Annotated in this window: 46 protein-coding genes (2 of these 46 only partly in view); 23 read left to right on the forward strand and 23 right to left on the reverse strand. The window is 72.7% G+C overall.

What is annotated here, in order from left to right; translation table 11 throughout:
• The 6 genes from WME97_RS15320 to WME97_RS15345 all read left to right on the forward strand — a co-directional run.
• On the forward strand, window positions 1-951 hold the 3' portion of the coding sequence (locus WME97_RS15320) for a DUF4178 domain-containing protein (protein ID WP_437552646.1). Its footprint begins 522 nt before the window's first position; only the last 951 of its 1,473 coding nucleotides appear in the window; the start codon falls outside the window, past its left edge; the stop codon is at window positions 949-951.
• Between the two features lie 310 nt (window positions 952-1,261).
• The gene (locus WME97_RS15325) at window positions 1,262-1,570 is read left to right on the forward strand and encodes a hypothetical protein (protein ID WP_157906673.1); all 309 of its coding nucleotides are present in this window, start codon (window positions 1,262-1,264) and stop codon (window positions 1,568-1,570) included.
• Between the two features lie 156 nt (window positions 1,571-1,726).
• Window positions 1,727-2,830, forward strand: coding sequence for a hypothetical protein (locus tag WME97_RS15330; RefSeq protein WP_437552647.1), 1,104 nt, complete (start codon window positions 1,727-1,729; stop codon window positions 2,828-2,830).
• Window positions 2,827-4,797, forward strand: a complete 1,971-nt coding sequence (locus WME97_RS15335) for a S8/S53 family peptidase (RefSeq protein WP_437552649.1) — start codon at window positions 2,827-2,829, stop codon at window positions 4,795-4,797. Before WME97_RS15330 ends, WME97_RS15335 begins: the two co-directional genes overlap by 4 nt.
• A 209-nt stretch (window positions 4,798-5,006) precedes the next feature.
• Window positions 5,007-7,364, forward strand: a complete 2,358-nt coding sequence (locus tag WME97_RS15340) for an ATP-binding protein (protein WP_437552650.1) — start codon at window positions 5,007-5,009, stop codon at window positions 7,362-7,364.
• Entirely contained in the window at window positions 7,361-8,971 is a 1,611-nt protein-coding gene (locus WME97_RS15345; protein WP_437552651.1) for a sigma-54-dependent transcriptional regulator, read from the forward strand. The genes WME97_RS15340 and WME97_RS15345 overlap by 4 nt, the downstream gene beginning before the upstream one ends.
• A 58-nt stretch (window positions 8,972-9,029) precedes the next feature.
• Here WME97_RS15345 and WME97_RS15350 read toward each other — a convergent pair whose 3' ends face one another.
• The 6 genes from WME97_RS15350 to WME97_RS15375 all read right to left on the reverse strand — a co-directional run bounded on the left by WME97_RS15350 (window position 9,030) and on the right by WME97_RS15375 (window position 16,421).
• Entirely contained in the window at window positions 9,030-10,331 is a 1,302-nt protein-coding gene (locus WME97_RS15350) for a UDP-glucose dehydrogenase family protein (protein ID WP_437552652.1), read from the reverse strand.
• Window positions 10,332-10,516: 185 nt separating this feature from the next.
• Window positions 10,517-12,208 (reverse strand): L,D-transpeptidase, encoded by a 1,692-nt coding sequence (locus WME97_RS15355; RefSeq protein WP_437552653.1) that lies wholly within the window; start codon window positions 12,206-12,208, stop codon window positions 10,517-10,519.
• 77 nt (window positions 12,209-12,285) lie between these two features.
• Window positions 12,286-13,683 (reverse strand): hypothetical protein, encoded by a 1,398-nt coding sequence (locus WME97_RS15360; protein WP_437552655.1) that lies wholly within the window; start codon window positions 13,681-13,683, stop codon window positions 12,286-12,288.
• 132 nt (window positions 13,684-13,815) lie between these two features.
• Complete coding sequence (locus tag WME97_RS15365) at window positions 13,816-14,220, reverse strand: hypothetical protein (RefSeq protein ID WP_437299832.1); 405 nt, start codon at window positions 14,218-14,220, stop codon at window positions 13,816-13,818.
• Window positions 14,221-14,368: 148 nt separating this feature from the next.
• Window positions 14,369-15,127 (reverse strand): CDP-alcohol phosphatidyltransferase family protein, encoded by a 759-nt coding sequence (locus tag WME97_RS15370; RefSeq protein WP_437552657.1) that lies wholly within the window; start codon window positions 15,125-15,127, stop codon window positions 14,369-14,371.
• A gap of 88 nt (window positions 15,128-15,215) precedes the next feature.
• Window positions 15,216-16,421 carry a serine/threonine-protein kinase gene (locus tag WME97_RS15375; RefSeq protein WP_437552659.1) on the reverse strand — a complete coding sequence of 402 codons (1,206 nt, stop codon included), beginning with the start codon at window positions 16,419-16,421 and terminating at the stop codon, window positions 15,216-15,218.
• 75 nt (window positions 16,422-16,496) lie between these two features.
• Here WME97_RS15375 and WME97_RS15380 point away from each other — a divergent pair, with 75 nt between their 5' ends.
• Entirely contained in the window at window positions 16,497-17,228 is a 732-nt protein-coding gene (locus WME97_RS15380; RefSeq protein WP_437552660.1) for a 2TM domain-containing protein, read from the forward strand.
• 50 nt (window positions 17,229-17,278) lie between these two features.
• Here the strand turns inward: WME97_RS15380 and WME97_RS15385 are convergent, their stop codons facing one another.
• Window positions 17,279-18,142 carry a helix-turn-helix domain-containing protein gene (locus WME97_RS15385; RefSeq protein WP_437552661.1) on the reverse strand — a complete coding sequence of 288 codons (864 nt, stop codon included), beginning with the start codon at window positions 18,140-18,142 and terminating at the stop codon, window positions 17,279-17,281.
• Between the two features lie 161 nt (window positions 18,143-18,303).
• Between WME97_RS15385 and WME97_RS15390 the strand changes: the two genes are divergently transcribed.
• The 5 genes from WME97_RS15390 to WME97_RS15410 all read left to right on the forward strand — a co-directional run bounded on the left by WME97_RS15390 (window position 18,304) and on the right by WME97_RS15410 (window position 29,844).
• Window positions 18,304-18,801 (forward strand): hypothetical protein, encoded by a 498-nt coding sequence (locus WME97_RS15390; protein WP_437552662.1) that lies wholly within the window; start codon window positions 18,304-18,306, stop codon window positions 18,799-18,801.
• A gap of 614 nt (window positions 18,802-19,415) precedes the next feature.
• Window positions 19,416-23,879, forward strand: a complete 4,464-nt coding sequence (locus tag WME97_RS15395) for a DEAD/DEAH box helicase (protein ID WP_437552663.1) — start codon at window positions 19,416-19,418, stop codon at window positions 23,877-23,879.
• 322 nt (window positions 23,880-24,201) lie between these two features.
• Window positions 24,202-25,089 (forward strand): hypothetical protein, encoded by an 888-nt coding sequence (locus WME97_RS15400; protein WP_437552664.1) that lies wholly within the window; start codon window positions 24,202-24,204, stop codon window positions 25,087-25,089.
• A 164-nt stretch (window positions 25,090-25,253) separates the two neighbouring features.
• Window positions 25,254-26,522 carry an efflux RND transporter periplasmic adaptor subunit gene (locus tag WME97_RS15405; protein WP_437552665.1) on the forward strand — a complete coding sequence of 423 codons (1,269 nt, stop codon included), beginning with the start codon at window positions 25,254-25,256 and terminating at the stop codon, window positions 26,520-26,522.
• Window position 26,523: 1 nt separating this feature from the next.
• Window positions 26,524-29,844 carry an efflux RND transporter permease subunit gene (locus WME97_RS15410; RefSeq protein WP_437552666.1) on the forward strand — a complete coding sequence of 1,107 codons (3,321 nt, stop codon included), beginning with the start codon at window positions 26,524-26,526 and terminating at the stop codon, window positions 29,842-29,844.
• 27 nt (window positions 29,845-29,871) lie between these two features.
• On the opposite strand, the gene WME97_RS15415 is transcribed toward WME97_RS15410, so the two are convergent.
• Entirely contained in the window at window positions 29,872-30,264 is a 393-nt protein-coding gene (locus WME97_RS15415; protein WP_437552667.1) for a DUF423 domain-containing protein, read from the reverse strand.
• Window positions 30,265-30,376: 112 nt separating this feature from the next.
• Here WME97_RS15415 and WME97_RS15420 point away from each other — a divergent pair, with 112 nt between their 5' ends.
• Complete coding sequence (locus WME97_RS15420; RefSeq protein ID WP_437552668.1) at window positions 30,377-31,345, forward strand: hypothetical protein; 969 nt, start codon at window positions 30,377-30,379, stop codon at window positions 31,343-31,345.
• Window positions 31,346-31,417: 72 nt separating this feature from the next.
• Here the strand turns inward: WME97_RS15420 and WME97_RS15425 are convergent, their stop codons facing one another.
• Together WME97_RS15425 and epmA are read right to left on the reverse strand one after the other, a co-directional pair.
• Window positions 31,418-31,969: a hypothetical protein gene (locus WME97_RS15425; RefSeq protein ID WP_437552669.1), complete on the reverse strand. Its 552-nt coding sequence runs from the start codon at window positions 31,967-31,969 to the stop codon at window positions 31,418-31,420.
• Window positions 31,966-33,159 carry an EF-P lysine aminoacylase EpmA gene (epmA, locus tag WME97_RS15430; RefSeq protein ID WP_437552670.1) on the reverse strand — a complete coding sequence of 398 codons (1,194 nt, stop codon included), beginning with the start codon at window positions 33,157-33,159 and terminating at the stop codon, window positions 31,966-31,968. Before epmA ends, WME97_RS15425 begins: the two co-directional genes overlap by 4 nt.
• 418 nt (window positions 33,160-33,577) lie before the next feature.
• On the opposite strand from epmA, the gene WME97_RS15435 reads away from it, so the two are divergent.
• Complete coding sequence (locus WME97_RS15435) at window positions 33,578-35,791, forward strand: MYXO-CTERM sorting domain-containing protein (protein ID WP_437552671.1); 2,214 nt, start codon at window positions 33,578-33,580, stop codon at window positions 35,789-35,791.
• 139 nt (window positions 35,792-35,930) lie between these two features.
• Here the strand turns inward: WME97_RS15435 and WME97_RS15440 are convergent, their stop codons facing one another.
• The 7 genes from WME97_RS15440 to WME97_RS15470 all read right to left on the reverse strand — a co-directional run bounded on the left by WME97_RS15440 (window position 35,931) and on the right by WME97_RS15470 (window position 43,064).
• Window positions 35,931-36,419, reverse strand: a complete 489-nt coding sequence (locus WME97_RS15440; RefSeq protein ID WP_437552672.1) for a hypothetical protein — start codon at window positions 36,417-36,419, stop codon at window positions 35,931-35,933.
• 44 nt (window positions 36,420-36,463) lie between these two features.
• The gene (pgsA, locus tag WME97_RS15445; protein ID WP_437552673.1) at window positions 36,464-37,120 is read right to left on the reverse strand and encodes a CDP-diacylglycerol--glycerol-3-phosphate 3-phosphatidyltransferase; all 657 of its coding nucleotides are present in this window, start codon (window positions 37,118-37,120) and stop codon (window positions 36,464-36,466) included.
• Entirely contained in the window at window positions 37,110-38,795 is a 1,686-nt protein-coding gene (locus WME97_RS15450) for a tetratricopeptide repeat protein (RefSeq protein ID WP_437552674.1), read from the reverse strand. The genes pgsA and WME97_RS15450 overlap by 11 nt, the downstream gene beginning before the upstream one ends.
• A gap of 37 nt (window positions 38,796-38,832) precedes the next feature.
• Complete coding sequence (gene hisA / locus WME97_RS15455) at window positions 38,833-39,558, reverse strand: 1-(5-phosphoribosyl)-5-[(5-phosphoribosylamino)methylideneamino]imidazole-4-carboxamide isomerase (protein WP_437552675.1); 726 nt, start codon at window positions 39,556-39,558, stop codon at window positions 38,833-38,835.
• Window positions 39,559-39,641: 83 nt separating this feature from the next.
• The gene (locus tag WME97_RS15460; RefSeq protein ID WP_437552676.1) at window positions 39,642-40,613 is read right to left on the reverse strand and encodes a hypothetical protein; all 972 of its coding nucleotides are present in this window, start codon (window positions 40,611-40,613) and stop codon (window positions 39,642-39,644) included.
• Window positions 40,614-40,710: 97 nt separating this feature from the next.
• A complete protein-coding gene (locus tag WME97_RS15465) occupies window positions 40,711-42,276 on the reverse strand; it encodes a protein kinase domain-containing protein (RefSeq protein WP_437552677.1) in 1,566 nt (521 codons plus the stop codon).
• A 107-nt stretch (window positions 42,277-42,383) separates the two neighbouring features.
• On the reverse strand, window positions 42,384-43,064 hold the full coding sequence (locus WME97_RS15470; protein WP_437552678.1) for a formylglycine-generating enzyme family protein: 681 nt from the start codon (window positions 43,062-43,064) through the stop codon (window positions 42,384-42,386).
• Between WME97_RS15470 and WME97_RS15475 the strand changes: the two genes are divergently transcribed.
• The 4 genes from WME97_RS15475 (at window position 42,997) to WME97_RS15490 (ending at window position 46,424) form a co-directional block, all read left to right on the forward strand.
• Window positions 42,997-43,839 carry an SIR2 family NAD-dependent protein deacylase gene (locus tag WME97_RS15475; protein ID WP_437552679.1) on the forward strand — a complete coding sequence of 281 codons (843 nt, stop codon included), beginning with the start codon at window positions 42,997-42,999 and terminating at the stop codon, window positions 43,837-43,839. The two genes, WME97_RS15470 and WME97_RS15475, sit on opposite strands and share 68 nt — an antisense overlap.
• Before the next feature lie 8 nt (window positions 43,840-43,847).
• Window positions 43,848-44,405, forward strand: a complete 558-nt coding sequence (locus WME97_RS15480) for a non-canonical purine NTP pyrophosphatase (RefSeq protein WP_437552680.1) — start codon at window positions 43,848-43,850, stop codon at window positions 44,403-44,405.
• A gap of 137 nt (window positions 44,406-44,542) precedes the next feature.
• Window positions 44,543-45,580: an aldo/keto reductase gene (locus WME97_RS15485; protein ID WP_437552681.1), complete on the forward strand. Its 1,038-nt coding sequence runs from the start codon at window positions 44,543-44,545 to the stop codon at window positions 45,578-45,580.
• Between the two features lie 91 nt (window positions 45,581-45,671).
• Window positions 45,672-46,424: an HAD-IB family phosphatase gene (locus WME97_RS15490; RefSeq protein WP_437552682.1), complete on the forward strand. Its 753-nt coding sequence runs from the start codon at window positions 45,672-45,674 to the stop codon at window positions 46,422-46,424.
• Between the two features lie 86 nt (window positions 46,425-46,510).
• Here the strand turns inward: WME97_RS15490 and WME97_RS15495 are convergent, their stop codons facing one another.
• Window positions 46,511-46,987, reverse strand: coding sequence for a pyridoxamine 5'-phosphate oxidase family protein (locus WME97_RS15495; RefSeq protein WP_437552683.1), 477 nt, complete (start codon window positions 46,985-46,987; stop codon window positions 46,511-46,513).
• A 382-nt stretch (window positions 46,988-47,369) separates the two neighbouring features.
• Here WME97_RS15495 and WME97_RS15500 point away from each other — a divergent pair, with 382 nt between their 5' ends.
• A complete protein-coding gene (locus WME97_RS15500) occupies window positions 47,370-48,302 on the forward strand; it encodes a sensor histidine kinase (protein ID WP_437552684.1) in 933 nt (310 codons plus the stop codon).
• Between the two features lie 16 nt (window positions 48,303-48,318).
• Here the strand turns inward: WME97_RS15500 and hisH are convergent, their stop codons facing one another.
• On the reverse strand, window positions 48,319-48,996 hold the full coding sequence (gene hisH, locus WME97_RS15505; RefSeq protein WP_437552685.1) for an imidazole glycerol phosphate synthase subunit HisH: 678 nt from the start codon (window positions 48,994-48,996) through the stop codon (window positions 48,319-48,321).
• Between the two features lie 3 nt (window positions 48,997-48,999).
• Entirely contained in the window at window positions 49,000-49,587 is a 588-nt protein-coding gene (gene hisB / locus WME97_RS15510) for an imidazoleglycerol-phosphate dehydratase HisB (RefSeq protein ID WP_437552686.1), read from the reverse strand.
• Between the two features lie 168 nt (window positions 49,588-49,755).
• Here hisB and WME97_RS15515 point away from each other — a divergent pair, with 168 nt between their 5' ends.
• The 4 genes from WME97_RS15515 to WME97_RS15530 all read left to right on the forward strand — a co-directional run bounded on the left by WME97_RS15515 (window position 49,756) and on the right by WME97_RS15530 (window position 54,975).
• Window positions 49,756-51,357, forward strand: a complete 1,602-nt coding sequence (locus WME97_RS15515) for a protein kinase domain-containing protein (protein WP_437552687.1) — start codon at window positions 49,756-49,758, stop codon at window positions 51,355-51,357.
• Entirely contained in the window at window positions 51,354-52,469 is a 1,116-nt protein-coding gene (locus WME97_RS15520) for a PEGA domain-containing protein (RefSeq protein ID WP_437552688.1), read from the forward strand. The genes WME97_RS15515 and WME97_RS15520 overlap by 4 nt, the downstream gene beginning before the upstream one ends.
• Complete coding sequence (locus WME97_RS15525; RefSeq protein ID WP_437552689.1) at window positions 52,466-53,374, forward strand: hypothetical protein; 909 nt, start codon at window positions 52,466-52,468, stop codon at window positions 53,372-53,374. The genes WME97_RS15520 and WME97_RS15525 overlap by 4 nt, the downstream gene beginning before the upstream one ends.
• 752 nt (window positions 53,375-54,126) lie before the next feature.
• A complete protein-coding gene (locus WME97_RS15530; protein ID WP_437552690.1) occupies window positions 54,127-54,975 on the forward strand; it encodes a hypothetical protein in 849 nt (282 codons plus the stop codon).
• 67 nt (window positions 54,976-55,042) lie between these two features.
• Here the strand turns inward: WME97_RS15530 and WME97_RS15535 are convergent, their stop codons facing one another.
• From WME97_RS15535 to WME97_RS15545, 3 genes are all read right to left on the reverse strand, one after another.
• Window positions 55,043-55,585 (reverse strand): nucleotidyltransferase, encoded by a 543-nt coding sequence (locus tag WME97_RS15535; RefSeq protein ID WP_437552691.1) that lies wholly within the window; start codon window positions 55,583-55,585, stop codon window positions 55,043-55,045.
• Between the two features lie 13 nt (window positions 55,586-55,598).
• Entirely contained in the window at window positions 55,599-55,865 is a 267-nt protein-coding gene (locus tag WME97_RS15540) for a hypothetical protein (protein ID WP_437552692.1), read from the reverse strand.
• A 137-nt stretch (window positions 55,866-56,002) separates the two neighbouring features.
• Window positions 56,003-57,671, reverse strand: the 3' portion of a protein-coding gene (locus WME97_RS15545) for a thrombospondin type 3 repeat-containing protein (protein WP_437552693.1). It continues 428 nt past the right edge of the window; 1,669 of the gene's 2,097 nt are visible here — the last part of the coding sequence; its start codon lies off the right edge, out of view; the stop codon is at window positions 56,003-56,005.

Consider the following 57,671-nt stretch of genomic DNA (forward strand, 5'->3'; position numbering starts at 1 on the left):
GGCTTCGCCGACATCGCGGGGCCGAGGGGCGAGTTCGGGACGCTCGACTACGGCGACGGGCGGACGATCCCGCCCAAGCTCTACCTGGGCCGGCAGATCGACCCGGCCATCATGCAGCTCGACACCGGGGCCCCTGTGGACCAGCCCACGGCGCAGGTGTCGGCCGTCGTGTGCCCGAACTGCGGCGGCAACCTGCCGCTCGCCGCGCCCGGCACCACGGAGCGCATCGTCTGCCGGTACTGCGGTACTGCGAGCGATCTCACGAAGGGCACGCTCGTCGCGCTCGGCCAGGTCCCCAGGCCGCCCATGGAGCCGTACGTCCCGCTCGGCGCCGACGGCCAGCTCCGCGGCATGCGCGTGCTCTGCATCGGCTTCGTCATCCGGGGCTGCACCGTGGAAGGCGAGCGTTATCGCTGGCGCGAGTACCTGCTCTACGGCGGACCGAGCGTTGGCTACCTGTGGCTCATGGAAGAGGACGGGGCGTGGCAGCTCGTGACGCCTCTCTCGCCCGGCGAGGTCCAGCCGATGGGCTCGACGGCGAGCTATCAAGGGCGGACGTATGCGCTGAAGCAGAGCGTCCACGCCGAGGTGGAATACGTCATCGGCGAGTTCTACTGGAAGGTCGAGATCGGCGAGGCCGTGCAGGCCACCGAGTACCAGGGCGAGGGCGGCAAGGTCAGCATCGAGCAGGCCCCGACCGAGGTGAGCGTGTCGTTCTGCTCACCGCTTCCAGGGAAGGAGCTCGCCGCCGCCTTCCACCTGCCACCCCCGCCGAGCCCCTCGTTCGGTGACGGGACGAGCGCCGGAGCCGGCCGGATCGTCGTCATCGTCGTCGTCGTCATCGTCGTCCTCCTCATTCTCATCGCGCTCAGCGACTGCGGTGGGGGGGGCGGCGGCGTCCTCTTCATTCCGAGCGGGGGTGGCAGCCCGAGCTTCGGCGGCGGGAAGTGATCCAGCTCCACTGCTCGATTCGGCTACGCATGAAATGAACGGCATGTGCCGGTGCGTCTTTTGCGATCCCGGCTGGTGTCGAGTCGGGCACGTGCAGCACTGGACATATCTATGTCCACCTCCGTGGAAAGGCGACATCGCGTCGAGCGGAGCGGTCGGATTCGGGCAGATGATGGTCGGTTTCGGGTATCGACCAGCTCCGGCCGCCGCCGGCGATCGAGTAATTTCAATGGGTTACACGCTGGCTCACGGCGGCCCGTGACGTGCAATGTGCCGTCCGACGCCGGTGGTGGACCGGCGGCGGAGGCCCATGCAAACGGTGAATTCGATCGACCCGCACGCACAGCTGCGTGCGCTCTACATCTCCCTGCTCCGAAACCAGGAGCACTTCGACGAGTTCAAGCAGCTGCTCGCCCTCTACGTCGTCGCGCCCGAGGCAGATGAGGAGCCGGTGGACGCGGCCAGGATCCGCGCGCAGCTCAACGGCCGCATCCGCTCCTGGATCGGCGGCTTCTTCGATGGGCTGAGCGCCTCCCAGGTGCTCCAGTGGCGCGCGATTGTGGTCGAGGAGCGCTTCAACGTGTGCCTGTCGCCCTGGAAGGAGTCGAACGTCTATTGATGCCGCGGCGCAGGCGACAGGCGGGGTTGCACCGCCATCGGCGTACGTCTCACCGGCGCGGCTCTGCCCCGGTGCCATCTACCGGCGCCCGGAGCGCGCCGCGCACCGCGAGCGCCGGGCCCGGCGCGGCGCGCCGGGCGAGGGAGGTGCCCGCGCATGGATGACGCGCTGTGGGTGGACGAGCTCTACAAGGCGTTCTGGCGGACCCTCCCCGGGATGCTGCACGCCGACGCGCAGGGGCTGGCCTACACGCTCGGCCTGTCGCCGTCGCGCGACGTGCCCTGGAGCGCCGTGTTCAGCAACGAGATCACGCTGGCCGCGCCCGCGCTGCTCGCGGAGGCCATGCCCGGCGTCCGCGGGGCCACGGTGCAGGACGCCCTCCTCGCGCACCTGCTCGCCGTCATCGAGGCGTTCGGCACCGATCGCATCAAGGACAAGCAGGTCCGCCCGACCTGGCAGCTCGAGGCCATCCTGGCGCACGCCCGGCGGGCGCGCGACGAGGCGCTCCGCCGCGTCGCGCCAGGGGTCGACGACCCGGCCATCGATTTCGCGCGCGCGGACGACGCGACGCTGTTCGCCATCGAGACCGAGCGCAGCCTCCTCGCGAGCGGCGGGCCCGCCGGCTTCAGCCGCTATTACGCGCTCTCCCTCGGCAAGCAGAGCGTGGGCTTCCCGGCGTCGATCGCCCTCGCGCACGCCGCCGGCTGGACGGCCGAGCGGCGCGAGGTGCTCGCGCGGCTGCTGTCGTCGGTGTGGCTCGGGCTGCAGCTCCACGACGACGTCATGGACTGGCAGGACGACTACCAGCGAGGCGGCGCCTGGGCCGTCGTCCTGGCCTCGGAGCTCCGATCGCGCGCGCACGGAGAGCCCCGGGCCGAGGAGCGCGATCGGGAGCGCGCCTCGGAGCCGCGCCACCGCGGCGCGGTCGCGTACGGGCCGCTCGGCACGCCGCCCTGGGGGATCGCGGTGACGCCGAAGGCGCAGGGCGAGCCGCCGATCCCCGACGCGCCCTCGTCCTTGCTCCCCGTCCGCCGGATGGTCCTCGAGTCCGGCGTCCTCGCGGCGATGCTCGACGGCGAGCGCCGGTGCTTCCGCGCCGCGCGGCGGCGCGCCGCGGTGCTCGGCGCGCGCCGCGTCGCGGCCTGGGCGGAGGGGAAGGCGGCGCAGGCGCAGGAGCTCGCGCGGTGCGAGGCCGAGAGCCCCGGCTTCGCGAACCGCGCCCACGCGCTCAACGCCTGGGCCAAGGCCGTGCTGGCATGAGCCGCGGCCGCGGCGCGGCCGCGCGAGGGGGGGCGGGCTCTCCGGAGGAGGGGTCCGCGCGCGCGCGTCCGGCGCCCGGTCGCAAGAGCGCGCCGCCCCCGGCGTCGTCCGCGACGCCCAGGGCGCGCCCGCGGCGCCCGCCGTGGGACTTCGGCTATGCCCCGGTCCCCACCGCCGCCGGCGACGACGACGACGGTCCCCTCGACGTCGTCGTCGCCTCGCGGTGCCCCGTCGCGCCCGACGCGGTCGCCGCGGCGCTCGGGGCGCGCTGGCCTGGCGTCGCGGTCGAGCGCGTCATCGAACGGACGCCCATCTTCTGGCTCCGCGTCCGGTCCCCCGATAGCGGGCGGCGCGCCGACGTCGCCGCGGCGCTCTCGGCCGCGGCGCTGCCGGTGCGCTACGTCGCGTCGGCCCGGCGCCCGAGCGCCGCCGTCGCCCCGCGCTTCGACGCGGCCGCCGGCGCCGCGGCGCGCCCGGAGGGCTGGACGGCGCGCCGCGCGTCGGTAGAGGACGAGCCCGTCACCCCCGGCCGCTGGTTCCTGCGCGACGAGGGCGGCGGGATCGGCGTCGATCGCCGCCGCTGCGGCGGCGGCGCCGGGACGCGCCTCGGGGTCATCGACGACGACGCGTGGACGGCCGACGAGCTCGGCCTCGAGCGCGAGGTGCTCGTCATGATGGAGCAGCCGCCGCGCAGCCAGGCGCACGGCGCGTTCATGGTCGCGTGGGCCGTGGGGGGCCGCCGCCCCGGCGGGTTCCGCGGCGTCGCGCCGGACGCGTCGCCCCGGCTTTACCTGATCCCGAAGCCTGGATCGTGCGTCCTCGCCCTTCCGGTCGCGATCGTCCGGGCGGTCAGCGACGGCGCCGACGTCGTTGTGTGCGCCGCGTACGTCGAAGGCTCGACGACGCCCATGCTCGACGACGCGCTCGAGTTCGCCGCCCGCCTCGGGCGCCGCGGCCGGGGCTGCCCTGTCGTGTTCCCCACGGGCCGTGAGGCCTCGAGCCCTCCCGAGTCGCTGCACGCGAGCTTCTCGCTCGGGTTCGGCGAGCCCGCGAGCGACCCGCGCGTGTTCTGCGTCGGCCCGGGCGCCCGCGGCGAAGGGTGGTTCCTCTGGCGGGACCGGCGGGGGCGCAGCCGCCCCTTCGCCAACCGCGGCCCGGCGGTGCGGTGGCTCGCGCCAGGGGACGACATCACCTGTCCGCTGCCGTCCGCGTCCAGCGCGACCCCCGCGCTCGAGCGGCTCTGCCACGCCGAGTCGAGCGGGGCCTCGGCCCTCGCCGCGGGCTCGCTGCTCCTCGTCCTGTCGCAGAACCCGTCGCTCCGCCTGCCCGAGCTCGACGCCCTCGTGATGCGCACGCTCGCCCCGGTGCCTCCCGCGGCGCCCGCGTCGGCCGAGCCGATCGCCGACGCGTGGGACGTGCTCCCCGACGGGCGCGATCGCGACGGCCACAACGCCAAGCACGGCTACGGCCGCATCGACGCCGGTCGAGCCTGCCTCGCCGCCGGAGATCCCATCGCGCTCGCGCTGGTGTCCGTCGGCGAGGACGGCGCCGCGCGCATCTGGCACGACGCCCGCGCCGAGGGGCCGCTCGTCCGCCGCCTGTACTCGCGCCGCCTCGCGCGCTGGGCGGTCCGGGCGCTGCTCGCCGACCCGAGCCTCTGCCACGGCGTCTGCGCGCTCGTGCGCCACGCCCGCCTCACCGCGGGCGACCCGCGGCGCCGGCGCGCCCACGGCGCTGGCGCCGTGCTGCGGCAGCTCTCGCTCGTCGTCCGCGCCCTCGCCGCGAGCCGCGCGGCGCCGCCGCCCTCGCCGCGCGTGCGGGACGAGATCACCGCCCTGCTCGACCGGCTCGAGCGATCGGCCACCGACGCCGCCGCCGTCGCCGACGTCGAGTCGCGCTTCGGAGCGCTGGCGGACGTCGTGTTCGCGGACGCCACGGACGGCGATGCGCACGAGGGCGCCGCCTGAGCGCACCGCCGTCCCGCCGCGGGGTGATCCCGCTCTCATCTCCGCGGGAAAACGTAATGATAATTGCGTAGTAGCGCCGCCGGGGCGCCGGGATCGCGGGTGACGGGCGCGTAGCGCCCCGTCCGGCGCGCGAGCCCCGTTGGTTCACCCGGAGTTCCAGCGTATCGTGAGTGGCTGGCGGCGCAATTTGCGCGCCGTCGGCTCTCCCGATGCCAGCTATCGAGAATCGCCGTTGGCTCCTCGCGGTGGTCGTCCTCGCGGCGCTCGTGCTGGGCGGCTCGGGGATGAGGAGCGCTCTGGGCTGGTACGAGCGCCCGTTCCCCGGCGTGCTCGTCGATCCGGACGGCGTGGTCTCGAGCGTGGGCCTGCCGTCCTGGGAGGGCTTCCAGAAGGGCCTCCGGTACCCGGATCGCGTCGTCGAGGTCGACGGCTGGCGCCTCGAGAGCACCGCGGGGCGCTACCGCGCCGGCGCCTGGGACGCCGCGGTCGAGCGGGCGGCGCACGAGGGGCGCCGCTCGGTGCACGCCCGCGTCGAGACGGCGGAGGGGCTGCGCGACGTCGAGCTCTCCCTCGTCCCCTTCGACGCGCTCGCCTGGTGGTTCTACGCCGGCGGGCTGATGGTCGTCGCCTCGCTCTACGTGGGCGCCGCGCTCATCGCCCTCTGCGCGAGCCCCCACGGCAAGCTCGCCCGCGCCTTCGCGAGCGCCGCGCTGTTCGCCGCGCTCTTCCAGTTCGCGCTGTTCGACTACCACAGCTCGCGCCACCTCGTCCCGTTCTTCCACGTCGCCTACGCGCTCGTCCCGATGAGCTTCTTCACGCTGGCGCTGCGGCTGCCGGACGACGTCCCGCTCATCGCGCGCTACCCCGTCTTCGCGCGGATCGCGCACGGGCTCGGCGGCCTGCTCGCCGCCGCCCTGCTCGCCTCGCACGCCATGGGCTGGACCACCGTCGCGCTCCGGAGCGTCTGCGCGATCCTGTTCGTGGCGTCGTTCTTCTTCTTCGCGATCACGCTGATCCTCCGCTTCGCCGCGGCGGAGGGCGATCGCCGCCGCACCCTGCGCGCGCTGCTCGTCGCGATGGCGCCGCCGCACGTGGTGATCGCCCTCGGCTTCATGCTCGCCATGCTCGGCGCCCCGGCGTCGACGCTCGCGTGGTTCGCGATCCCCGCGCTCGCCCTCACGCCCGTCTCGAGCGTCGTCGCGTTCATCCGCTACGACCTCTGGGGGAGCCGCGCGCTCCTGTCGCGCCCGCTCACGCGCGTCATCATCGCCTGCATGATGGTCGCGCTCACGGTGATCCTCTGCTCCGCGTGCGCGGGCTACGCCGGCCTCCCGCTGCTCGGCGCGATCAAGGTCGCGGCGCCGGCCGCCGTCGTCAGCGCGGCGCTCGTCGTGTTCGCGCTCGGCGCCGGCGATCGGAAGCTCTTCCCGGCGCGCGCGGAGTACAAGCCCACCGTCGAGCAGCTCAGCGAGGAGCTGACGCTCGTCGCCGATCCCGACGAGGTCGCCTTCGCGGTCGAGCGCACGGTGGCGCGCTGGCTCTCCTGCGAGCGCGTCACCTTCCGCCGCATCGCGGTCGACGCGGCCGACGGCGCGGGCAGCGCCGGCGCCGCGCCCGGCGAGCCGGCGCCGACGGCGGACGAGTCGAGCGGCGAGCGGGTCATCGAGGTCGAGCCCTCCACGACGAGCGCGAGCGCGAGCGAGCTCTCGCTGACCGTCATGTTCCGCGGCCGGCTGCTCGGCGTCCTCGAGGTGGGCAAGAAGCGCGGCGGCGCCCTGTTCACCAGCGAGGATCTCGACCTGCTCCGCACGATCGGCAACCAGGCCGCGCTCGCCATGGCGCACGCCCACAGCTACGCGGAGCTGGAGCGGCGGCGGCGGGAGCAGGCCGCCGCGTGGCGCGACGAGCGCGCGGCGCTCATCGAGACGCTCGCGGCCGAGATCACCCACGAGGTGCGTTACCCGATCAACTTCTTCCGCTCCGTGTTCAAGCGCGGATCGAAGAACCAGAGCCTGGACGCCGAGGAGGTCGACATCGGCTGCGAGGAGGTCGAGCGCCTCGAGCGCCTCGTGATGGGGCTGCGCCGGGTGACGCACAGGAAGCTCGAGCGCCGCCGCCTCGCGGTCGAGGAGCTCGTCAGCCGGGCGGAGATGCTCCTGCGCGATCAGCTCGGCAAGCGGCGGATCGAGGCGCGCGTGAGCGCTGGATCGAGGCTCCGCTGCGATCCCGATCAGGCCACGCAGGTGCTCGTCAACCTCCTCTCGAACGGCCTCGACGCGGCCGGCGACAAGGGGACGATCGGGGTCGTCTGGGAGACCACCGAGAGCGGCGCCGAGCTCGTCGTGTGGGACACGGGGCCCGGCATCTCGGGGGACGCGTCGCGCCTCTTCGCGCCCTGGTACACGACGAAGCCCCGCGGGACCGGGCTCGGGCTCGCCATCACGCACCGCATCGTCCGGGCCCACGGGTGGTTGATCGAGCCGGAGCGGCGCGACGGCACGACGCGGTTCGTGATCTCGATCCCCGCCGCAGACGTCTCCATGACCGCGGAGGACGAGGTCGCGTGAAGATCCTGATCGTCGATGATCAGCGGAGCGGCCGCCGCACGCTGCGGCAGATCCTGGCCGCGCTCGACGAGGTCGAGGTGCTAGAGGCGGTCGGCCTGGACGACGCGATGACGGTCGTCGAGCGGAGCGCGCCGGACCTCCTGCTCCTCGACGTGCGCCTGTCGGACGATCCGCGCGACCGCGGCGGCCTGGAGATCCTGCGGCGGGTGCGGGCCTCGGGGCGGAGCACGCCGGCGCTGATGGTCACGTCGGTCAGCGAGCTCTCCGAGATCCGGGAGGCCATGCGGCTCGGCGCGCAGGACTACGTGCTGAAGGACGAGCTCTGCCCGGAGATGCTCCTGCCGATCATCGAGGGGCAGCGCGAGCGGCTGCTCCTGAAGGGCGAGGTGGTGCGGCTCCGCGAGCGGGTCGACCGCACGTTCGGCACGAAGGCGCTCATCGGCTCGTCCGGGGGGATGGAGCGCGTCCGCCGGATCATCGAGCGGGTCGCCGAGTCGAGCAAGACGGTGCTCATCCGCGGCGAGACCGGCAGCGGCAAGGAGATGGTCGCCCGCGCGCTGCACGAGATGAGCTCGCGCCGCGGCGAGCCGTTCGTCGCGGTCAACTGCTCGGCGCTGCCGGGGACGCTCATCGAGTCGCTCATCTTCGGGCACGAGCGCGGCGCCTTCACCGGCGCCGAGAAGCGCATGCGCGGCCAGCTCGAGCTCGCGGGCGCGGGCACCATCCTGCTCGACGAGATCGCCGAGATGCCCGGCGAGCTCCAGGCGAAGCTCCTGCGCGTCGTCGAGGATCGCCGCTTCCGCCCCCTCGGCGCCGAGTCGGAGATCCCGCTGCGCGCCCGCGTCCTCGCCGCGACCCACGTCGACCTGGAGAAGCGCATCAGCGAGGGGCGCTTCCGGGAGGACCTCTTCTACCGGCTCAACGTCGTCACGGTGCACGTCCCGTCGCTGGCCGAGCGCGACGCCGATCTCATCGAGCTCCTGCTCGCGTTCAGCGCGGAGCTCCCGCGCAAGCTGCGTTACACCGACGACGCGATCGCGTGGCTGGTCCGGCGGCCCTGGCCCGGCAACGTGCGTGAGCTCCGGAACGTGGTCGAGCGGCTGGGGCTGCTCGCGGACGACGATCTCATCGACGTCCCCACGCTCGAGGAGCTCGCGCGCGAGCGGCCGGTCGTGGACGCCACCGCGGAGATCGACCGGCTGGCGCGCGCCCTGCTTGCGCTGCCCGAGCGGCTGGGATCGAAGCTCCGCGTGATCGAGCGCGCCGTCCTGCACCACGCGATCGAGAGCTGCGGCGGCAACAAGGCGGCCGCGGCGCGCCTCATCGGCGTCGATCGGAAGATGCTCGAGCGGCGCTGGGACCGGCACACCGGCGAGGAGCCGCCGAGCAGCCGGCGGATGTCGATGCCGACGCCGATGGCCGGGCGCCACCTCGGCGAGGAGCCGCCGAGCAGCCGGCGGCACACGCCCGCGAACGGGACGCGGCACCTCGGCGAGGAGCTATCGGGCAACCGCAACCACACGCCCGTGAGCTTGCCGCGGTATGTCGGGGAGGAGGCGCCGAGCACCCGCCGCCAGGCGCCGCCGCCAGACCACGACGACGCCTGAGGGGCGCGGCGCGCCACGTCGGCGGCGTGCCACGCCGCGCCAACGGCGGCTTCGCGCGCTACTTCCTGCCGATGCCCGTGTAGACGAACCCCATGCCGCGGAGCTCGTCCGGCTCCCAGATGTTGCGCCCGTCGAAGAGCGCCGGAGAGCTCAGGATGCGCTTCAGCCGGTGGAAGTCCGGGCGCCGGTACTCGTGCCACTCGGTGACGACGACCAGCGCGTCCGCGCCCTCGGCCGCGCCGTACATGCCGTCGCTCAGGAGGATGCGGTTCCCGTAGATGGCCCGCACGTTCGGCATCGCCTGCGGGTCGTGCGCCTGGACCGTCGCGCCCGCCTCGAGCAGCGCGTCGATGAGCGTGAGCGCCGGCGCCTCGCGGATGTCGTCCGTCTGCGGCTTGAACGCGAGCCCCCAGACCGCGATCGTCTTCCCCTTCAGGGCGCCGTCGAAGTGGGCGCTCACCTTGCTGGCGAGCAGCCGCTTCTGCCGCGCGTTGATCCGCTCGGTCGCCCGGACGATCTCCAGATCGTGCCCGACGGAGCCCGCGGTGTAGAGGATGGCCGAGAGGTCCTTGGGGAAGCACGACCCGCCGAACCCCGGGCCGGCGAACAGGAACTTCGTGCCGATGCGCGGGTCGGCCCCGACGCCCTTGCGCACGAGCTCGATGTCCGCGCCGACCTTCTCCGCGAGCACGGCCAGGTCGTTCATGAACGAGATGCGCGACGCGAGCAGCGCGTTGGCGGCGTACTTGGTGAGCTCGGCCGAGCGCGCGTCCATGAGCTGGATGCGGTCGCTCGCCCGCACGAACGGGTTGTAGAGGTGGCGCAGGATCTCGCGGGCCTTCGGGTCGTCCGAGCCGATGATCACGCGATCGGGCTTCATGAAGTCGTTGACCGCGTCACCCTCCTTGAGGAACTCCGGGTTCGACGCGACAGCGAACGGCTGGGTAGCGTTCGCGCCGATGATCTGCCGGAGCCGGTCCGCCGTGCCGACGGGGACCGTGCTCTTCGTGGCGATCACCTTGAAATTGTTCAGGTTCTTGCCGATCGTCTCGCCGACGGCCTCGACGGCGGAGAGGTCGGCGGAGCCGTCGTCCGCCTGGGGCGTACCGACGGCGATGAAGACGATCTCGGCGTCGCGGATGGCGCCGGCGACGTCGGTGGAGAACCGGAGCCTGCCGTCGCGGGTGTTCTTCGCGATCAGCACGTCGAGGCCGGGCTCGTAGATCGGCACCTCTCCGCGCTTCAGCATCTCGATCTTGGCAGCGGACACGTCGACGCACGCCACGTCATTCCCGAAATCCGCGAACCCCGCGCCGGCGACGAGGCCGACATACCCTGTTCCCACGACGGCAAGCTGCATGGGCGGGACGCTACCACGACCCCGGCGCCGTTCGAGCCGGCAGTCGCACGGAGTGTGGCCTCCGATCGATCTGTCCCGCTCCTCTCGCGTGCGAGCGCGCGCCGAGCGTTCGTGCTGCCCTTGCCCTGCCCGAGCCGAGGGGCTGCCGGGCGCCTGGCGGTCGTGGCGCCGTGGCGCCGCGCGGCTCAGGGGTGGACGAACACCACGGTGCCGGTCAGCGAGCGCGCTGCGCCGTGCCATCCCGGCGGGACGGCCGGCTCGGTCCAGAAGAACAGGCGGCGGGCGTCCTCTGGAGACAGGTTGATGCAGCCGTGGCTCTTGGGCCGGCCGAACTTGTCGTGCCAGTACGCGCCGTGCAGCGCATACCCCTCCTCGAAGTACTGCACGTAAGGCACGTCGCGCAGCTCGAACTCCTCACCGACGGTGTCCGAGTCCATGGTGCTCGTGACGAACTTCGTGTGGATACGGAAGATCCCGCGCTTGGTCGCGGTGCTGGACTCGTGGTCCTCGAGCCCCGCCTCGCCGCTCGAGATCAGCGTCGCGTAGACGGGCTTCGTTCCCTCGTAGGCGACGAGCACCTGCTTCGTGATGTTGACGTCGAGCCACTTCTCGCCGTTCTTGCCCCAGGCAGGCATCTTCTTGGCAGGGTCGATGCGGCCGGCGTGGCGGTCGTCGACCCAGTCGCCGTCCTTCGTCTCGTAGTGCAGCTTGCCGCCGAAGAACTGCTGTTTGCCGGTGAGGGGCACGGCGGAGCGCCACTCGAGCTCTCCGCCGTCGACGAGCTTCTTGCCCTCGACGCGCCATCGCTTGCCCCCGGCGCGGCGCACGAGCGCGAACGGGAAGTCGATGTCCTTGCCGATCTCGACGCCGTGGAACTCGGAGCCGCGGATGGGGCGGAACCTGTCGGCCGGGACGACGCGCAGATCGGTGGTGACGTTGTAGCGCCGGCCCTCGTGGAGGAACGACTCGAGGAAGGCCATCCCGTTGCGCCGCGAGACCTCGTCGATCTTCACGGCGTCAGCGGCCTTGATGAGGCCGGAGAGGTTGGGGGCGCGCCGGCCGTCGCGCAGGTACCAGGGGATCTGGCGATCGGTGATGCGCTGCGCGAGCGCGTCGAGCGCGGGCGGGGCGGGCTCTGCGCTCCATTTGAGCCAGACGTCGAGGCCGTAGGTGGCGCCGCTCTCCTCGTCCTTGGCCCAGCGATCGAGGTGCTTCTTGAGGCTCGGCTCGAAGCGCGCGACATCGTCCTCGGTCGGGATGCGCGCGTAGGCCGGGCCGCCGCGCGTGACGGTCCCGTACATGTACGGGAGCTTGTGGGTGACGTCGGGGCGGCGGGCCGTGGCGCGGACGATCTCGTCGTCGAGGTCGAGCGTCGCATCGGGGCCGACGCACACGTAGCCGAACGGCTTGATCTTGCGGAAGCCCCCGGGGCAGCCGGACGTGCCGGCGGGCTCGGGATCCATCTCCACGACCGCGCCGGCGCGCAGGAAGCCGACGGGCTTCGCGTCGGCGCTGGGCCGCGCAAGGACGCGGGTGAGCATCGAGGTGCTGGCGAGCCGCGGGCGGCCCTCGGGGACCGGCGCCGGCGGGGTGGCGACGCCGCCGAGCGAGACGATGGGCGGGCCCTCGGGCAGGCCGGGCGGCGGCTCGTCCTCGGCCGGGGCGGGGGAGGCGAGGGCCGCGGGGGAGGCGAGGGCGGCGGCGGAGGCGCCCTGGGCCTTCTGGCTTCCGGCGGCGCCGGGGAGCTCGATGGGCGCGTCGGCGGCGCTCCCGGAGCGGCCACAGGCCGAGAGGGAGGCGGCGAGCGCGAGGAGCGCGAGCGCATGGCGGCTCGCCGCGGGCGTGGCTGCGGCGCGCGTTCGAGGCGGCGTGTCCATGGCGCGCCGACCCTAGTGCACAGGAGGGGTAGGAGGGCCAGTTTTCGGCGGTCGGCTGGAGGTGGGCTCTCGGCGCCTCACCTCGGATCGGGCGCCGAGAGCCGCCCTCGCTGCGCCGCCACGCCGGGATCGGCGGCCGCGCCGTCGCGCACGATCAGGGTGAACGGATACCGCTCTTCACCTCTCGCGTCGGGATCGTAGGCCCCGGTGGGCAGCGCGGTCACCACGAGCGTTCGTTTCCCGTCCGCCGCGAGCTTCAGCGCCGCGGAGCCGGACGACAGGTCCAGGATCTCGCCGTCCGAGTCTGGCGTCAGACCGGAGACGGCCTGGACGACGAAGCGGCGCCTCGCGTCGCCGGGCGCCTCGAGCGACACCCGGAGCGATCGCGGCGTGTCCGCTCCTGCCGAGAGCTCGATATAGCTGGTGCCGAGCAACATCGGCGCGCGCTCGCGGACGTCGATCCTGCCCGGCCTGGCCTCGATCTGGGCCGCCAGCGAGAGCTTCGCCGCCGCGAGGTGCTGAAGGCCGCCCGCGAAGTGCCGGAAATGGCGGTCGTCGATGTGATCGCCGGTGTACCAGCGCCAGCGCGCGAGCTCGGGGACGGCCTCGACATAGCTCATGCCCGCCGCCTCTCGGAGCATCGCATCGAGCGCATCGACGAAGTCAGGCTCGTTGGGCTGCGCGCCGTCGCCTGCGGCGGGGGCGTCGCGCGACCCGAGCCACATGCGCGAGACGAACCGCGGATCGCCGTCGAAGAACCGATCTTTGAGGTAGAGCAGCACCATGGAGGCGCCGTACATCGACCATGTCTCGTAATGGTCGTTGTGGTCGATCGCCCATTCCGGGTGCCTCTGAAAGTCGGCCAGGCCCTCGCCCGCATAGCGATCCGCGCGGACCTGGTCGAGGAACGTCGCCGACATCTCGAAGACGACGGGGCTCTCGCTCCAGTCGTCCGCGGCCTGCGAGGCGTGCGCCATCTCGTGCACCACGGTCTCCTCGAGAGCGGCGCCGCCATAAGGCCCCCACGGATCGACGATCATGTAGGGGTGCCGGTCGTCCCATGAGGTCGACGGCTCGCCTCCGAGGACGTCGACGAGGCAGCTGCGGTGGCCTCTCCACACGAACACATCGAGCGCGTCGTCCGGCCCGCACTCTCCGCCATCGCCGATGGGCGGGCGCATGCCGATCTGGCGCACATGATAGTCCCAGCCCTCCTCGACGAACGCGAGGACCTGGCGCGCGGTGTCGCGCTCTTCCGCCTTGTAATGGTGCACGAGCACGGGGAGGGTCGAGGATCGAAGGGAGAAAGGGAACATCTCCTCGAAGTCGGCTCGCCCACAGATGCTCGCGCCTTCCGGCAAAGGGTGCTTGTACTCCGACGGTGTGGCCGGGGTCATGTCATCGCCCTCTGTGCCGCAGCCGACCGGCCCGAGGCCGAGCGTGAAGCAAGCCAGCCAGGGAAGGGATCTCCGCATCGAGGCGCTTTAATCGAGCCTCTAGGGAGCTTGCAAGGAGCGGCCGCCAGCATGGCCGCGCTGGGCGAGCAGCGGAGCAGCACCCGGCTGCGTGCGTGCCAGAGGTGCTGCCCTCTCACCGCGGCTGTCGTGCTAGGCGGACTGGTCGAGCTCTCGCAGGATGTCGCGGAGCGCCTGGGCCTCGGCGCGCTCGAGGACCAGGGGCGCCGACACGCACGTGGGCGCGTGGTCGCGATACTCCACGGGCTGGAAGGCGGCGAGCGCACCGGACGCGGTATAGGCGAGATCCAGGCGCACCGCGGAGGTGTCCGGCTCGCCCTCCCCATCCAGGGCGAAGGGGAGCTTCGCGATGGCGGCGAAGTCCCGCCTCTCCAGGGCGGCGGTGAGCGCTCCGATCGGGCAGGTGAAGTAGCGGAACCCTTCTTCCACCTTCTCACCCGTGGGCGTGTACACGGTCTCGCTCAGGATCAGCCATTTGCGGCGGGTGGCGAAGCGAGGGTCGGCGCGCATGAAGTCGGAAAGATCTTGGATCTCCATCGCGCGTTCATACCTCAACCGGGCCCAGGATCTCCACCAGTCCGTCGGGGCAGATCACGCTGTTCGGTCATCGCACACAGGAACGCAGGGTGGGTCGTCTCGACGCCTTCTCCCTGTGACATGGCCCCACGGTGGGGGCGATGAGGGGCTACGACCGTCCGAACCTGAGCAGCAGCCCGAGCCAGCCCTTCGCCAGGTAGAGGAGGTTGATCAGCACATACACCCAGAAGAACACGTCGAGCCGGTCCGCGAGCGCGAACGCCCAGATGTGGCTCGGGTAGTGGTTCAGGAAGCGCAGGAACGTCATCACGAGCCCCGCCGCCCGGGCGGCGGGCGACCGGGGCCGCTCCTCCGTGGCGGTCTCGTAATAGGCGGAGACCGAGGTCTCCTTGCCGCTGATCTCCGGGCGGCGGACGAAGTTCGTGAGCGAGATCGCCGAGGCGATCACCGCGACCCCGACGACGCCGGCGAGCAGGAAGCGCGGGTCTCCGCCGGGCCAGCGGCCGCCGTCCAGCCCGAGGCCGCCGGCGCTGAAGAGGCGCATCGAGAGGGCGCCCGAGAGGAGCACCGCCTTGAGCTCGTCCGTGAAGAAGTCGAAGAGGTGGCCCTCCTTCGACGCGAGCTGCTTGTGGCGCGCCAGCATCCCGTCGGCGCAGTCGAGCAGGTAGCTCAGCTCGAGCACGGCGACGGCGACGAGGCCCCCCGCCGCCGTGGGCAGCGCGACGAGCAGCGCCGCCGCGACGACGAACACGGCGAGGTTGAGCAGCGTCACCTGGTTCGGCGTGATCGCGGTCCGGGCGAGGAGCGCGACCACGCCGCCGGCGAGCGGGCGCATCAGGTAGGTGTTGAAGAGCTGATCGTGCTTCTTCCGCGTGGCCAGGTAGATCCGCTTCGCTTCGCCGAGCATGGCCGGCGCATCCTAGCCGAGCGGCTCCCGTCTTGCTCGGGCGGCAGCGGCGCTTTCGCCCCGACGGATGGATCCGCCCGCCGTCCGGTCAGCGTCGCGCCGGGCGCGAGGCGGGCGCGCCCCCGTCCAGCGGCTCGTCGCTCCAGTCGACGGCGATCGAGTCCTCCTTCGCGGCCTCGGGGCGCACCCACTCCTTGGTGATGGAGGCGCCGCTCACGGGCGGCTCGTCGCTCCAGTCGACGGTGATGCCCGTGATGCCCTCGACAGCGGTCGAGACGCTCGCGGGGTGCACCGGGATCGTGGCGGGCCCGCTCTCATCCGTGGCGCCCCGGGGCGACGGCTGCTCTCGCAGCGTGATCGCGTCCGGAGCGAGCGCATGCGCGAACCGCGACGCGCGCGGCGGCGGCTCGCTGCGCAGGAGGGCGCGCACGTCCTCCAGCATCTGGCGCGCGTCGGGGTAGCGCTGGTCGCGGTCGAAGGCGAGCGCGCGATCGACGACGAGGCACACGTCGCGCGGCGCGTGCGGCGCGCGCTGCGCGAGCGGCGGCGCCGGCTCCCTGCCCATCTTCAGCAGGAGGTCGAAATCGGTGCTCGCCTCGTGGACATGGCGGCCGGCGATCAGCCGGAACATGGTGGCGCCGACCGCGAAGAGGTCGGCGCGGGTGTCGATGTCGCGGCCCTTCGCCTGCTCCGGCGGCATGTAGGGCGTCGTGCCGAGCACCAGGCCCATCCGCGTGAGCTCCCCCTGGAGGCTGGAGTCCTGGCGGATCCGCGCGAGCCCGAAATCGAGGACCTTGATGCGCGGGACGCCGCCGTGCGCGGGCGAGTCCGCTGCGCCGTCGCCGACGACGTACAGGTTGGGCGGCTTGATGTCGCGGTGGATGATCCCCTGCGCGTGCGCCGCGGCGAGCGTGTCGAGCACCTGCGCTGTGAAGCGGAGCACCTCCGCCAGCTGGAGGCCGCCGAGGCGGCGCTCGCGCTCGGCGAGCGACTCGCCCTCGAGGAGCTCCATCACCAGGAAAGGCGCCCCGTCCTCGGCGACATCGATGTCGCGGATCTCGACGGCGCCCGGGTGGCGGAAGCGGTTCGCGGCCTGGGCCTCGCGCTCGAACCGGTCGCAGATCTCCTTCGATTTCGCGGCCTGCGGGTGCAGGATCTTGAGCGCGTCCCGGCGGCCGATCCGGTGGACGCCGACGTACACGGCGGCCATGCCGCCGGCGCCGAGCAGCCGCTCCAGCGTCCACTTGTTGCGGATCGTGGTCCCCACGCGTTGTGAGGCGGTTTCGCTGCTCATGGGGTCCTTCCGCTCATGGAAGCGGCGCGGCCGCACGCGGTCAAGCGTATGCTCCGCGCGGTCGCGAGGAGAGCGATGACGAAACCGGGCAAGCAGAGCGGGCGGCAGTACACCGAGGCCGAGGTGCGGGCCATCCTGGAGCGCGCCCTCCGGGACGCGCAGACGCGCGGCGTGAGCCATGACGAGCTGGTCGCGGCGGCCGAGGAGATCGGCATCTCCCGGGCCGCGATCGAGGCCGCGTCGCGCGGCATCGAGCATGTCCAGGGCGAGGAGGAGGCGCGCGTGGCCATCCTCGCGCGCCGGCGCAAGGAGTTCCGCTCGCACCTGTTCTCGTACCTCCTCGTGAACGCGTTCCTCTTCGCGGTGAACGCGCTCACGGACGGGCCGTGGTGGTTCTTCTGGCCGCTGCTCGGGTGGGGCCTGGGGCTCGCCTTCCACGCGCTCGGCGCGCTCTCCAGCGACGTGTCCCCGCCGCAGATCCGCGGGGAGCTCGAGCGCAGCGCCGCGCAGGCGCGGAAAGAGCAGCACCGGCGGCTGAAGGAGCAGCGCGAGGCCGAGCGCCTCGAGCGCAAGGAGCGCCTCGAGCAGAGCGCGGAGGATTTCGGGCACGCCGTCGAGGAGGGGGTCGCGACGGTGCTCTCGCGGATCGCGAAGGAGATCCGCGGGAGCGCGCCGCCGCCGGCGCCGGTCGAGGTCGCGTCGAAGAGGTCGCGGATCGCGCCGCTCGACGCGGGCGAGGCCGACTCGGAGGAGCTCGGCGAGGAAGAGGCGGATCGGGCGGCCCGGCGAGGCCGCGGCGGGCGCTGACGGCGCGGCGCCGCACGTGTGGCGGTAACTTTTCGGGCGCGGCGCGTGGCCTATCGCTCGACCACCGCGAGCGGCGCGAGCGGCGCGTGGCCACGGCGGGCGGCGCGGGCGAAGGCGCCGGGCGTGATCCCGAAGGCGCCCCGGAAATGGCCGTGCAGCTGGCTCTGATCGCAGAAGCCGAGCGCGCTCGCCACCTCGCTCACCGGCCTGCCCGCCGCCAGCCACGCGTAAGCGCGCGCCACGCGCATGCGCAGCACGTAGGTGTACGGCGGGATCCCGTGCTCGGCACGAAACGCACGGCACAGCTGGTAGCGATCGAGCCCGGCCGCCGCCGCCAGCTCGTCGAGCGAGAGGGCCTCGCCAAGGCGCGCGTGGATGAGCTCGACGGCGCGCCCGAGGCGGCCGCGCGCCACGCCGGCGTGTGGCCGCGCATCGGCGCCGTCGAGCTGGCGCACCAGCGCGTCGAGCGCCTCGGCCACGACGACCTGCCGCGTGAGCGGATCGGGCCGCCCGCGGTACGCACGGTGGAGGGCGAGCAACGGTCGGCGATCGGGATGGCGCCGCTCGAGCAGCGGCACCCGTAGCGAGAGGCTCGGCCGCAGGCCGCGGCGCTCGGCCTGCTCGCGCACCAGCGCCACGTCGAACGTCACGATCTGGAAGCGCGCCGGCCCGTCGCGCCGCAGATCTTTGTGCACGCTGCCCGGCGCGTCGAAGTGCAGGTCACCCGGCGCGCTGGCCACGCCGCCGCGGCGCGACCAGAACTCCGCGCGCCCGCGATGGATCAGCGCCACCGCGTACGTCTCCTTCACCGCGCACCACAGCCGCTCGTCGGCGTCGACGAGCAGCGAGCGCACCCCGGGCACGTCGGCGTAGGCGCGCAGCTCGGTGCGCACGGGCGCAGCGTCTCTAGGCATCCACCGAGCGTAAACCGACGCCAGCGGTCGCGCTCTCCGAAGTTCGCGCACGAACGCCCGAGAACGACGCTGGCGGTCGCGCGCCAACGTTGGCGCAAGGAAGCCCAAGACGACGCCGCGGTCGGACCGCATGCTCGCGCTCGATAGCGAGGAGCCACGCAATGAAGGAATCGTCCGCCGCCCCATGCTCGCCGCGCGTCGCCGCCAGCGCCGCGTTCTTGTGCTTCGCCCCCGTGATGGTCAGCTTCGCCGTCGCCCCCGGCGCGCGGTGGCCCGAGTACCCGGGGCTCGCCTTCCACCTCGCGGTCTTCGCGCTGGTCCCGAGCCTGCGCGCGCCGGAGTGGGCGCGGATGGCCGGCTACGGCTGGCTGTTCCTCGACGTGACCACCGGCGTGATGGCGCTCAACGACGTGCCCCACGCCGTCGCCGATCCGGTGCGGCTCGGCGCCCACATCTTCGCCGGCATCTGGATCGTGACGGCGTCGCGCGCCGCCTCGCTGCCGGTGAAGCTCGTCGGCGTCCCCGCCGGCGCCTGGCTCTTCGCCTACAGCTTCGTCTCGCCCTTCTTGCCCCCGACGGTGCTGGCGCCGGCGTCGATCTTGATGATGGTCTGGTTCGCGCTCATCGCCTGGCAGAACGGCAGCCAGCGGCGCGTGTGACGCAGCCGCGCGTCAGAGCTCGGGGAGATTCGGCACGGTAGGGTAGGGAACCAAACGCCTTTGCCGTGGGTAGGGGGGTAAACGCCTTTGAAGGCAAGTGCCCACTCGCCCCAACGTTCGATGGCCATGATCGCAACTCCCACTCTGACCAGGTCTGACCGGACTTCGCGTCGAAGACGGCGCGCTGAAACGGCGTCCAGCAGCGCGTTGATGGTCTTGTTGAGCGACCTGCGGTCGAAATCGAGCGGGCCCCGGCTCCCCTCGAGCTTGATATCGATGTCCGAGCGCTTCACGTCGAGGTGAATGGCCGCCTTCGCGTCGCCGTCCAGGCGCACGGGGGGTAGACATCGGGGCTCTCCTCTCGGGGCTGGAGAGAGGCCTCTGTGAGCCTCGCTCCGGCAGCATGTGCGGTCTCGGGGGGCGTCTCACCCCGCCCTCCGCGCGCTTCACCCCTTCATCCGGAAGGCCAGAAGAGAACCCGACAGGCATCTGTCGATTTCTTTCGTCGAGCGCTCGCCCAGGTCGCCGCAAGCCTTCGCCCGGCGCCGCTCCCCCACGCCAACCGCCGCCCCTCTCGCTTTCGCCTCTCCCTCCGGCCGGCTACCCTCGATGGGATGTTTCACCCCGTCGTCGACCGGTGGTTTCGTGACCGCTTCGGCGCCCCCGCCCCCGCGCAGGAGCGCGCCTGGCCGGTCATCGCGGCCGGCCGCGACGCGCTGATCAGCGCGCCGACCGGCGCCGGCAAGACGCTCGCGGCCTTCCTCTTCTGCCTCGACCGGCTCGTCCGCGACGCGGCGCGTGGCGCCCTCGAGGACCGCACGGACGTCCTTTACATCTCGCCGCTGAAGGCGCTCTCCCACGACGTCCACCGCAACCTCGAGCAGCCGATCGCCGAGATCTCGGCGGCCATGGAGGCGGCGGGCCTGCCCGCGCCGGGCATCCGTGCGCTCGTGCGGACAGGCGACAGCCCCGCGCAGGAGCGGCGCGCCATGGCGGCCCGGCCGCCGCACGTGCTCGTCACCACGCCGGAGTCCGCGTTCATCCTGCTGACCAGCGCGTCGGGGCGGCGCGCGCTCTCCGGGGTGCGCACGGTGATCCTCGACGAGGTCCACGCGATCGCCGGCGACAAGCGCGGCGCCCACCTCGCGCTCTCGCTCGAGCGGCTCGAGGACCTCGTGGTCGGCCAGGGCGGCGCCCGGCCGCAGCGCGTGGGGCTCAGCGCCACGGTCCGCCCCATCGAGATCGCCGCCCGGCTCGTCGCCGGCGCGCGCGAGCTGCCCCAGATCGTCGACGTCGGGCAGCGGCGGGACCTCGATCTCGCCATCGAGGTGCCCCGCGACGAGCTCGGCGCGGTCTGTACGCACGAGCAGTGGACCGAGATCTACGACCGCATCGCGGCGCTCACGGAGGGAGCGCGATCGACGCTGGTGTTCGTCAACACGCGCCGCCTCGTCGAGCGGGTCGCGCACGCGCTCGGCGCGCGGCTCGGCGAGGACGTCGTGGCGGCCCACCACGGCAGCCTCTCGCGGGCCCGGCGCCTCTCGGCGGAGCGGCGCCTCAAGGCCGGGGAGCTCCGGGTCGTCGTCGCGACCGCGTCGCTCGAGCTCGGCATCGACGTCGGCGCGGTCGACCTCGCCTGCCTCGTCGGCTCGCCGCGGTCGATCAACGTCGCCCTCCAGCGCATCGGTCGCTCGGGCCACGCCCTCGCCGCGACGCCGCGCGGGCGGCTCTTCCCGCTGACGCGCGACCAGCTCGTCGAGTGCGCGGCGATCGTGCGCGCCGCGCGCCGCGGCGAGCTCGATCGGATGACGTCGCGCGAGGGGCCGCTCGACGTGCTCGCGCAGCAGATCATCGCCGCGTGCGCGTGCGAGGATCGGGACGAGGAGGGGCTCTACGCGCTCGTCCGCCGGGCCGCGCCTTACGAAGGCCTCTCGCGCCGCGACTTCGACGCGGTGGTGGCCATGGTCTCGGGCGGCGCCGCCGCGGCGGACGACGGCGCGTCCGCGGCCCGTGGCGCGCGGCAGCGGGCCGGGTCGCTCGTCTACCGCGACGCGATCGGCGGCCGGCTGCGCGGGCGGCGCGGCGCGCGGCTCGCGGCGCTCACCTCGGGCGGGGCGATCCCCGACATCGCGGCCGTCGACGTGGTGCTCCAGCCCGACGGCACCAAGGTCGGCACGCTCGACGAGGATTTCGCGATCGAGTCGTCCGGGGGCGACGTCTTCCTGCTGGGCAACACCTCCTGGCGGGTGCTCCGGCTGGAGGGCGGCCAGATGTGGGTCGAGGACGCCCACGGCGCCGCGCCGACGGTGCCGTTCTGGCTCGGAGAGGCGCCGGCGCGCACGCCGGAGCTCTCGGCCGAGGTCGCCGCGCTCCGCGCCGAGGTCGCGGCGCGCCTCGACGAGGAGCGGGCCGAGGGCGCGCGGCCGGCGGCCGAGCGGGGCCAGGGCGGCGAGGAGGCGCGGGCGGCGTGGTCCCGGGCGGCGCGCTGGCTCATGGAGGCGTGCGCGCTCGACGTGCGGGGGGCGCTGCTCGTGCGCGACTACATCGAGGCGGGGCGCGCGGCGCTCGGCGCGGTCCCGGGCGGCGCGACCGTCGTGGTCGAGCGCTTCTTCGATGAGGCCGGGGGGCAGCAGATCGTCGTCCATACGCCGCTCGGCGGCCGCGTGAACCGCGCGCTCGGGCTCGCGCTGCGCAAGCGCTTCTGCCGCTCGTTCGACTTCGAGCTCCAGGCGGCGGCGACCGACGACGGCGTGATGCTCTCGCTGTCGGCGGAGCACGGGCTCCCGATCGACGAGGTGCTCGATCTGGTCCGCCCCGAGGGCCTCGAGGAGGTGCTCGTCCAGGCCGCTCTCCAGGGCCCGATGTTCCGCACGCGCTTCCGCTGGGCCGCGTCCCGCGCGCTCGCGCTGCTCCGGTTCCGCGGGGGCCGGCGGGTGCCTCCGGCGCTCCAGCGCATGCGCGCCGACGACCTCCTGCTCTCGATCTTCCCCGAGCAGCAGGGCTGTCAGGACAACCACGGGCTCTTCGCGCACGTCGATCCGCCGGATCACCCGCTCGTCCGCGAGGCGCTGCGCGACTGCCTGACCGAGCTGATGGATGTCGAGGGGCTGCGCGCGCTGCTCGTCGGCCTGCGCAGCGGGGCGATCCGCGTCGTCGCGCTCGACACGCCGGAGCCGAGCGTCTTCTCGCACGAGATCCTGAACGCGAACCCCTACGCGTTCCTCGACGACGCCCCGCTGGAGGAGCGCCGCGCGAGGGCGGTCCGGGTGCGGCGCGGGCTCCCGGCGGAGGTCGCCGAGCGGCTGGGCGGGCTTGACCCGCAGGTCGTCGCCGAGGTGGTCGCCGAGGCGCGGCCGGACGTGCGCGACGCGGACGAGCTGCACGAGCTCCTGCTCGACCGGGTCGCACTCCCCGCGGAGGAGGGGATCCGGAGCGGCCTCGCGAGGCACTTCGAGGCGCTCTGCGCCGCGGGGCGCGCGGCCGAGGTGGGCGCCGCTCCGGGCGCGGGCGTGCCGCGCGCGCCGCGCTGGGTGGCGACCGAGCGGCGGCCGCTGGTCGAGGTGATCTGGCCGGAGGCGGTGTTTGCGCCCGACGTCGCGGTGCCGCCCGCCGTGCGCGGGGCCGCCGGGACGGTCGATCGCGGCGCCGCTATCACGGCGCTCGTCCGCGGCTTTCTGAGCGCCGCGGGGCCGATCTCCACCCAGGATCTCGCGTCGCGGCTCGACGTGCCTGCGTACGAGGCGCTGTCCGCGCTCGCGCGGATCGAGCTCGCCGGCGGCGCGCTGCGCGGGCGCTTCCTGCCGAGCGCGCCGTCGCGGCCGGCGCAGGCCGCCGCGGGCGGCGGCGATCCGGCGCAGGCCGCCGCGGGCGGCGGCGATCCGTCGATCGAGTGGTGCGACCGCCATCTCCTCGCCCGCATCCACCGCCGCACCGTCACCGGCCTGCGCAAGGCGATCGAGCCCGCGACCGCGTCGGAGCTCCTCCGGTTCCTCCTTGCGTGGCAAGGCGTGCGGCCGGGCACGCAGGCGCGCGGGCCGGGGGGCCTCGGGCGGGTGATCGAGCAGCTGCAAGGCTTCGAGCTCGCCGCCGGCGCGTGGGAGCAGGCGGTGCTGCCCGCGCGCGTGGCCGGCTACGACGAGGGGCTGCTCGACGCGCTCTGCCTGTCCGGCGAGGTGGCGTGGGGCCGCGTGGTCCCGCGCGACGCGGCGGCGCCCACGCGCGCGGCGCCGATCACGCTGGCGCTGCGCCGCGATCTCCCGTGGCTCCTCGCGCCGCGGGAGGCCGAGGGCGCGCCGCCGCCGGCGTCGCTCTCCGAGGCGGCGCAGGGCGTGCTGTCGTTCCTGACGCGCGCGGGCGCGTCGTTCTTCGACGACCTCGCCGTCGGTGTGGGCGGCGTGGGCGGCGCGGGCCGCTCCCGGGACGAGATCGAGGAGGCGCTCTGGGAGCTCGTCGCCGCGGGGCTCGTGACCGGCGACGGCTTCGCGGCGCTGCGCTCGCTGCTCGGCGGCGGCGCGGCCGTCGCGCTGGGCGCGGGCCGCCTGCGCGGCGGGGCGCGGCGGGGTGGCCCCGTCGCGTCGGGCAGGTGGTCGCTCCTGCGATCGCGCCCGGACGCGATCGCGCCGGCTGCCGGCGAGTGCGCCGAGGGCCCCGACGCTGTCGAGGCGCTCGCGCACCAGTACCTCCGCCGCTACGGCGTGGTCTGTCGCGAGCTGCTTGCGCGCGAGCCGCGGCCGCCCGCGTGGCGCGACCTCCTCCGGGTCTACCGGCGGCTCGAGATGGCGGGTCAGCTCCGGGGAGGGCACCTCGTCGCCGGCTTCGTGGGCGAGCATTTCGCGCTGCCCGAGGCGCTCGACGCGCTCCGCGCCGTCCGGCGAGAGCCCCTGTCCGGCGAGATCGTGCAGCTCTCGGCGTGCGACCCGCTGAACCTGGTCGGCATCGTCACGCCGGGGCCGCGGGTGCCGGCCGCGCTCGGGAACGTGGTCATCTACCGCGACGGCGTGCCGCTCCTGCCCGTGGCCGCGGCCGCGCCTGGCGGGCCGGGACAGGCGATGTCCGCTGCCGCGGGAGCAGCGATGTGAGGGCGGCGGCCCCAGCCTTCTCGCCTCGCCAGCGGAGAGAATTCAACGCCAAGGCGCCAAGACGCCAAGACGCAAAAATGCACGACAATTGTTCTTTCGTTTGCGCCTTTGCGCCTTTGCGTTGAATTCTCTCTCCCGATCTCTGGCCGGACTCCTGGCAGGCGGAACCAGGTCATCATGCGGTTCGATGAGATCGAGAATCATCTGCACCCGCGCTGGCAGCGCTCGATTGTGAGCTCGTTCCTCCGCGCAGCAGGCCGCCGGCGCAGCACGCGCCCTTGACGCTCGACCGCATGGCGTGAGCTGCCGTACGCTCACGCCAATGGCCAGCGAAAAGAAGAAGAAGTCACGAACCGAGGCCGCCTCGGACGCGGACACGCAGGGCGAGAAGCCCTCCGCTGAGCCGCAGCGCGGCGGCAAGAAGAAGAAGTCGACGCTCACGGCCGCCCAGCGGCAGGAGCTGCTCGATCTCGATCCTGCCTATGAGGCGCCGATCGACCACCCCGTCTCCACTACGTTGCAGGAGGCGCGGGAGCTCGAGGTCGCCTTGAGCAAGCTCGGCAAGGAGATCTACAAAAAGAGCAGGCTCTCGAAGGAGGTCGGCACCTCGATCTCTGCCCGGCGCGACCTGCTCGCCGCCGCCGAGTCCGCCTGGACCGAGGTCCGCACGCTCCCGCTCTCCTCGGATCTGCGCGCGCAGCGCAAGGACGCGGAGGCCCTCAAGCGCGACGCCATCGCGGCGCTCCGCTACTTCCTCGCGGCGGACGAGGAGGTGGAGCGGCGCGTCGACGGGATCCTCCTTGGCACCGGCGTCGCCGACCTGGTGAGCGATCTGAGCCAGCTCGCCGAGCTCCTCGAGCAGCACCGCGACGCGCTGGCCAGGGCCGATCTTCCGAAGCGCGCCCCGGAGCGCGCCCGTGAGCTCGCCGCGGCGCTCGGCAGCGGCGCGGCGGAGCGCGCCGTCGATCCCGGGGGCGACGCCGCGATGGCACTCCGGAATCGCGCCTTCTGGTGGTTGCGCGAGGCCATGGACGAGATCCGCGCCGCAGGCCGCTATGTCTACCGCGACGAGCGCAAGGTGCTCGCGCTCTTCCGCACATCGAGCGCGCGCGCCCGCGCGCGTCGGCGCGCAGTGAAGCAGGATGAGCCCGAAACGACCGGATCGAGCCCGACACCGGCGGCGCCTGAGCCTGAGCCTGAATCGACCTGACGGCAGCGATCCGACACGTCGAGAGCCCGATCCCAGCCACTTTCGCGAAGCGGACACCGCTGCGGCGTGCTCGAGCGCACGTTGCGCTCCAACCCTGATGCCGTCAATATCCTGCGGCGAACACGCGCTCGGGGGGGCGTTCCTGGTCATCTGAGGCCGCCGCCATGTGGACTGTCCTTCCCGAGCTTCGCCAGCCCGAAAACTCCCGTCACCGCGCCTCCGGCCCGCCAAGGGTGCTCTGGACATCGGCGGTCGCGTTCGCGGCCGCTCTGCAGTGCCTCGCATGCAATCAGGGAGCGTCCCAGCCCGGCGGCGCGAAGGCGGAGAAGCCTGCCGCCAGCGTCAAGGAGGTGACGCTCGCCCCCGTGACGGAGCTCGTCATGGAGCAGGCCATCGACATCTCGGGGACCCTCGACGCCGATGAGCAGGTGACGCTGGGGGCCAAGGTGGCCGGGCGCCTCGCCTCGATCTCGGTCGACCTGGCGAGCCCGGTCCAGCGAGATCAGGTCATCGCTCAGCTGGAGGCGCGGGACTACGAGCTGCGCATCGAGCAGGCCACGGCCGCGCTGGCGCAGAGCCGCGCCCAGCTCGGCTTGCCCCCGGACGGGCCTGACAGCGAGCTCGATATCGAGGGCACGGCGGTCGTGAGGCAGGCCCTCGCGACGTTCAAGGAAGCGCAGGCCAACCAGGTCCGGGCGCGGGGGCTCGCCAGGGAAGGGCTGATGTCGGGCATGGACCTCGACGCGGCCGAGGCGGCGGCGGTCCGCGCGGAGACCGCCGTGCAGTCGGCGCGGGAGGAGGTGCGCATCCGCGAGGCCGCCGTCCGCCAGCGGCGCTCCGAGCTGCGCATGGCGCGGCAGCAGCTCGCCGACACCCTCGTGCGGTCGCCGCTCGATGGCGTCGTCCAGGTGCGGAGAGCGAACGTCGGCCAGTACCTCGCCGCGGGGGCGCCGATCGTGGACGTCGTCCGGATCGACCCGCTGCGGCTGCGCGTGGCCATCCCCGAGCTCGAGGCGGCCGGCGTGCGCGCGGGCCAGCCCGTGCGCGTGACCCTCCAGGGAGACAGCGCCGCCTATCCGGGGACGGTCGCGCGCCTCGCGCCCGCGATCGACCCGCAGAGCCGCACCCTGCTCGTGGAGAGCGACATCAAGAACCCCGGCCACCTGCGGCCGGGGAGCCTCGTCAGCGCGCAGATCGTCGTGAGCTCGAGGCCGGTGCCGACCGTGCCGGCGACCGCCGTCGTCCGGTTCGCCGGCCTCGCGAAGGTCATCACGGTCGAGGACGGCAAGGCGAAGGAGAAGCAGGTCACCACCGGAAAGACGTCGGGGGATCGGATCGAGATCGTGTCTGGCGTCGCGGTGGGGGAGTCGGTCGTCGCAAAGCCCGGATCGCTCCAGCAGGGGCAGCCGGTGCGCGTGGTGGAAGGGGGCTAGGGTGCAAGCGCTCGCCAGGATCTGCATCCAGCGGCCCGTCTTCGCCGCCATGCTGACGCTCGCCCTCGTGGTGGTCGGCGCCGTGGCCTACTTCAAGCTGGGCGTGGATCGCTTCCCCGCCGTCGACCTGCCGACGGTCTCGGTCCGCACCACGCTCCCCGGCGGCGCGCCCGAGGACGTCGAGTCGGAGATCTCCGAGGAGATCGAGGCGGCGGTCAACACCGTCGAGGGGATCGCCGAGCTCCGCTCGATCTCGACGAGCGGCACCTCCGTGGTCGTCGCCACCTTCAACCTCGACCGGGACATCGACTCGGCGGCGCAGGACGTCCGCGATCGCGTGCAGGCGGCGCTGCGCCGGCTCCCCGTGGGCACCGATCCGCCCGTCATCGCGAAGCAGGACAACGACTCGACCCCGGTCATGTCGATCGCCCTCTCGGCCGATCGCTCGATCCGGGAGCTCACCGAGGTGGCCGACAAGCTCGTGCGGGTGCAGCTCGAGCGGTCGTCGGGCGTCGGCGAGGTGCGCGTCGTGGGGGGGCAGCAGCGCGCCATCAAGATCTGGCTGAACGCCGATCGCCTCGCCGCGTACGGCCTGCCGATCACCGCCGTCCGCGACGCGATCGTGCAGCAGAACGCGAACATCCCCGCGGGGAACGTCACGGGGAAGGAGGAGGAGCGGACGCTGCGCACGATGGGCCGCATCGAGGACGCGGGCGCGTTCAACGATCTGGTCGTCGCCACCGTCGACGGGCGGCCCGTCCGGGTGCGCGACATCGGCCGCGCCGAGGACGGCACCTACGAGCAGCGCTCGCTGGCCCGCCTCGACGGCAAGCCCACCGTCGTCCTCGACGTCGTGCGGCAGTCGGGCGCCAACACCGTCGCGGTGATCGAGGCCGTGAAGGCCAACCTGGCGAAGCTCTCCGAGCAGATGCCCGAGGACGTGCGACTCGAGGTGATCCGCGATCAGTCGGGCTACATCTACACGGCGCTGCACGAGATCAACGTGCACCTCGTCCTCGGCAGCATCCTGGCGTGCGCGGTCGTCCTGCTCTTCATGCGGTCGTGGCGGTCCACGATCATCGCGGGCGTCGCCATCCCGACGTCGGTCGTCGCGACGTTCGGCATGATGTGGCTGCTCGACTTCACGCTGAACAGCGTGACGATGCTGGCGCTCGTGCTGATGGTGGGCATCGTCATCGACGACGCCATCGTCGTCCTCGAGAACATCTTCCGCTTCGTCGAGGAGAAGAAGATGGACTCCTTCGAGGCGGCCAGGGCCGCGACGCAGGAGATCGGGCTCGCCGTGCTCGCGACGACGCTGTCGCTCGTCGTCATCTTCGTCCCCGTCTCGTTCATGTCGTCGATCTCGGGGCGGTTCCTGTTCCAGTTCGGGATCACGGCCACGGTCGCGATCCTCGTGAGCCTGCTCGTCAGCTTCACGCTGACCCCGATGATGAGCGCGCGCCTGCTCCGCGAGGAGGGCGCCCGCGCGCACGGGCCGGGGGAGGCGGGAGCGCACGGCGGCGGGGGCGGGGCGGCGACGCGAGAGGGCTTCTACGGGAGGCTCGAGGCCAGGTACACGCGCGCCCTCGCGTTCGCGATGCGGCACCGGGCGCTCGTGGCCGTCTCGGGCGCGCTGGTGATGGCGTCGGCCGTGCCGCTCTACGGGCTCGTGAAGCAGGAGTACATCCCCTCGGGCGCGGACGACGCAGAGTTCGAGATCCGCGTCACGGCCCCGCTCAGCGCGAGCATCGGCGCGATGGACGACGTGATGCGCCAGATCAGCGACGACGTCCGCGGGGTGCGCGGGGTGCGGAGCGTGCTCGCCACCGCGGGCGGCGGCTTCGTGGGCGGCGTCAGCGCGGGCGAGGCCTTCGTGCGGATCGCCCCGCACGACGAGCGCACGTTCTCCCTGACACGGCTGCTCCGGGAGACGTTCTCCGGCCATCCATGGCGCGCCTTCAAGGACAACACCTCGCAGAAGGACGTGATGCAGGAGGTGCGGCGCAAGCTGCGCAAGTACTCCGATCTCCGGATCTCGGTGCGCAACGTGCCGTCGTTCAACATCGGCGGCGGGAACTTCGAGATCGACTTCGCGATCCAGGGCCCCGACATCGAGCAGCTCGAGCGGTATGCGAACGAGCTCCGCGAGCGCTCCGCGCAGCTCGGCGGCATCGTGGACGCCGACGTGACGCTGAAGATCGACCGGCCGGAGCTCCGGGTGCTCATCGAGCGCGATCGCGCGGCGCAGCTCGGGGTCCGCACGCAGGACATCGCGACCGCGCTGCGCCTGATGGTGGGCGGAGATCAGGCGGTCTCGCGCTTCCGGGACGAGGCCGAGAACGAGAACTACGACGTGCAGTTGCGCCTCATCGAGGAGGATCGCGATCGGGTGGCGGCCGTCCGCCGCCTGTACGTGCCCCGGACGGCGCGCACGCCGGCCGCGCCGTCGCCGGGCGGCGCCGGCGGCGCGGCGGCGCCCTCGGCCGCGACGCCGCTGCTCCGGGGCGACCTTGTGCGCCTCGACAACCTGGTGCGCATCGAGGAGGCGAGGAGCCCGTCGCGCATCGACCGGCTCGATCGCCAGCGGGTCTCGAGCCTGCGCGCCGGCGTCGCCCCCGGCTACGCGCTCGCCGACCGGCTGGAGGCGCTGCGCGGCGCCGCCCGGGAAATGGACATGCCCGCGGCGTACACCACCAGCGTGCGCGGCCGCGGCGCGGAGCTCGAGCGCACGTTCGGCGAGTTCATCTGGGCGTTCCTCCTGTCGATTGTGCTCATGTACATGATCCTGGCGTCGCAGTTCGAGAGCCTGGTGCACCCGGTGACGATCCTGCTCTCGCTGCCGCTGTCGGTGCCGTTCGCGCTGCTCAGCCTGTGGGCGACCGGGAACACGCTGAACCTGTACTCTGCGCTCGGCTTCCTCGTGCTGTTCGGCGTGGTGAAGAAGAACTCGATCCTCCAGGTCGACCACATGAACAAGCTCCGGAGCGAGGGCGTTCCGCGCGAGGAGGCGATCCTCCAGGCGAACCGCGATCGGCTGCGGCCCATCCTGATGACCACGCTGGCCCTTGTCGCGGGCATGCTCCCGCTCTGGCTGGGCACGGGGCCCGGGGCCGAGGAGCGCCAGACGATCGCCGTGGTGGTCATCGGAGGCCAGTCCCTGAGCCTGCTGCTCACCCTGATCGTCACGCCGGTCTCGTACTCGCTGCTCGACGATCTCGCGCGCAGCGAGCGCTGGGGACGGGTCCGGTCCCGCGCGGTCTCCCTCCGCGAGCGCGCGTCGGCGCGGTTCGGCCGGCTCTTCGCGCGCAGGACGACGTAGGCGCGGCGGCCCCCTCTGCCGGGGGCCTCAGCCCTTCGCCATCCCGAGCGCGGCCACGGCCACCGCGCCCCAGCCCGCGAGCAGGAGCAGCCCGCCGAGCGGCGTGACCATGCCGAGGACGCGGACGCCGGTCAGGGTCATCACGTAGAGGCTGCCGGAGAAGAGGAGCACGCCGCCCGCGAAGCAGAAGCCGGCGACGGTCGCCGCCGTCCCGCCGGTGCGCGCGGCGAGGTGGGCGGCGAGCGCCAGCGCGAGCGCGTGGGCGAGGTGGTACTGGGCGCCCGTTTGCCACCAGGAGAGGCGCAGCGCGCCGTCCGGCTCCGCGTCGAGCGTCGCCTTGACCCCGTGGGCGCCGAAGGCGCCGAGCGCCACCGCGAGGAACCCGTAAACGCCCGAGAGCACGAAGAAGAGACGTTCCATCGGGCGCGGAGCTTAGCCGATGGCCGGAGCTCGTCACGGGGGGCGCTAGGCGTCCGCGCAACTGCGGCGGGCTCGCGTCGATGTTCGAGGTGCAGGAGGACGGTCCGTCGACATGGGCAAGCGAGGCCGCAGGCGCCGAAAGGAGAACACCAGGCAGGACGACGAGCAGGACGATGTCGATCTGATCCTCCGCCACGTATCGCGGCAATTCCCGCACGACGTCGCGCGCGCTCTGCTCGGCGCGACCGGGCCCATCGAGCCGCTGGGCTGGGTCGACACGCAGGTCACCGGCCGCCAGCGGCGGCTCGATCGGGCGCTCGCCGTGAAGGTGGGCGGCGAGCGGCGACTGCTCCACGCAGAGTGGTCGCTGGTGATGGGCGACGAGATTCCGTTCCGCGTGTTCGAGTACCATTGCCTGACGGCGCTGGCGGTGGCGGACGAGGCGCGGGCGAGCGAGGGCGCCCCGGCTCGGCAACCCACGCCGATCGACAGCGTGGTGGTCGTCCTTTCTGGCCGGGAAGCGCCGTGGCCAACGCACGGCGCATATCGGACATCGTCATCGGACGAGCCGTTCTCCGGCGTGCAGTTCCGTATCGAGGCGGTTTATCAGCGGACGGTGGCCGAGCTGGCGGCGCGTGGCAGCCCGTTTTGGCTGATCTTTACGCCCCTGGCAGCGGATGCGGATGGCAGCAAGCTGAGCCAGGTGATCGAGGCGCTCCGGGCCTGCTCCGGCGAGCGTCAGTTTGCGGAGCTCGGAGCGGCGATGGTGGCCCTGGCCGAAGCGGACACGCGTGAGCGTGGTCTGGCAGATGTGGTAAAATCATTGCTGCCGCGGGAGATCGTCATGCAGAACTCGATTTACAGGGAAGGCAAGGCGGCCGGGCTCAAGGAAGGGCTGGAGAAGGGCCTCGCGTTGCTCGCGCACCAGGTCGAGCGGCGACTGGGGCGCCCGCTCTCCGCAGCGGAGCGAAGCCGGCTCCACGAGCGCCTGCACGCAGAAGGCCCGGAGAAGGTGGGCGACGTGGTGCTCGACCTCTCCGCAGACGATCTGTCGATGTGGCTCGCCGCCACGGCTTCTTGACGGCCCAGCGGACCACCGGCGCACGTCCCGCCAGCGAGCCAGCGCGGCGTGCTCGGCCGAGCGCGCGGCGCTTCAGCCACCCTCCGCCCCCCGCCGCGGAAAGATCGTTCCCCGGATCTCCGCCATCGACGTGCCGAACGTCGTCGCGAGCCGGCCGAGGACGAGACGGTTCAGCCGGCCGTCCGGCGGCGCCCTGACCGCGATCACGAACGCGACGTCGACGGGAGTGCCGGCGTGCCTCGCCGCCCGCTCCGCGAGCGCCGCCGCCGCGACGTCGGACAGCTCCTCACGACGCGCGACGCGGATCTTCACGTAGAGCGCCGCCCGCATCAGCGTGTGGTAGCCGTGCATCCAGGCCATCCAGCGCTCCTCCGGGCCCCCGGCGAGGGCCCGTGAGAGCGCGTCGCGACGCCGCTCGATCTCGTCGAAGGGCAGGTTGTCGAGCTCGTTCAGCGCGCCGGGGAACTCGCCCGCAAGCGCGCGGAACACCTCCTTGCCCGGGATCGGCTCCCCGGCCGCCCGCGCGCGCCGTAGCTCCGCGAGCGTGAGGTACTTGCGGGCAAGCTGCGACAGGACCTCCGGTGAGAGGCGCGTGTCGCCGTCGGGGACCGCCGCGCCGGTCACAGCCAGCCGTGAGGGAACGCGAGGACGTCGCCGATCGACGCGGCGCCGAGGCACAGCGCGACGAGGCGATCGACCCCGAGCGCGTTGCCCGCCGCGGGCGGCATCCCCTCCTCCAGCGCGTCGAGGAAGCGCTCGTCGATCGGATAGACCGGCTTGCCCTGGGCGGCCCGCGCCGCCTGATCGGCGAGCAGCCGCGCGCGCTGCTCGACCGGGTCGGTCAGCTCGCCGAAGCCGTTGCAGAGCTCGACGCCCGCGACATACAGCTCGAACCGCTCGCAGACCCGCGGATCGCTCGGCTTGAGCCGCGCGAGCGACGCGAACGGCGCGGGGAAGTCGACAAGGAACACCGGGTGGGGCAGCGCGGCGATCGCCGGCTCCACCGCGTCCACGAGCAGGCGGAAGAAGCGCTCCTCGTCGCTCGACGCGAGCGCGATCGCGTCGTCCGCGGGCACGCCCGCCCAGCGCGCGAACGCCTCGCCGATCGAGATCCGCGGGAACGGCCGCTCCAAACGTACCTGCTTGCCGGACGTCGAGATCGTGCCCTCCGCGCCGAGCGCGCCCGCGACGCGCTGCACGATCGCCTCGGTGTCGGCCATCACCTCGTCCACGCCGGCGAAGGCGCGGTACCATTCGAGCATCGTGAACTCAGGGTTGTGCCTGTCCCCGAGCTCCCCGCGCCGGAAGCAGCGCGCGAGCTGGAAGCAGCGCGGGACGCCTCCCGAGAGCAGCCGCTTCATCTGGTACTCCGGGCTCGTGATCAGGAACGTCGGGCGCGCCGCCTGCACCGCGAACGCGTCGAGGTGCAGATCGAGCCCGGGGGAGGGGACCATGCTCGGCGTCTCCACCTCGAGGAAGCCGCGCTCGGCGAACAGCGCCCGCACCGCGGCGAGCGCCGCCGCGCGCTGGGCGAGCGCCGCGCCGCGCCCGCGATGGATCGCGCGCTCTGTCTCGCTCGACGGCGGCGCGGCGGCGCCCGCGCGCGTCCGCGGCGGCCTCCGGGGCGCGATCCGCTCGACGAGCCGCGCGGACGCGAGCGCGCCGTCGGTCGGCGTCGGCGCCGGCGCCGGCGCGCCCTCGACGATCGCGAAATCGCCGACCTCGAGCGGCGGCGCGGGCGCGCCCTCGAGCGCGACGCGCAGCGCGCCGAACGCGTCGCCGAGGACGACCGCGCCCTCCGCGACCTCGATCACGCGGCCGCCGACGCGAACCCTGCCGGGCAGCGGCGCACCGGAGGGACCGGCGGGGCACGGGGAACAGGCGGAGACGATGTCGCTCGGGGCGAACGTCGCCGGGAATCCAATGGAGGTGTTTGTTTCAGAGAGAGCCACGGCAGCCTGCGTTGAAGGTGCCGGAGACATACCACGCAGGTTGACCAGGGAGGTCACGTAACGAGGCAATCGCGGCCACAACTCCTTGATTTTCCGCGAGGACGTCGCGTCGCTTCTCCTTGATGAGCCAACGCAACTCGTTACGTTGGTCGCGCTCGTCGGTCCGGCCCTGCCGCGCCTCACGCGAGCGCTGCTTGCAGAAAGCCAGCAGAAATCCAGCCGGAGAGATGAACCCATGAGACGACTGCCGCTCTTGCTTCCGTTGACCGCACTCGCAGCCTTGGCGTCTGCGGGGCCCGCCGCCGCGTCGGAGTGGCACACGCTGCGGCAGGGCTCGCCAGCAACGGCGCTGTCCTTCCGCGGCACGGACGGCGCGCGGGGCGCGGCGGAGGCGGCTCTGAAGCACGCCGCTTCAGACCTCCGCCTCCAGGGCGTCTCGCTGCGTTACCAGAGCGAGCTCGTCGATGGCGATCACCGCACTGTCCGGTTCGGGCAGGTCCACGCCGGATTGCCCGTGCTCGGCGCCGCGGTGGCGATCGATCTCACCCGGGAGAACCGCGCGGAGGTCGTGGTGCTCGACGTGGCGCGGGACCTGTCGGTCGCGACGACGCCGACTCACGGGGAAGAGGCCGCGCGGCGCGCGGTCGAGGCGACCTACGGGATGACGCTCGCGGAGCGGCCGAACGCGGCGCTCGCGGTGTTTCCCGAGGCGGAGACCGGCGGCAAGCTCGTCTGGGTCGTCGATGTCCGGTCGGATCGCGGCGGGGAGCGCTACCTCGTCGACGCGCACACTGGCAAGCTCGTCCACAGGCGCTCGCTGGCCGTGCACGCGCGAGGGCGCGTTTACCCCATCAGCTCGGCGGTCACGCCCGAGGTCCAGGATCTCGAGCTCAGCAGCCTCGACGCGGCGGATCCCCAGACCTTGAGCGGCTGGAACGGCAACTTCAAGGTGGTGAATTACGTGGATGGCGACCTCACCGGCGGCGTCCCGCTCACCGTGGAGCAGAGCGTCGGGCCGAACGCGGGGGAGGACTTCCTCTACGATCCGCCGACGAGCGCGGAGGATGCGCACGACCAGTTCGCGCAGGTCGGCATCTATTACCACCTCACCCGGATGCGCGATTACTTCGTGTCAACCCACCAGATCGACATGGGGGCGCCTGGCTGGAAGCTCGTCGCGGTCGCCAACATGCTGGAGGCGGGCCGGCCGATGGACAACGCGTTCTTCTCGGGAGAGGGTATGGGCGAGCCCTTCCGCGCGCCGAACCTCATCGCCATCGGCCAGGGCTCGTTCTTCGATTTCTCGGACGACTCCGACGTGTTCCTCCACGAGTTCACCCATTACGTCTCCGCCAACGCGGTCGGCTACAATGGGGGCCAGTTCGCGATCAACGAATACGGGCTCTCCCCCTGGGCCGGCAGCATCGATGAGGGCATCGCGGACTATTTCGCCTGCACCGTGAACGGCGACTCCACGCTCGGCGAGGCGACGCTGGCGCCCTTCGGCATGGCGCGCGACCTCGCGAAGGACACCAAGACGTGCCCCGGCGATCTGGTGGGCGAGGTGCACGAGGACGGCGAGCTGATTGGCAGCCTCGCGTGGTCCTTGCGCGAGAAATTCGGGGCCAAGGTGGGCGACAAGCTCGTCTGGGGCACGGTGACGCTGCTGACCCCCAACGCCTCGTTCGGCGATTTCGCCAAGGCGCTGAAGAGGGCGACCGGCAAGCTGGTGACCGCCGGCGAGCTCACGGAGGCGGACGCCGGCGCCGTCGACGCGCTGATCGAGAGCCGGGGCCTCGACGACTGCGAGGAGGTGCTCGATCTGACCGGGGGCAAGTCGCAGACGACGAACATGTTCGGGATCGACTCGCTGGTCTTCGGCTCGGGGGCGTCGTGCGCGGATTACCGCTCGCAGCTCAGCCTGCAGAGCCTCTTCCACTTCAAGAGCAAGCCGGATCCGGCCGCGAAGGGCGTCCGCTTCACCGTGGAGCTCGATCCCGACCGTGGGAGCGACGTCGAGTGGAGCATCTACGTGAGGGCCCGCCGGCACGTCGGCTTCACGCTGGGCGAGCTCCTGCCGGAGGCCACGAACTACGATTACAGCGTCGAGGGGATCACGGAGACGGACGGCGAGCTCGTCATCGACGAGACCTCGGATCCGCCGTTCGATCCCACGCAGACGTACTACCTGGTGATCGGCCACAAGAACTGTCCGTCCTCGTCCGTGACGGTGGAGAGCGAAGATCTCGGGCTGGAGCCGCCGGTCGATCCGACGGAGCCCGTCGAGCCGGAGCCCGCCGGCGCCACGGGCGGCGCGACGCCGGATCCGACCGATCCGATCGAGGATCCTGAACCGGAGACGGTCGCGGGGTGCGCTTGCCGCGCCGCCGAGCCGAGCGCGCCTGTCGCGCCGTGGACGGCGCTCGCGGGGGTCGCGCTCGCCGGAGCTGCCGTGCTCAGGCGGCGTGCGCGGGCGCGCCGCGAGCTGGGCTGAAGTGAGGGCCTGAGGCCGCTGGCGTCACGCGGCGGGCGGCGCATCGACGCGCGCCGCCTGCCCCCAATGCAAGCGCGAGGCCTGGAGCGCTCGCGCCTGTCGCTTCTGTGGGTGGGATGCGGGGGCTGCCTTCGCTGCGCTAGCGTCCGCCCGCGCCGCCGGTACCGCCCGCGCCGCCGGTGCCGCCACCCGCGCCGCCGGTACCGCCACCCGCGCCGCCACCGCCTCCGCCCGTGCCGCCGGCGCCACCCGTACCACCGGCGCCACCCGTACCGCCCCCGCTTCCGCCCTCGCCCGTACCGCCGCCCCCGGCCGTCCCGTTGCCGCCGGTGCCACCGCCGCCGCCCGTGCCGCTCGTGCTGCTCGCGCCGCTCGTCGTCGGGTTCTGGTTGGGATCGCAGACCTGCGTGATCTCATCCGGTCTGCAGCAACGATATTGTTGCTGCTGCTGACCGATGCCCATGCACTCGAGGCCATCGGCGCAGTCATCGTTGCCGTTCGCGATTTCGCAGGGCTCGCCCTCTTGCTGCCGGCTGCAGCTCGCGGCGGAGGCGACGATCGCCGCGGCGAGCGCGGCCAGGAGGAGCGCGGGGCGCAACGCGTTGCGCGATGTCTTCGGGGCTTTCACGCGCGCTGGTCTAGCAGAACCACGCGGGCTTGCCTATTGCCCATCTACTGCGGAGGGGAAGGCCGGTTCTTGGCGTCGATGGCGTCGATGAACAGGCCCATGTACTGCGCGGCGCTCGTGATCGAGAAGACGAGCGATAGATAGATGAGCAGCCGTCCGACGTGCACCACGTCGACCTCTCCGAAGTCGACGCCGAGGTGGATGTGGTACGGGTAGCCGAGGATCAAGCAGACGATCCCGATCATCTGCAGCGCTGTCTTGATCTTCCCGCCGTCGCCCGCCGCGATGACGAGCCCCTCGGTCGAGGCGATGGATCGGAGCGCCGTGATCGTGATCTCGCGCGAGATGAGCAGCACCACCGCCCACGCCGGGATCCGGCCCATCGGCACGAGCCACACGAGCGTGGCGGCGACGATGAGCTTGTCGGCGAGCGGATCGAGGAACTTGCCGAGCACGCTCACGAGGCCCTGCCGCCGCGCCAGGTAGCCGTCGAGCATGTCGGTGATCGCCGCGAGCGAGTAGACGCCCGCGGCCCAGAAGCAGTCCCGCGGCGCGCCCCTCGACAGGAGCAAGAGGACGGCCGGGATCATGAGGATCCGGGCGAACGTGAGCAGGTTCGGGAGGTTCCGCGCGTCTTCCCAGAGCGTGCGCCGCCGCTGCGCCTTGATGCCCCGCAGGGACGTGCCCGCGCTAGCGACCATCGATGAGGACCATCCCCTCTCCGCCGAACGTCACGAAGCCCTGCATCCCTCCAGGCGCCTCGGAGGCGGGCAGCGTCCGCGGCAGGAGCCGGCCCATCCACCCGAGCACCGCGGTCGCGCGCGTCGACGTCGGCCGCGACGGGGTGATCTCCAGCGCGGCGGCGCGCTCGGGCACCGACAGGACCATGTGGCCGCGGCCGCGGAGCTGCACCATCGCGACCGCCTCGCCCTCGCCGGCCGGCAGGCGGCCGTTCTCGTAGCCGATCGGCAGATCGAAGCCGACGAGGACGTCCTCGCGCAGGTAGATGGACTCTTCCCCGAGCGTCACCGGGTGGAGCCGCCGCCCCTCCGGCGCGCCGAGCACGAGCTCGCAGCGCCCGCCGATCTCGATGAAGGGCGTGCTCGGCCCGCCGAGCGGCTCGTCGAAGATGCGCCCGCGCGCCTGCCGCTTCAGCACGTGCGTGGCGGTCCCGGAGTGCACGCTCATGGTGCGCAGCGCGTCGAGCCGGGCGACGAAGCCCTTCGCCGACTGCACGAGCACGATGCCGCTCGGGTGCCGCGTGACCGCGGCCTCGCGCGGGAAGACGAGCAGACGCTCGCGCGCGAGCGCCGAGAGCGTCTCCAGCGGCGGCGCCGCGGACGGCGTCGCGGCCGGCGGCGGCGCGGCGGGCGCCGCCGTTGGAGGCGGCAGCGAGGACGACGACGGCCGCCCCGCCGCCTTCTTGCTCGCCGCCGCCGTGTCCGCCGCCGCGGGGACGGCGATCGCGAAGCGGCCCGTCGCGGAGGGCTCCTCGGGCGCCACCGTGCTGCGGCGCACGGTCGGGGCCACGCTCCCTCCTGGCGGCGCCTGCACCGCCGGCATCGACGGGACCGTCGGCGCCGCGCCGACCCTCGGGCCGGGAGCCCTGCTCGCGCCGGGCGGGTTCGTCGCGCCTCCCGCGCGGCTGTCCGCCCCGAGGCTCTTGAACGACGGCGGCGCCGGGATCGTCGGCATCATCTCGCGGCCAGGCTCGATGGCCGACCATGTCCCTGACGGGATGCGCGGCAGATCCGAGTCGTGCCGGAAGCCCGCGCCGGCGCGATCGAGCGCCTGCACCGCCTCGCCTGCGGCGCGCTGCACCTCGACCTTGGCCTCGACCGGCGGCTGATCCTCGGTGTCGGGCGGCTCCATCGAGTAGCGGCCCGTGGCGCCGCCCGTCATGTCGAGCAGGCGGCGCGCCATCGCGTCGTGGCCGCCCGCCGCGAACGCGTGGCTCGCGCGCTCGTAGTCGCCCATGCGCTGGAACGCGAGCCCCAGGTAGCCCCACGCGCGCTGGTGCTTCGGGTTCTGCTCGAGCGCCTTCTCGAGCTCGGACCGCGCCTGCGCCGGCTGCCCGGTCTTGAGGTACGAGAGCGCGAGGTTGATGCGCGGCTCGACCGCCTCCGGGTGGGCCTGGATCAGCCGCTCATAGATCGCGATCGCCCGCGGGTAGAGCCCCAGCCGGAAGTAGACGATCCCGAGCAGGTCTTGCCCCTTGGGATCGCTCGGCTGGAGCGACAGCGCGCGCTCGAGCTCCGCCTTCGCGGCGTGGACCCGGTTGTCCTGCAGGAGCTCGCTGCCCCGGTGCAGGTGAAACAGGAACTCCTCCGCCGCGACTTCGCGTGAGGAGGGCCGTGGGTCGTCGCGCTCGTGCATTGTCGGGGGGATCGTACACGAAAACGCACACACGCCGTCAGGCGCTCGCCGCCTCGATCGCCTCGGCGAGCGTGAAGGCCCCCTCGTAGAGCGCGCGGCCCACGATGACGCCGCTGACGCCGGGGATCTGCGCGAGCGCGCGCAGGTGAGCGAGCGATCCGACTCCGCCGGAGGCCAGGACGGGGAAGCCGCACGAGGCGGCGAGCTCGCGGGTGGCTTCCAGGTTGGGGCCGACCTGCGTGCCGTCGCGGGAGACGTCGGTGTAGAGGAGCGCCGCGACGGGGGCGCCGGCGAGCGCGCGGGCGACGTCGAGGGCGGTGACGGAGGAGACCTGCTCCCAGCCCTGCACGGCCACGCGCCCGTCCTTGGCGTCCACGGCGACCACGACGCGCCCCGGGAAGCGGCCGGCGAGGTCGCGTACGAGCGCGGGATCGTTCACCGCGGCGGTCCCGAGCACGATGCGCTCGGCGCCCAGCGCGAGGTAGCTCTCGGCCGCGGCGGCGGAGCGGATGCCGCCGCCCACCTGCACGCTGCCGCCCTCCGCGCCGAAGGCCGCGATGACGGCGCGGACGGCGTCGGCCTGGACGGGCAGGCCGGCGCGGGCCCCTTCCAGGTCGACCACGTGCAGCTGAGCGCAGGCACGGCGGAGGCGAGCGGCGAGCGCCGCCGGGTCCTGGTCGTAGACGGTGACCTGATCGTAGCGCCCTTGATGGAGGCGCACGGCCTGGCCTCCGAGGAGATCGATGGCGGGGATGAGCTGCACGCGGCGGGTCTAGCGCGCCTCTGCGCCGGTGGGTAGAGGCGGCGAGGGCGGCGAAGGTCGCGAAGGTGAACGGCCCCGCCGCGTCACCACGACCCGCTCGCCCCGAGCACGACCCCCTCCGGGCCTGCCGCGAGCACCCCTGCGCGGATCCGCCTTGACGTCGCGCCGGCGGTCATGTCGCTCTGCTCCGGCTCGGTCAGGTAGAGGACCGCCGCCGCCCCGAGCCCGGCCAGCCCCACGCCGAAGCCGATCGTGCTCACGAGCCCGGTGGTACTCGCGCTCTCCGCCGCGTCCAGGCCCGTCTGGTCGCAGGCCGTCGGGTCGCTCAGGCCGATCCTGCTGCCGCAGTGCTCGCGGACGACGCTCTTCTTGCCGAGCGTGAGCGCGCCCGTCACCCCGCCGAGCACGAGCCCCGCGACGCCGACGCCGCCGGCCACGTACACGGCCGCCCGCCGACCTGAAAGGCCCTCGGCAGACGGCGGCGGGGCGCCGCTCACCTGCAGCTCGACGCGCTTCTTCTCGCCGTGCGCGAGGTGGATCCGCGTCTCCTGGACAGGCCCTCCCGGCGCCTGCGTCGACACGACGTGCTCTCCCGGATCCACCGGCACGCTCGCGCCCAGCGCCGCGCTGTCCACCGCGCGACCGTCGCGCTTCACCACCGTCCCCGCGGGGGCTCCGGGCGGGAGGGAGAGCGCGAGCTCCGGCACGAGCGGGGCCAGCTTCTCGCGCTCCTCCCGGGCGACCTTGGGCCGCTCGCCTTGCCGGCGCTTCTGGTCCGGCGTCAGCTGTTCGTGGAGCGCAAGGTACTCCCCGAAGTGCGCGAACGCGCTCGCGACGCGGCCCCACCTCGACTCGCAGATGGCCAGCGTGAAGAGCGCCCCCGGCTTGGGCTCGAGCCGATGGCTCTCGGCGATCGCGTTGCAGCCCGTCTCGTACTGGCCCGCCTCCATCTCGGCGAGCCCCCGGTTGAAGAGGGCTTCCGCGGCCGCGCTGTCCTGCGCCGCGGCGGGCGTCGCGGCGGCGAGCGGCCAGAGGACGAGAGCGAGAGGAGCCATCCGGCGCAGGCGACGTGTCATGTTCTGGGGCATCCACAGGCAAAGGTGTCGATGGGTGTCGGCGAGGATCGGACCGGCAGCGCGGCGGACATCGGCCTCAATCTCGTCCGAGCAAAGGGACTTTGGGGCGAGAGGCGGCGCCTGTTCGCCCGGTCGAAGCGGGCCTCGGCGCCACCTTCGGGGGAGCGCCCGCCGCCCCGCGCGCGGCCGGCCCCGCGCTGGCGCTGGCGCTGGTCGCGGGCTGGGGGGGCTCCGCGGCGAGCGCCGGCGCGGAGGCGCTGGGCGCCGGCGCGGGCGGCTCTGCCGGCGGCGTCGCGCTCGGCGCAGCGGTCGCGGCGGCGCTCGCCGAGGCGGCGTCCGGCGCGGGGGCCGAAGGCGGCGCGGCCACCGCCGGATCGGCCTGGGCCCCGGCGCGGATCAGGAGCCAGGTCCCTGCGCCAAGCACCCCGAGCCCGACGACGACCGCGGCGGCGACGAGCGGGGCTCGGTTTGGCGCGATCGGCGTGGTGTTCCCTGAAGGGACGGACGTCACCGACGTCTCCATGGTCGCCGCGAGGGGCGCGACCGGGGAGCGAGACGGGTGCTCCGGCCCCATCGGGCCGACGCTCGTCGCCACCGGCGGCATCATCGCGGGCGCCGTGATCGCGGGCGTGGTGAGCGCGGTGATCGCGGGCGTGGTGAGCGCGGTGAGCGCGGGCGCGGTGAGCGCGTGCGCCGAGGGGCTCGCCAGGGCCCAGGGCGGCGTGGTCGGGCGGGGCGAACGCCCGCTGCTGGCCGGGGCGAGGCCGAGCAGCTCGGAGAGCGCCTGCGCCGCCTCGCTCGCGAGGCGGAACCGCGCCGCCGGATCGACGGCCGTGGCCCGAGCGAACCAGCCATCGAAGCTCTGCGGCAGCACCACCCGCTGCGACATCGCCCGGTGGACCGGCGGCTCCTGCGGCCCGTTGACGGCCACGAGCGCGAACGCGATCACGTCGTTCGCGCTGAGCGCCTCCGGGCTCCAGTACGGCGTCCCCACGAGCAGCGTGTACGCGATCATCCCGAGCGCGTAGATGTCCACGGCGCTGGTGAGCTTCGTGTCGGTGCGGAACTGCTCGGGCGCCATGTAGATGGGCGTCCCGAGGCTCCGCGTGATGCCGGCCGCCGTCCCGCCCTCGGCGAGCAGCTTCGCCACGCCGAAGTCGAGGATCTTCATGCGGGGCGTCCCGTCGTCGCGCTGGGTGACGAACAGGTTCTCCGGCTTGAGATCCCGGTGGATGATGGACGCCGCGTGGGTCCGGTCGAGGGCCGACGCGGTCTGCTGGAGGTACGTCGCGACCTCGCCGGGAGGCAGCCTGCCGAGGCGCTTGAGGCGCTGGCCGAGCTCCTCGCCGCGGAGCAGCTCCATCACGAGGAACGGCATGCCCGTCGCCTCGTCGATGCCCGCGTCGAAGACGTCGACGATGTACTCGCTCTCGATGTCCGCCGTGATCTGCGCCTCGCGCTTGAAGCGGCTGCGCATCTCCTCGCTCTGGAAGAGGTACGCGTGCATCACCTTCAGCGCCCGGCGGCGGTTCGTCTCGATGTGCACAACCTCGTAGACGGACCCCATCGCGCCCACGGCGAGGAGGCGCGCCACGCGATAGCGGTGCGCGAAGACCGTTCCGTCCGCGAGCGTGCCCGACACGGCGGGAGGGTCGCGCGCGGCGGCTGTCGCGTCAAGGATCCAGGGACCCGCGAGGGTCGCGCTGCGCGGAGCCGCGGCCGCGACGCCGCGACGTCCGACCGCGCGCATCACCGCGCCCGTGCGCACCGCAGCCCTGCGCCGGCGAAGTGGCCCGTCGGCGGGCGCTCCTGGAAGGCTGAGGTGAGCAATGTCTCCTTCCCGCTGCGCCAGCCCCCGCCCCAGATCATGTGGTTCGTGTCGGGGGTGAGGACGGCGCAGTCATCGCACTCGAGCGGGTCGTCCGCCGCGAACGAATCCAGCACCCACTCCCACACGTTTCCCCCCAGATCCGCGTGTCCCCACCGCCCGTCTCCCCGCGGCGACCTCGATCCGCCAGGCTGGAGGTCCGCGATCTCGCACGATCCATCGAGGCCGCAACCGTACACCGCGTAGCTCTCGTCGAGCTCCGGGGCGCTCTCCGGGCTCGACCATGGGTACGTGCGCTGCTCGTCGGCTCGCGAGAGGGCCCGCTCGACGCCGCTCTGCCGCCGTGGGGAGCGAGGTGCGACCGGCGCCCTCCTCCGCAGCGCCGGGCTCTGCCGCGTGTGTCCTGATGCATCGCGGCTTCTGTCCTTGCGCGCCGGCCGACATTCGCGCCGACATCCGCTCGGGGCGAGGCGTTCCGGCCCGGCGGGCGCTGGTTGCGCGAGGTCGTCGGGCAGATACCATCGCTCGCTGAAGATGGCTGTACTCACGCTCGAGCAAGCGGCGATCCCGCTCCGGCAGGCGTACCGGGAAGGTCGCCTCATTCCCTTTCTGGGCGCGGGCTTCTCTGCCCCGCTCCGGCTGCCGATGTGGAAGGAGCTGATGGGGTGGATGGGCGCCGCGCTGGGGTTCGAGCCAGCGCTCTTCGAGCTGCACGGCCTGCCCCCGCAGCTCGCCGGCTTCTTCGCCCGCGAGTGCGCGGGCGGCCTCGACAGCTTCATCGCCGAGATGCGCGCGCGCTTCCACGCGGGCGAGGTGGACGAGCGGCGCAGGAGCTCGTGCCAGCACAAGGCCCTGGCGCGCCGCGACTTCTCGACCATCTACACGACCAACTTCGAGCACCACATCGAGGAGGCGCTGCGGGACGCAGGCAAAGAGGCCGTGGCGCTCGCCAGGTTCGACGACTTCGCGCGGTGCCCGGCGCAGGGGGCGTGCCACGTCATCAAGTTTCATGGAGACCTCGAGTGGCCCGAGACGGTGGTGCTCACCGAATCGCAGTACTTCAGCCGCCTCCGGCTCGAGGCGGCGCCCGATCAGCGCCTGCGGGCCGATCTGCTCAGCAACAGCTTCCTCTTCCTCGGCTACAGCTTCGGCGACGTCGACATCCGGTACATCTGGTACCGCATGGAGCAGATGCGCATCGAGGGCAGCCCGCAGCTCGCGAGGCGCGCCTCGAACCGCCGCGGCTACTGGGCGACGTTCGGCGCCGGGCTCGTCCAGCCGGCGCTGCTCGAGGACTGGCACATCGACGTGATCGAGCTCGACCCGAACGACAAGACGAAGAGCGTCGTGGACCTGCTCGACGCGCTGGACGGATGAGGGGACGGGTGAGGGCGGTGGTCATGGTCTATTTCGTCTCGTCGAACCACCGCAAGATCGCGGACATGACGTATGTATGGAAGGACGCCCCGACGCCGCTCCGCGTCCTCCGGCTCGACGTGCCCCAGATCCTCTCCTCGGATCTCGACACCGTCGTTCGCGAGGAGGCCCTCGCCGCCTACCGGCTCTCCCTCGTGCCGCTCTTCGTCGAGCACGGCGGCCTCTTCATCGAGCACCTGAACGGCTTCCCGGGCCCGCTCGTGATGCCGTTCTGGGAGCGGCTGCAGGACCGGATTTGCTCCCTCATCCCTCCGGGGCAGTCGCGCGCGGCGCACGTGGTCCAGAAGGTGTGTTATTGCGACGGCCGGACGCTGCGTGTCTACACGGGCACCGTCCCCGGCGAGATCGCCGTCGAGCGGCGGGGAGACGAGGGCATCCACTGGGAGCCGATGTTCATCCCGGCCGGGCACACGCGCACGCTCGGGCAGATGCCGCGTGACGAGCGCCTCCGGTGCTCTGCGAGCGCGGAGGCGCTGCGGGCGTTCCGGTTCGATCTCGGGCTGTGATCACGGTGGCGCTTGACTTCCGGATCGCTTTGGAGTTCCTAACCGTCCACGACCGCGGCAAGGGGGCGAGAGCCTGATGTCCGGCGCTCCTCTCCCCCGCGCTCCGAGGTTGTCCCCATTTGGCGCGGAGGCGATTCATGGAGTTCAGACAGCTCGGCGGGTCAGGGTTCAAGGTACCGGTGCTGAGCCTCGGGACGGGGACGTTCGGTGGCTCCAACGAGTTCTTCCGGGGGTGGGGATCGAGCGACGTGGCCGAGGCGACTCGGCTGGTCGACGTCTCGCTCGAGGCCGGGATGAACATGTTCGACTCGGCCGACATCTACTCCGACGGGCTCGCCGAGGAGATCCTCGGCCATGCGATCAAGGGCAGGCGCGACAAGGTCATCATCTCCACCAAGGCGACCTTCCGGAGCGGCAAGGGCCCCAACGACGTCGGCTCGTCGCGGTATCATCTGATCCGCTCGATCGAGGGGAGCCTGCGCCGGCTACAGACGGATTACATCGATCTCTTTCAGCTGCACGGCTTCGACGCGGTCACGCCCCTCGAGGAGACGCTCGGCACGCTGGACGATCTCGTGCGAGCGGGGAAGATCCGCTACCTGGGCTGCTCGAATTTCTCCGGCTGGCACCTGATGAAGTCGCTCGCGGTGTCGGAGAAATATGGTCTCTCTCGGTACGTGGCGCACCAGGCGTATTATTCGCTCGTGGCGCGCGACTACGAGTGGGAGCTGATGCCGTTGGCGCTCGATCAGAAGGTCGGCGCGGTGGTCTGGAGCCCGCTGGGCTGGGGGCGGCTCACGGGGAAGATCCGGCGCGGGCAGCCGTTGCCCGAGGTCAGCCGGCTCCGGAACAAGCTGTCTACCGAGGGGGGGCCGCAGATCGACGACGAGTACCTCTATGGTGTGGTCGACGCGCTCGACGCGGTGGCGAAGGAGACGGGCAAGACCGTCCCGCAGATCGCGCTCAACTGGCTGCTGCAGCGGCCGAGCGTCGCGAACGTGATCATCGGCGCTCGCAACGAGGAGCAGCTTCGACAGAACCTCGGGGCCGTCGGCTGGAACCTCGCGCCAGAGCACATCGCGAAGCTGGACGCCGCGAGCAAGACGAAGCTGCCCTATCCCTACTTTCACCAGGCCGGGTTCAGCGAGCGCAATCCGTTCCCTGTCGCGCTCTGACGGTCGCGGCCTGGCCGCGACCGGCGGCTGATCCTGCGCGGAGGCCCGGCTCGGGGGCGCGCGCCGCGCCCTCGCCGTGGGAGGCGATCCCGTGGCGAGGGCCGGTCAGCGCAGCACGGCGGTGGCGTCCGGCGTGGCGGCGTGCAAATCAGCGGTCGTGCTCATTCTTTGCGACTTCGACGGGACCATCACCCGCGACGACCTGACGAACCGGGTCTGGGACGCCCACCTTCGCTATGACTGGCGGCAGGTGCTGCTCGCGCCTGCCGCCTCCGGCGAGCTCACGCCGTTCGAGCTCCTCCGCCGCGGCTACGCCGACGTGGATCGCCCGGCCGCCGAGCTCCTGGCCGAGCTGCGCCCGCACGCCGGGCTGCGGTCGGGCTTCGAGGATCTCCTGGCCCTATGCGCCCGCCGGTCGTGGGTGTTCCACGTGATCAGCCACGGCTTGCCGTTCTACATCCGCGAGTTCCTGCCGCCGGGCACCGCGTTCTCTTGCTTCGATGCCGTCTTCGACGGGCGCTGGCGCGTGACCGTGCCGGAGACGGTGCCGCTCGGTCCCGGCGAGGACTTCAAGATCCGCGTGCTCGACCAGCTGAAGGCGGCCACCGGCGAGACCTCCACGGTCTACATCGGCGACGGCCGGCTCGATTACCCCGCGGCGCGGTGCTGCGATCGCGTGTTCGCGGTGCGGGACAGCGCCCTCGACGCGCTCTGCTCCCGCGACGGGACACCGTGCACACCCTTTGACAGCTTTGCCGAGATCTGCGCGGCGCTCGAGGGCGGCGGCACCCCTGACGGGGAGCGCGCGCAGCGCGCGGCCGACGCTACGCCGGCACCTGGCTGATCCATCCGAGGTTCATCCAGCCCAGGGACCCTCTCGCTTCGGGGTACGCCCGCTCGATCGCCGCCGCAGGCGCGGCGCGGCGCGGCTCAGATGTGCTTCGGCGGGTTCAGCTTGTCTTCCGCCGACCTCCGCTGGACGAGCGCCTTGGCCTTCTCGTAGAGGACCCGCAGCCGCCCGCCCTCGGGCTCCCAGTACTCGGCGCGCTCGACATAGAGCTTCAGGAGGGCGGCGTGAGGGTGGGTGGGGCCGGCCGGCAGCCACGCCTTCCACGAGGGCTTCCAGAGGCGCCGGATCTTCTCCTCGTTCCTCTCGATCGTCGCGCGCGCCGAGATCGAGACGTACGCCCGATCCCGCGGCCTGTAGCAGCAGACCGCCACCTGGTGCTCGCGGGCGATCTCGCCTGTCTTCGCCGCCTCGTCCTCCGTCACGAACCAGAGATCGCAGTCCATCAGCTCGGCCGGCTCCTGGATCTCCATCGGCCGCCCCCGCATCAGCCCCTCCGGGGTCATCGTGACGAGCATGGCGGTGTCGAACTCCCTGAGGAGCGCGTGCAGCTCGCTCATGGATCCGCGGACCTGGACCCGGGCGTCCGGCTCCACACTCCGGTGTTGCTCTCCACTCTGGTGTTGCATGCGGACAAAGCTGCTCCGCGGACCCTGGCCCGCAAGCAGGGGTGCGCCCTGACCCGTGTACTGCAGCAGCCTGGCGGCGCTCCGGCGTGACCCGAGGCGCCGCGCGCTGCAAAACGGTCCAGGCGGCTCGGCTCACCATCGCTGGTTTTTTGCGCAGTGGACGGCGCGATGCGACGCCTCGACGCGCGTCCGCTCGGCAGATGGGGCGCTCTCCTGCTGCCAGAAGTGCCAATCTGCGGGCTCTCCTGGGCGGCACACTCCATGCGTTCGCGGGCGCGGGGGCACACCACAACTCCGCCCAGCAGGCTCTGCCATGACCGCGTTTTTGGACGACTTCGACCCTCGTATCCCCGCTGTCCCGATCCGGGGCGACACCGCCCGGATCCGGGAGGATTTCCTCGTGCTCGCCGCGCACGAGATCAGGACGCCCGTGACCTCGCTCCTCCTGCAGCTCCAGCTGACGAAGCGGATGAGCCAGCAGGAGCCGGAGAAGACCCCCGCGTGGGCGGCGGCGATGCTGATCGTCTTCGACCGTCAGCTCGGCCGTCTCGCCCGGCTCTGCGACGACATGTTCCAGGCGAGGCACGGCGGCCTGGCCCACGGCGCCCCGACCCGCGAGCCCGTCGACCTCGTCGGGCTCATCCGCGAGGTGGTCGCGACGGCGGTCGCGCACCGGCCGGCCGCGTGCGGCGCCATCTCGGTCGCGGCCGAGGGCCCGGTGATCGGCTGGTGGGACCGGTCCCAGCTCGAGCGCATGGCGTTCCACCTGATCAAGAACGCGCTCACCTTCGGCGAGGGCAAGCCGATCTCGATCGAGGTGCGCGGGACGCGCGCGCGGGCGCGGCTCATCGTGCGCGACCACGGCATGGGGATCGCGCGGGAGGACCACGAGCGGATCTTCGCGCGCTTCGAGCGGGCCGTCCCGGTGGAGCGCTTCGGCGGCCTGGGGCTCGGCCTGTACATCGCGCACGTCGCGGCGCGCGCGCACGGCGGCGCGATCCGGGTCGAGAGCGAGCTCGGCTGCGGCGCCGCGTTCATCGTCGATCTCCCGCTCGCTCCGCGGCGGCCGCAGCGGGTGAGGGCGGCGCGGCGCTCCTCGTCGATCTCCTCGCCGATCCCCCCCTCGCGCCCGGCGCGGCCGCGGCGCGGCCGCGGCGTGGCGCGCGCGCCCGAGCTTCCCCTGGGCGCGCACCTCAAGCTCGCGCAGGTCAAGCAGGTGCACCAGCGCCTGCTGCGCCCGCACTGACGCGCGGGCGGGCGGGTCAGCCGTCCAGGAAGCGGGCGAGCAGGCGCAGGCCGGCGGCCTGGCTCTTCTCGGGGTGGAACTGCGTCGCGGTGACGTTGTCCCGCTCGATCGCGGCGGTGACGCGGTGCGGGCCGTGCTCCGTCGTCGCCGCGACCAGCGCGGGATCGAGCGGGACGGCGTGGTAGCTGTGGACGAAGTAGACGAAGGGGCGCTCGCCCGCGAACACCGCGAGCGGGCCCTCTACCTCGCGCGCGAACGCGATGCGGTTCCAGCCCATGTGGGGGATCTTGATCCCGACCCAGGGCTCGCCGGGAGCCGCGTCCGCTTCGGCCGCGCTCGGCTGTGGGGTGAGGCGCTTGACGGTGCCGGCGAACACGCCGAGCCCGCGCGCGCCCTCCGCCTCCTCGCTCCCGTCGAAGAGCGCCTGCATGCCGAGGCAGATGCCGAGGTAGGGCGTCCCCTTCCGGATCTGCGCGCGCAGCGCCTCGCCGATGCCGCTCTGCAGCGCCGCGGCGCAGTCGCGGAAGGCGCCCTGGCCGGGCACCACCACCTTGTCGGCCCGGCTGATGATCTCCGGGTCGCCCGTGCGCGTCACCGCGCACGGCGCGCCGGCGTCCTCGGCGGCCTTCTGGAGCGCCCGCTCCACGGAGCGCAGGTTGCCCATCCCGAAATCGACGAGCGCGATGGCTTGCATGGCTCAGAGGCTCCCCTTGGTGGACGGGATGCCGGCGACGCGCGGCTCGATCCGGGTCGCCTTCATCAGCGCCTTGGCGAACGACTTGAAGCAGATCTCGACGATGTGGTGCAGGTTGTCCCCCTCGATGAGGCGGACGTGGAGGTTCGCGCCGACGCCGCGCGCGAAGCCCTCGAAGAACACCGGGGCGAGCTCGACGTCCCAGGTGCCGAGCTTCGCCTTGGGCAGCGGCACGCGCCAGACGAAGTACGGCCTGCCGGAGAGGTCCAGCGCGCACTGCGCGAGCGCCTCATCCATGGGGAGGGTCGCCTCGCCGTAGCGGGCGATGCCCGCCTTGTCGCCGAGCGCCTTCTGCACGGCCGTACCCAGGGTGATGCCGCAGTCCTCGGTCGTGTGGTGGCCGTCGATCTCGACGTCGCCCTCGGCGTGGATGGTGAGATCGAACAGGCCGTGGCGGGCGATCTGATCGAGCATGTGCGTGAGGAAGGGGAGCGGCGTCTTGATCTCCGACCGGCCCTGGCCGTCGAGATCGATCTCGATGCGGATGTCGGTCTCGCGCGTCTTGCGCTCGACACTGGCGATGCGGGGCATGGCGCGTAGGGTAGTCGCCCTCGGCCGCAAGGGAAGCGGCGTGATCCCGATCACGTGGCAGGTAGCGCGGCAATGGCCTTGGATGCGAGCGCCGGATCGCATAAGGTGGCCCCCTGGATAACGTGGCGGTGGTGGCGCCCTCGAGGCAGCCCCAGCGCGGGAGCGTCCGTGAGCTCACCGGTCACCGAAGGTCAAATTCTATCGGGGAAATACCGGGTCGAGCGCATCCTCGGGCAAGGGGGCATGGGCGTCGTCGTCGCCGCGCTGCACGAGAAGCTCCACCAGCGGGTCGCCATCAAGCTGCTCCATCCCGGCGCCAACGACGAGATGGTGGAGCGCTTCGTGCGCGAGGCGCGCGCGGCGGTGCGCCTGAAGAGCGAGCACGTCGCGCGCGTGCTCGACGTCGGGACGCTCGAGACGGGCGCGCCGTTCATGGTGATGGAGTACCTGGAGGGGAGCGACCTCCAGGAGACGCTGCGGCAGCGCGGCCCGCTCGATCTGGAGGAGGCCGTGGGCTACGTGCTCGAGGCCTGTGAGGCCATCGCCGAGGCGCACGCGGCCGGCATCATCCACCGCGATCTCAAGCCGGCGAACCTCTTCCTCACGCGCGCGGCGGACGGCACCGGCATGGTGAAGGTGCTCGACTTCGGCATCTCGAAGGCGCTCGCGGACCCGTCGACGGCCGGGGCCGAGCCGGAGCTCGGGCTGACGAAGACGGCGATGGTGCTCGGCTCGCCGCTCTACATGGCGCCCGAGCAGATGCGCTCGGCGCGCTCGGTCGACGCGCGCGCGGACATCTGGTCGCTCGGCGCCATCCTCTACCAGCTGCTCACGGCGCGTGTCCCCTTCGACGCGAGCTCGCTGTCCGAGCTCATCCTGATGATCAACACCGAGTCGCCGCCCCCCCCGACCACGTTCCGGCGCGACCTGCCACCGGGCCTCGAGGCGGCGATCCTGCGCTGCCTCGAGAGGGACGTCGCGAAGCGCTTCAAGTCGGTCGCCGAGCTCGCGGGCGCCATCGTCGATTTCGGGCCTCCGCTCGCGCTGGCCTCGCTGGAGCGGATCGAGCGGACGCTGGGGCTCGTCCCCGCGGTCTCCTTCCGGGACCGGGCGAGCTCCGTGCGCGAGCGCATGAGCACGCCGCCCGCCTGGCAGACGTCGCAGGAGCGCGTGAGCGGCGTCCCCGCGGCGACCGCGCGGCACAGCGCGGCGCCGCCCGCCGGCGCGACGGCGGGCGGCGCGGTCGGCGCGGTCGGCCACACCGCTGGCGCGGCGGGCACCGCGCCCGGCTGGACGGCCGGGGGCGCCGCGCCCGGGCCGCGCTCGCGGAGCGGCGTCGTGCTCGCGCTGGCCGTGGTGGGCGCCGCCGTGGTGATCGGCGGGATCCTGCGCTTCGTCACGTTCCATGGCGGCGCGGACGCTCCTCCCGCCGACCCGTCGGCCGTGGCGGCGACCGCCTCCGCCGAGCCCTCGGCGCCCGCGACGCCGGCCCCGCCCCCGCCGGTCGCGCCTCCGGAGGTGACCGCGGAGCTGCAGCCGCCGGCGACCGCGGCGCCGTCAGCGACGGTGTCCCCGGTGTCGACCGCGGCGCCGCTGTCGACCGCCGGGCCGAAGGCGCCGGCGAGCGCGACGCCGGTCGCCACGAGTCCTCGGCCGAAGCCCACCGCCGCGCCCTCGGCCCCACCGGCCGCGACAGCCGCGCCGACCGCGACCGCCGCGCAGCCGGGGAGCATCTTCGATGTGCTGAACGACAAAGGTAAGCCCAGATGAGTTGGCCAGGAAGCGAACGGCTCCCGCTGTGGAGCAGCAGGAGCCTGCGCGCTGGCGCCGCGGTCGCGCTCGGCGGCGCCGTGCTGACGGCCCTCGCGCCCGCGGGGGCGCAGCCGGCGCCTGCGGGGGCGCAGCCGGCGCCTGCGGGGGCGCAGCCGGCGCCTGCGGGGGCGCAGCTGGCGCCTGCCGCGGGCGCGCCTGCCGTCCAGGGGCCGCTGTCCGCGACGCTCACCGGCGAGGCCAAGGCCGAGTACGAGGCGGCGCGGATCCTCTTCAACGACGGCGACTACCGCAACGCCATCATCAAGTTCGAGCGTTCCTTCGAGCTCTCCGGCGACCCGCGGCTGCTCTGGAACATCGCCCTCTGCCAGAAGAACCTGAAGCGCTACGCGCGCCTCCTCGGGACGGTCGAGAAGCTCCTCAGGGACGCCGGCCCCCAGCTCGGGGAGCAGGATCGCAAGGACGCCGCTGCGCTCATCGAGGCGACGAAGGCCTACGTGAGCCGGCTCGATCTGAAGGCCAGCGAGGCGGGGGCCACGGTCTTCGTCGACGGCGAGGAGGTCGGCCAGACGCCGCTGAGCGAGCCCGTGCTGCTCGACGTCGGCACCCGGAAGATCCGGGTGACCAAGAAGGGCTTCAAGGACGTCGAGGTCTCCCAGCAGGTGACGGGCGGCGGCGAGGTCACGGTCACGGCCACGCTGGAGAAAGAGGTTCATCAAGGGCGACTCATCGTCGCGGCGGCGCCGGACGCCGTCATCTCCATCGATGGTCGCGTGGTCGGCCGCGGCGGCTACGACGGTCCTGTGCCGAGCGGCGGTCACGCGCTCCGCGTCACGGCGTCCGGCATGGTGACGCACCAGTCCGAGGTGATGATCCAGGACAACCAGACGCGCCGCGTGCAGGTCACGCTGGTCCCGCAGCCCAAGCAAGGGAACGTCGAGACCTGGCTCTGGATCGGCGGCGGTGTGCTGGTGCTCGCGGGCGCGGTCCTGGTCGCCACGGGGGTCTTCGGCCCGGAGCCGCCGGTGGACGGCCGCACGTCGCCTGGCTCGGTCTCCCTGTCCCGGCAGGGCGGCGCCAAGTTCACGATCCCCTTCGGGGGTGGCCGATGAGCGCCGTCGCCCGGGCGGCGCTCGCCGCGCTCGTCGCTGTCGCGGCCTGCGGGTGCTCTCCGCCGGACGAGATCATGCTCGCCGTCTCGACGGATCTCGAGATGCCCAAGGACTTCGGCGCCCTCCAGGTGCAGGTGTTCGAGGGAGGCACCCCCAAGTTCTCGGCGACCTACGAGCGGCTCGGCGAGTCCGACGCCGCCGCGCGCTTGCCGGCGACGATAGGCTTCTACTCCTCGAGCGGCGGGGGCGACTCGATCCGGATCAAGGTCAGCGCCCTCCTCGGGGACGAGCTCGGCGCGCCGCGCGTCCTGCGCGAGGCGGTCACGAGGATCCCGAAGAACCGCGTCGCGCTGCTGACGCTGCCGCTCAACTTCCTCTGCGACGACTCGGGCGAGAGCGACGGGAGCGGCGGCGTTGTGAACAAGCACTGCTTGGAAGGGCAGACCTGCGTCGCGGGGGCGTGTGCGTCGAGCGAGGTCGATGCGGGCGCGCTCCCCGACTACGCGCCCGCGAACGTCTATGGCGGCGGTGACGGCGACGGCGACGGCGATTGCTTCGACGTGACGGCCTGCTTCCAGGGCACGACGCCTGCGGAGGTCGACGCGGCGTGCTCGATCGCGGGCGAGGGCGGGGTGCCGCTGAACGTGGCGCTGGAGACCGCCGCGGGCGACGGGATCTGCGATGATGCCGAACGTTGCCTTGTGGCGCTCGACGCCGGCAGCGCCGATGGCTTCCGTGTGGCGGACGACGGGCGGATCCAGCTGCCGACCGCCGTCTGTGATCAGGTGGCCGCCGGCAGGATTGCGGCCGTCGTGACGTCGCCGGTGACGGCCGCGTGCGTCCAGAAGACCGTGGGCCTGCCGACGTGCGGGCCGTGGTCGGCGTCGGGCTCCGCGAAGCCGTGAAGTCGCCAAAAGACGCCAAAAAAACGCCAGAAGACGCCAAGAAAAAACACAAAAATTCTGGCGTTTCTTGGCGTCTTTTGGCGACCTCACGGTTCAAAAGCCCCTACCCTTGGCCGAAGTACCCCTCCACCCACTCGAACGCTCGCCGTCCGGCGTTCCGGCAGGTCGAGATCTGGGAAAGCGGTCGATATCGATGTGCCGTCGAGAGCGTGACCTGACAGGACCGCTTGTCGTCTGGCGTTCCGACAGGTTGCGATGTGGGAAAGCGGTCGATAGCGACATGCCGTCAAGGACGTGACCTGGGCTGACACTCGTCGTCCGGCGTTCCGGCAGATCGCGATCTGGGAGGACGCTCGAACTCGGGTGTCCCGTCGAGAACGTGACCTGAGCTGACGCACGTCGTCAGGCGCTCGCCCAGATCGCGATCTGCCCGAGCGCCGGAGCTCGACGTGCCAGCAAGATCGCGATCTTCCCAGGACCTTGCTGCGAACGGGGTGCCCAGGTCCACACCCGGGCTTCCCTTCAAAATTACGCTGCGCGCCAGATCGGGGCCGCCTTCCTCCGGCTCCTGTGAGCCTCGGCCCATGACGGGCGCCGGTGAGGGCTGTCACATCGCGTCGGTCACCCCGAGGCGCGGCCTGGGGCTGCGCTGCGCGCTCCGCGGTTGCTCCTGTAATCGGGTGTCATCGACAGGACACGAGACCGGCGCTTCCCTGGCACGACGCGCTGTCCCCCACGTGGAGGTCTGTCCCATGTTGAAACACCTGATGATTGAAGAGATGGTCGCCCTCGTCGCTCCGTGGATCGAGGATGCCCAGCGGAAGCGGCTGTTCCTGTCGATCCCGGAGATCGCCGGCCTGCACGACAAGGTGGCCGAGGTCCACGGCGCCGTGCTGGCGGTTCGCCCGAGCAGGACGGGCGTGTCGGCCGGGATGACGGCCTTGAGCGACGAGCTCTCGAAGGTCGACGAGCGCCACGATCATCTGGCCAAGGCGGTCTCGTACGGCATCGACGCGCACCGCGAGCACTGTCTGGCGGAGGAGCCGCCGGACGTCGGGGGGGCGGAGGCGTGTGATCAGGCCCAGGCCAGGCTGTTTCCGACCGGGCTCGCCATCATCAAGGCGTCGCCCACCGCGGAGTCGGGCAACACGGCGCGGATAGCCCGGCTCCTCGACGAGGAGCCCTCGACCGCCGCGTTCCTCAAGGCGATCCCGGCGCCGGGCAAGACGACGCTGCTCCACACCGTGCAGCGGTGGATCGCGGCGGGCAAGGAGCTCTCGACGATCGAGCACCGGCGGGACGCGCTCGCAGCCAAGGAGAAGACCGCGCCGGTCGTGAACGCGACGATCCTGGCGGCGCGCAATCAATGGCTCCGCGTGGTCGCCGCGGTGCTCTCCAACCTGGAGATCTCCAGCGCTCCGGCGGAAGCCATCGAGACGATCCGCGGTCCCGTCCTGAAGGCGTCCGAGCGAGCCGGCAGGCGCTACGCCAGCGGCAAGGCCGGGGGCGCCGGCGCCGAGGGGCCTCGCCAGCCGGCGGCAGCGGGGGAGGGGGGCGCCGCCGCCGGGGGCGCGCTCGGCGTCAGCCCGCCTGTGGAGTGACGCGGCCGGGCGGCGCATATCGCATGCGGAGGCCGCGCGCCGGGATCGAGCGCGGGCCGGCCTGCGGTCACTTCGCGCGAGCGCGCGTCACGCGTGGTCGACGGATCAGGCGCTCGAAACGACGGATCAGCTGGTCGTCGCCGAGCGCGACCTCGAGCTCGCCGAGCAGCTCGCGGACGCGTTCGAGGTCGAGGCGAGGCTGCTCGAGCAGCACCCCGCGCACGTCCTCCATGTCCTTGGGTCGGCCCGCCAGGACCTTGGTGACTATCAGGTCTTCCGGGCTGATCATCGGCACACGCACGCCCCCGACGTCGACGAGCCTCCGGCGCGCGAGGAACTCGAGGTGCAGGCTGGAGCCCGCGAGCACGACGTCGACGGGCATGGCGGTCGAGCGATGCACCAGCGGCAGCAGTCGAGCGTCGCGCAGGAAGTCCTCGCCGAGGGCGACCCGGAGGTCGAACCCGGCACGCGAGAGCTCGTCGACGAGCGTGAGCGTGCCCAGCTGCTCGATGGCAACGGTGACGTCGACGTCCGCGGTCATGCGGGGTCTCCCGTAGGCCACGGCTGCCTGGGCGCCGAAGACGTACCAGTCAAGGCGCCGCCTGCGCATCGCCGCGGCGAAGTCAGCGAGCAGCGCGACGGCGGCGGGGCGGGAGGCGATCGAGCGCTTCGAGGACGCGGAGGTGCGTGGCGAGGTCTTCTTCGCGCTCTCCGTCGCTCGGCCACGCTGGCCTTTGCGCGAGGACTTGCTTGCGGAGCTCATCGGCGATCCGGACTCCAGCGGCGGGGCCGTGCTGCTTCTTCCAGTCGCGCCAGTAGAGCTCCTTGTCGCGCTGGGCTGCCGCCCAGTCCTGGCGAGCGAACCGGCGAAGCTCGTCAGGGTCTCGCACCGCGCTCACCGTACCACGGCAGGCAGCGCGCGCGGTACCCACGGGGCCGGCAACGAGGGCCGCAGGTACGCGTGGATCGGCGCATCGCGCGGTGTGCGCTGGCGCCGATCACGTGACGGACGGCCCGTCGGCGCGCGTCACCCGCGCCGCCGCCGCCACCGCGCGAGGAGCGCCGCGGCGGCGAGCCACGCCGCTGCCGAGCCCGCCGCCCCGTCGGCGCCCGCCGCGAGCCCGCAGCCGTTGCCGTGCGCCCGGGGGTCGCCGCGCAGCGGCCTGGGGGTGGCGCCCTCGCCGCCAGAGCCGTCCTCGCCGCCGTGGCCTCCGCCGCCGCCCGCACCGACGTCGCCGCCGCCCGAGCCCGCGTCGCCGCCGCCCGAGCCCGCGTCGCCGCCGCCCGCACCGCCTTCGCCGCCCGCGCCGCCGCCTCCGCTGCCGGCGTCATCGGGCACGCAGCCGCCGGCCACGCAGGTGCCGCCGGGGCAGCGGGCGCCCTCGTTGGGGAAGAGCGCGCACTCGCCGTGCCTCGGGTGGCACTGCGCGGAGGTGCAGACGTCCCCGGAGGGCGCGCACACGACCGGATCGGCGCCCTTGCAGACGCCGCCGTCGCAGGCGTCGGTCCGAGTGCAGGGGTCGCCGTCGTCGCAGGGCGCGCCGTCGGGCTTCGCCGGCGCGCTGCAGTCGCACGCGTCGCCGACGTGGTCGCCGTTCGCGTCCTCCTGCCCTTCGTTCGAGAGGAACGGGCAGTTGTCGTCGGCGTCGGGCGCGCCGTCGCCGTCGTCGTCGTCGTCGCACCGGTCGCCGTAGCCGTCGTCGTCGCCGTCGCTCTGGCTCGGGTTCGCCGTGAGCGGGCAGTTGTCGCCGTCGTCGGGCGCGCCGTCGCCGTCGTCGTCGCCGTCGCACGCGTCGCCCTGGCCGTCGCGGTCGAGATCGGACTGGTCGGGGTTCGGGATGGAGAGGCAGTTGTCCACGCCGTCCTCCACGCCGTCGTCGTCCCTGTCCAGCGCGTTCAGATCGCACGCGTCGCCCCGGCCGTCCGTATCGGCGTCGGCCTGATCGGGGTTGGGGACGAGCGGGCAGTTGTCGGCCGCGTCGCCCAGACCGTCGTTGTCGTCGTCGTCGTCGCACGCGTCGCCGCTCTCGTCCGGCGGCGACTCGTCCTTGTTGTTCTCCTGCCCCGCGTTGGGCGCCGACGGGCAGTTGTCCACATCATCGGGCACGCCGTCGCCGTCGTCGTCGGGATCGCAGGCGTCGCCCGCGCCGTCGCCCTCGAGGTCCGACTGATCGGGGTTCGGCGTGAGCGGGCAGCTGTCGTCGCCATCAGGCACGCCGTCGCCGTCGTCGTCGGAATCGCAGGCGTCGCCCGCGCCGTCGCTGTCGGCGTCGGCCTGAGCCGGGTTCGGCGCGGACGGGCAGTTGTCGTCGAGGTCCTTCACGCCGTCGTCGTCGCCGTCGTCGTCCACGTCCCAGTTGACGACGACGGCCCGCTCGGCCACCGACATCCCGGCGAGCGCCGGCGCCGGGAGCGCGTCGAGGTGGGCCGCACCCGCGTGGGAATCGGCCCGGCTCGCGCGCTGGCCGCCGAAGTGCATGACGACCCGCGTCTCTCCGGGCGGCAGGTTCAGGGTGAACTCGACGACGGGCCCCTGCGTCTCCGCGCAGTCGAAGGTGGCCATCCCGACGCTCCCCGGGGCGATCGCCGCGGAAGGCCCGTAGAAATTGAAGAAGAGGCTCGGATCCCCCGCCATGTCGTTGGCGTCGTCGGTGGCGAGCCATCGATCCGCCGGCGTGAACTCCAGATCGCCGGTG

It is taken from the genome of Sorangium sp. So ce367 (assembly GCF_051520455.1).
Classification (GTDB): Bacteria; Myxococcota_A; Polyangia; order Polyangiales; family Polyangiaceae; genus Sorangium; species Sorangium cellulosum_B.

Bases quoted from the DNA above. Each gene is read 5' to 3' on its own strand.
- WME97_RS15380 (WP_437552660.1), top strand. From the start codon at position 16,497: ATGACGAAACCGGGCAAGCAGAGCGGGCGGCAGTACACCGAGGCCGAG.
- WME97_RS15420 (WP_437552668.1), top strand. From the start codon at position 30,377: ATGGGCAAGCGAGGCCGCAGGCGCCGAAAGGAGAACACCAGGCAGGAC.
- WME97_RS15340 (WP_437552650.1), top strand. From the start codon at position 5,007: ATGCCAGCTATCGAGAATCGCCGTTGGCTCCTCGCGGTGGTCGTCCTC.
- WME97_RS15530 (WP_437552690.1), top strand. From the start codon at position 54,127: ATGTTGAAACACCTGATGATTGAAGAGATGGTCGCCCTCGTCGCTCCG.
- WME97_RS15370 (WP_437552657.1), bottom strand. From the start codon at position 15,127: ATGCTCGGCGAAGCGAAGCGGATCTACCTGGCCACGCGGAAGAAGCAC.
- WME97_RS15365 (WP_437299832.1), bottom strand. From the start codon at position 14,220: ATGGAGATCCAAGATCTTTCCGACTTCATGCGCGCCGACCCTCGCTTC.
- WME97_RS15330 (WP_437552647.1), top strand. From the start codon at position 1,727: ATGGATGACGCGCTGTGGGTGGACGAGCTCTACAAGGCGTTCTGGCGG.
- WME97_RS15535 (WP_437552691.1), bottom strand. From the start codon at position 55,585: ATGCGCAGGCGGCGCCTTGACTGGTACGTCTTCGGCGCCCAGGCAGCC.
- WME97_RS15450 (WP_437552674.1), bottom strand. From the start codon at position 38,795: ATGCACGAGCGCGACGACCCACGGCCCTCCTCACGCGAAGTCGCGGCG.
- hisB (WP_437552686.1), bottom strand. From the start codon at position 49,587: ATGCCCCGCATCGCCAGTGTCGAGCGCAAGACGCGCGAGACCGACATC.
- WME97_RS15385 (WP_437552661.1), bottom strand. From the start codon at position 18,142: ATGCCTAGAGACGCTGCGCCCGTGCGCACCGAGCTGCGCGCCTACGCC.
- WME97_RS15400 (WP_437552664.1), top strand. From the start codon at position 24,202: ATGGCCAGCGAAAAGAAGAAGAAGTCACGAACCGAGGCCGCCTCGGAC.
- WME97_RS15500 (WP_437552684.1), top strand. From the start codon at position 47,370: ATGACCGCGTTTTTGGACGACTTCGACCCTCGTATCCCCGCTGTCCCG.
- hisH (WP_437552685.1), bottom strand. From the start codon at position 48,996: ATGCAAGCCATCGCGCTCGTCGATTTCGGGATGGGCAACCTGCGCTCC.
- WME97_RS15375 (WP_437552659.1), bottom strand. From the start codon at position 16,421: ATGAGCAGCGAAACCGCCTCACAACGCGTGGGGACCACGATCCGCAAC.
- WME97_RS15475 (WP_437552679.1), top strand. From the start codon at position 42,997: ATGGCTGTACTCACGCTCGAGCAAGCGGCGATCCCGCTCCGGCAGGCG.
- WME97_RS15390 (WP_437552662.1), top strand. From the start codon at position 18,304: ATGAAGGAATCGTCCGCCGCCCCATGCTCGCCGCGCGTCGCCGCCAGC.
- WME97_RS15325 (WP_157906673.1), top strand. From the start codon at position 1,262: ATGCAAACGGTGAATTCGATCGACCCGCACGCACAGCTGCGTGCGCTC.
- WME97_RS15485 (WP_437552681.1), top strand. From the start codon at position 44,543: ATGGAGTTCAGACAGCTCGGCGGGTCAGGGTTCAAGGTACCGGTGCTG.
- WME97_RS15355 (WP_437552653.1), bottom strand. From the start codon at position 12,208: ATGGACACGCCGCCTCGAACGCGCGCCGCAGCCACGCCCGCGGCGAGC.
- WME97_RS15395 (WP_437552663.1), top strand. From the start codon at position 19,416: ATGTTTCACCCCGTCGTCGACCGGTGGTTTCGTGACCGCTTCGGCGCC.
- WME97_RS15525 (WP_437552689.1), top strand. From the start codon at position 52,466: ATGAGCGCCGTCGCCCGGGCGGCGCTCGCCGCGCTCGTCGCTGTCGCG.
- pgsA (WP_437552673.1), bottom strand. From the start codon at position 37,120: ATGGTCGCTAGCGCGGGCACGTCCCTGCGGGGCATCAAGGCGCAGCGG.
- WME97_RS15415 (WP_437552667.1), bottom strand. From the start codon at position 30,264: ATGGAACGTCTCTTCTTCGTGCTCTCGGGCGTTTACGGGTTCCTCGCG.
- WME97_RS15360 (WP_437552655.1), bottom strand. From the start codon at position 13,683: ATGCGGAGATCCCTTCCCTGGCTGGCTTGCTTCACGCTCGGCCTCGGG.
- WME97_RS15405 (WP_437552665.1), top strand. From the start codon at position 25,254: ATGTGGACTGTCCTTCCCGAGCTTCGCCAGCCCGAAAACTCCCGTCAC.
- WME97_RS15335 (WP_437552649.1), top strand. From the start codon at position 2,827: ATGAGCCGCGGCCGCGGCGCGGCCGCGCGAGGGGGGGCGGGCTCTCCG.
- WME97_RS15470 (WP_437552678.1), bottom strand. From the start codon at position 43,064: ATGAGGCGACCTTCCCGGTACGCCTGCCGGAGCGGGATCGCCGCTTGC.
- WME97_RS15520 (WP_437552688.1), top strand. From the start codon at position 51,354: ATGAGTTGGCCAGGAAGCGAACGGCTCCCGCTGTGGAGCAGCAGGAGC.
- WME97_RS15495 (WP_437552683.1), bottom strand. From the start codon at position 46,987: ATGAGCGAGCTGCACGCGCTCCTCAGGGAGTTCGACACCGCCATGCTC.
- WME97_RS15460 (WP_437552676.1), bottom strand. From the start codon at position 40,613: ATGGCTCCTCTCGCTCTCGTCCTCTGGCCGCTCGCCGCCGCGACGCCC.
- WME97_RS15350 (WP_437552652.1), bottom strand. From the start codon at position 10,331: ATGCAGCTTGCCGTCGTGGGAACAGGGTATGTCGGCCTCGTCGCCGGC.